The organism is Bacillus sp. NTK074B (assembly GCF_017303375.1).
In the GTDB taxonomy this organism is placed as follows: domain Bacteria; phylum Bacillota; class Bacilli; order Bacillales; family Bacillaceae_B; genus Rossellomorea.
The window spans coordinates 1-55703 of sequence record NZ_JAFKOH010000008.1 but is presented as its reverse complement, the minus strand read 5'-3'; the positions used below and the strand labels follow the sequence as shown (position 1 = coordinate 55703).

The following is a 55703-nucleotide window of genomic DNA, read 5'->3' as shown; positions in this document are numbered from 1 at the left end:
AGATCCGGTCGAAGCCTTCCGTCAAGGTCACAAGAAGTGAATCCACCTCGTAATCGGGATGTTTCTGAATTTCATATAATGCCAGGGTGGAATCCTTCCCACCACTGTATGCGATGACTGTTTTCATCTGAAACCTCCATGTCTTTTTATGAGTATTCTCACTATTCATTATTCCAAATCCCTATCTATAACTCAAACAAAAAAAGTGCCCCTTTAGTCGCGATTAGCGAACCCCTGAGGGACGGACCTCAAATCCACATTCAAACAAATTCTTATACGTCCATTTGGAGGTCCGTCCCTCTCAAAGCACCTCTCACGTAATCTCCCTTAACCCCCGTCTCGATGTAACTCCTGACCAGTTTCCATTGTCCGTTCACCTCTTTGAAGGTGTCGAAGAACATGTTTCCGGTTTCCATTGGTGTACTGTCCATAACAATGGTGGCATAGAGGATGGCCATGATTTCATCGTCTTTCATGGGAATGACTGCGACTTCGTGGATTTCCCATTTTCCGTGATTGTTTTTCACATACTCAAATCCCTGTTTCCAGCCTTCTATCGATTCATCATATCCGAATTCCGCTATGTCTCCATTCCTGACTTCCCTAGTTTGGTAGTCAGTAGAGATGAAGCTTTCCAACTCTATATGTGATGAATTCTCCCAAGCTTGTAAAAATGCATCAAGAACTGTTCTAACCCTTTGATTATCCATGATAACCTCGTACACTTCATCATTACCAATTTTTTCAAATATTTCTCTTAAACTCAATCCCCATAAAAAAAGAAGCCCGACCCCATTTTAGTCGACCTCCCCGTGGTCATAGCAGATTTTCATTCACACAAGCTCCTTATTCCCCTTCACCATCAACAAAAGCATCCCTCCATGAATCACTGACACCAACGCGAGAGTTACAAATGGCCCCACCCCATCCCACGCATCCACCCGATACGGTTTATCAGAAATTGAAATCAACATGATTCCAGCAAGGAGCAGGAAGAAGCCCTGATAAACAGCCACAGGATATAGTTTGCTCTTATAAAAGGTTCCTTGACGGATCAACCCTCTGACAAAGAATCCATTCCACACCACTGATACTGAGACGCTCATCAGGATGGGCCCAAAGGAAAGCGTAGCGCTGAGGATGTCAGTGAACCAGAATACATAAATGCACATCAACATTACCCTGACCATGGAAAATGACCACTTCTTCATTCGATTCCTCCTCGTTTCAACATAGTGTAATTTTACACCAAAAGGGAATATTTTACAACATTTTATTAAAGTTGCTCTTTAATAGGCCATCCATTGTTTAATGTTCTCTCATAAGGGAAACACACTACTACAACCATTAAAGGAGGAATTCATTATCGCACACGATCCAAAACAAGCAGCCGCTCAAATGAATGAAGACAAAAAGGAAGACATTATGCAGCATTACGATTCTTTCAAAAATTACTTGGGAGATCAGGTCCATAGGGGAGAAAAGCTGGGTCTTAGTGAGGAAGCTCTATCGAAGGGCGCTAAGCGCGTGGCGGATTATTTAGCAGAGCATGAAGAGCCGCGTAATCGGGAACAGAAAGTGCTTAATGAGATGTGGAATGTCGCCAATAAGGAAGAGCGTGAGAATATGGCTCATGTGTTAGTGAAACTGGCGGATCAAACCAATTGATAAACATAGTCCCGAGCCCCCTCGTGAATGATCGTTGGGGGCTTTTTTCTATGGTCAAACTAGTAGTGGCCTGACTATTCTTGTAAGGTCATGCCTATTTGTCTCAACGCATCTTTAACGGTAGCCACTGTTGGAATCGAAGATAAATCGATCCCCATCTTCGTCGCTTCCATCGCTAAACCAGGTCTGATACCCGTTATGATGGAGCGTACACCGAGAAGAGATAAAACGTCTGTGATCTTGAAGAGATAATCGATGACCATACGATCTAACGTATAGACACCAGAGAAATCAATAATTAATCGATTGATTCCTTGATCCTTCACTTTTCCTGGAATTAACTCCAATAGAGTCATCGCCTTCTCTTGATTTATGTTCCCTCTCAGGGGAAGAACGGCCGCATCGTCCACCAGCGGTACAAGGGTGGCTGATAATTCATTTATTTCATCATTCATGTTACGCTGATTCTCTTCGGTTTCCTTCTGCCTGGTGATGTCCCAGACGTACGTCTGTATAGCCATGCTGTCTCCCACTTTCACTGGATGACAATATAACTTGACATCTACTGCGGTTCCATCCATCCGGAAAACTTTTTCTTCAATAACATCAGCAGGTTTTCTATAAGCAGACTGAATTCTCTGCCGGATGGCAGCCTTTGAGCTTTCCTGAAAAATATCGAGGGGACTTGCACCAATCATGATTTCTTTGCTGCTCCGGAAGAACTCTTCCGCTGCATGGTTGATGTACAATACTTTATAGTCCGTGTGAATAATGAGTGGATCTCTTGAATACTCCATCACTTCCCGATAATCTACTTCTGCAATCGAACTATTCACACTATCACTCCTTTTCTCCTACGATACAGGTTGAGTAAATAGATAGCAAGGATGTTGCAGACAAAAGGAAAGAACCTGCCGGGACATGTCCTCTTCAATGGGCAGAGATACGCGACTGTCAGCATTTCCCCACGGCATCGGGATCTTGATAAACCGTTGCACCATTACCACAAATCTTGCTTACCTCCCCGTCTCCCCTCATTCTCCCTTCCTAAATACATACTCTACTATTCCTCTGATCATATAGGATAAAAGAAAATAAATGATAAAGGACCACCACACCCTCCAGTGATAGATGGTATAAATGTCGAGCCATCGAAAGACCGGCTCCGCAACAAACGAAGCTCCTGCCGAGAGAGCGACCGTGGCAAAGAAGAACTCCTTCCCTTTTGGATAGTATTGATACAGTAGCATGTATACGACCGGGATCAGGGCATAATCGAATAAGTATGCTTTCGGAACAAGCGGGATTAATTGTACAGGGTATCCCCACAAACCCAGCTCGTACCCGTATCCGTCCAAGTTGGCCGCGACGATGATCCATACCAGCCCGAGAAATAATAGTTTGGGTTTATTCTCCTGGTCCCTTGTTAAGCGGATAAATACCACCCAGGTCAAAAGAAAGAGAGAGAGAATAAACCACCAGCGTAGAGACAGAAAACAATAATCCAGCCAATAATGAATGTTTTCCCGTGTCACTTCCAGAGCTTTTTCTCGTATGTGATCATAATGTCCTTTCATACCCTGTCTCCTTTTCAAAAAATGCCTTCAGCGATAATCAAGAAGGCATAGAACGAAGGCTTATGTTTTGATTATAGCGTCTGCCAATTAAGAGTTTTTATTCTTTGTCACGCTTACCTGTTATTTTTCTAAATCTTCCGTTTAATCACCTTGTAATTGAGGTAGGGTATGTATGGATAGCCTTACTGACCGGGATGAATCCAACGGACTGATCCTGACAAGTGATGAGAGGAGAATTTATATGAAGCGACTATGTTGCAGGATTTTGATCTTGCTGACCGCTCTTTTCCTGACCGGATGCAGCTCCTTAAAGGTCCTTGATCCTAAAGGGACCGTCGCCAAGCTCCAATTGAACTTATTCCATATTTCCATGGCGATCATGCTTTTGGTCTTTTTAGTGGTGTTTTCCATGTTCGTATACTTCACGTGGAAATATAGAGAAACCCCCGAACGCCGTCATGTCATTCCATCGTATGTGAAAGGGAATAAAAAGCTGGAGGTGTCCTGGACCGTCATCCCGATTCTATTATTGGTGGTTCTCGCTGTCCCGACGGTAAAAGGAACCTTCTCTCTCGCCCAATCGGATGAAAACAGTCAGAATCCCCTGGAAATTGAAGTGACGGGACACCAATATTGGTGGGAGGTCCACTATCCCGATCAGGGCATTACCCTCACCAACGAAGCCTACATACCCGTAGATCAACCCGTCGTCTTCCATTTAACATCAGCTGATGTCATCCATTCCTTTTGGATGCCAAGACTCGGAGGAAAAAAGGATCTCATTCCAGGCAAAAAGAACACGTTAACCCTGAATGCTACCAACAGAGGGGACTATAAGGGGCAATGTGCCGAGCTTTGCGGAGCTTCCCATTCCTATATGAGATTTCAGGTTCACGCACTCGGAGATCAGGAGTTCAATCAGTGGATTAAGAAAGAAACAACGAAAGAGGCACCAGGTCAATTGACTCCAACAGCTGAAAAAGGAAAGAAACTATTTATTTCCAAATGCCTCACCTGTCACGCCATTTCACCGGCAGAAAGAAGCAAGGGCCCGAATCTATCGGGGTTTTCTGATAAGGAGCGAATCGGAAACGTCCTCATGAACACAGATGAAAATAGGAAGAAATGGATCAGGGATCCTTCGTCTATTAAACCCGATGTCAACATGCCTCCGTTTCCTGATTTGACAGAAGAAGACCTTAACGCATTAAGCAAGTACCTTTCACAATTAGAAAAATAAAACCAGTTCTATAGGAGGTGGAGAATATGGATATTAAGTACACCCTTTTCGGCCGGGAATTCGTATTCCCCTCTGATATCGTTGCGGCAGATATCTCGATTTTCATCATGGCAACGGCTGCCTTGTTCTTGTTGACACGTTACAAAAAGTGGAAGTGGGCATGGAAGTGGGCGACCTCCACTCACCATTATAAAGTCGGCATCCTATATCTTGCGGCTGGAGGAGCTTTCTTCCTGCGCGGTGGGCTTGATGCCCTGATTATCCGGCTTCAACTCGCATTACCCGAAAACCAGTTCTGGGTCTTTCAAGGTGAAAAGTATAACCAGATGATGACCACACATGGGACGACCATGATATTCTTCGTGGCTATGCCATTATTAATCGGGCTAATGAATGTCGCCGTTCCCCTTCAGATCGGGGCCAGGGACTTGGCCTTTCCCTATCTTAATTTGTTAAGCTTTTGGCTCTTTTTCGCGGGAGGGGCATTGGTCAATATCAGCTTCGTGCTTGGCGGGTCTCCTTCAGCAGGGTGGACTGGCTTTGCCCCCTTGAGCCTTGATGTGTACACCCCGGGTCCCGGTCTCGATTATTATGCCATCGGAATCCAAATCGCCGGCGCAGGGACGATCCTATCCGCCATAAACTTCCTGGTGACGATTATACGTAAACGGGCTCCGGGACTCACATTCATGAAAATGCCTTTATTTACCTGGTCTTCTTTAGTCACTTCTATCCTGATACTGTTTGCCTTCCCTGCCCTGACCATCGCCCTCTTGCTTTTGACGATGGACAGGGTGTACGGCACAGCTTTTCTTTCGGGAACAGAGGGTAACCCCATCATATGGCAGCATTTATTCTGGATCTTCGGCCATCCGGAAGTATATATTTTAATCCTGCCGGCGTTTGGTATCTTTTCCGATGTGATCACGACCTTTTCCAGACGGAATCTTTTTGCCTATCCTGCCATGGTCTTTGCCCTCTTGCTGATCGGTTTTCTCGGATTCATGGTTTGGATCCATCATATGTTCACCGTGGGACTCGGACCGATTTCAAACGCCATTTTCGCCCTTTCCACCATGTCCATTGCAGTGCCGACGGGGATCAAAGTGTTTAACTGGCTCTTCACCATCAGGGGAGGGGTCATTCGATTTAAGACCGCCATGTTATTTTCACTGGCTTTCATCCCTACCTTTCTCATCGGCGGAGCCACGGGTGTCATGCTTTCCTCTGCACCTGCTGATTATCAGTATCACGACAGTTACTTTGTAGTTGGGCACTTCCACTACGTGATTGTCGGTGGGACGATCCTGGGGATATTCGCAGGAGTATACTACTGGTGGCCGAAGATGTTCGGGTTTTTACTCAATGAAACGTTGGGAAAATGGCATTTCTGGTTATTCACCATCGGGTTTCACATCACCTTCTTCCCTATGCACCTTATGGGATTGAACGGGATGCCCCGACGCGTGTTTACGTATTTAAAGAGCGACGGATTAGGGACATTGAACCTCATCAGTACAATCGGTGCCTTCCTCATGGCTCTGGCCGTGATGGTCTTTCTTTGGAATATTTTCTTTAGTTACCGGAACGGAAAGAGGGATCTCACCGGGGATCCTTGGGACGGAAGAACCCTTGAATGGTCCATCCCATCACCACCGCCTTTGGGTAATTTCATCCAGCGTCCCCTCGTCAACACGATTGATCAGCTATGGCATGACAAACAGGAAGGGAATGGAACCATTCGAACCGCAGGGGAAGAAGATATCATTGTCGTATCGAATCGCACAGCTCAGCCAATGATCCTGGCAGGAGCCCTGTTCGTCTCTTCCTTTGGGTTCATCTTTCGTTTCCCGCCCCTTCAATGGTTCGGGTTTGCCAGCGTCATCGGATTGCTGATCCTGCGTTCCTTCACATCGGGACGCACTTGGACAGCTTATTCACCCGATGAATTGCGGGCAGAAAGGAGGAACGAGTCGCAATGAATCCATACACTATCCAAGTCGAACAAGAGCAGGACAAGAAACTGGCCATGTGGTTCTTTATTGCAGCGGAGGTTGTGATCTTCGCGTCCTTATTCGGTGTATACCTGACGCTTAAATCCCATTTATCCGAAGGCCCTTCCAGTGAACAGATGCTTGAGTTAAAAAGCGTTCTGGTTTCCACGGTCCTTCTTCTATCCAGCAGTTTTACGATTTATGCTTCTTTACATGCAAGTGAAAATGGAAAAGAGGGGCCGCCGTTCCTTCTCTTATTTCTGACCCTTCTACTTGGATGCGCCTTTTTACTGATGGAATCAAGGGAGTTTATCCATTATTACGAAAAAGGATATGAACTAACTACCAGTCCTTTTCTCTCTTCCTTTTATCTATTGGTCGGAACCCATGGCCTTCATGTTTTGGCAGGGGTTATCTGGATGACCATCTTACTCATACACTTTCGTGTAAAAGGGATTTGCCAGGAAACCTCCTCGAGACTATCGGTTTTCTCCCTTTATTGGCATTTCGTGGATCTCGTGTGGGTATTGATCTTCACTCTGGTCTACCTGTACGGAAAGGTGGGATAAATGTGAATAAAACGATGTTTATCTTTCTCTATCTAGTCGTGGTGGGGTCCGCCATAGGAGGATATTTACTCGTGGAATACACCAAAGGAACATATGAGCAATCTACGGTTCTGACCTTACTCATTTTCCTTGCCTTCTTATCTGTGAGCCTGCAGTTGGGGTTATTGATGAAGACCCGGCCACCACTGACAAAATGGAAATGGCTCTCTTTATCAAGTGGCCTCTTAGTAGGTGGGCTTACCTTTCTTTACTTATTTCTTCTTCAATGATGATAGAGGGGAGCGAATATGCTCCCCTTTTTTTGTCCACCACTTCCACTCTAATCTGTTACAATAAACACGACTTTCCTCCCTTACCCCTTTCTTTCATTTACGCTAAAATTATCCAAAATAAGACAAATCCCTTCCCTTTTTCTGAAAGGAGATGCAGAGAATGTCAGAAAATAATGAGCTGTACACCATTTTAAGGACTATTCAAACCTTTTCCGAATGTGACATCACCCATTCGTTTTCTGAACATGACACCGACCTCTTAAGGGTTTCTTATTCGAAAGAATCTAATTCTTTTGTGATCACACAGAATGACTCAGTAGAAACCTATCACGCCCTGTCGTCCGCTCTTGCAAGGATAGAAGCATTGTTACACGATTTAAAAAGCCCCACTGTTAAAGGCGGGCAGATGATTTATCTCACCAAAAAAGACCCGTCATCCGTTTGACAGGTCTTTTCTCGTTTCCGTATGCGAATCGGATCTTTGAATTTAGTTGTTAGAGTTATTCGAGCTGTCAGAGCCGCCTGAATTACTGGATTGCCCGCCTTTTGCCCCGATTTCCTGATAGTATTTCTTGTTATGGTTTTCTGAAGTGGCTTCTCCACCTTTTTCACCGATCTCCTGGTAGAATTCCTTGTCGTGGTTCTTGGCGGTTTGTTCCCCGCCTTTACGTCCGGCTTCTTCGTAACTCATTTTGTTTCCATTGTTGTTATTATTGCTGTTGTTGTTATTGCTGCTATTGTTACTGTTCGACATAAATAAAATCCTCCTTAAGTTTAGTAAAATGGTGTTGTACGTTTGTACATTGGTTATATACCTCGAGAAAAGAAGAATAAACAGATTTGGGTGTTTTTAACATTTTTGTAATGTAATTTGGATTTTGTGAGGGGTGATGTCTTCTAATAGAAGGAATTTGCCGCTGGGTGTATGATGAGGATACAAAGATTTGTACGAAGGAGACTTGCAATATGAACTACATCAAGCGGGGAACGCCCGCTTTCAAGAATGCGAACCTTGCCCTCTTTGCCGGGGGCTTCAGCACATTTGCCATCCTGTGGGGGACGCAGCCCCTGCTACCGGAAATCGCCCGGGAATTCGATGTTTCGCCTGCCACTTCAAGTCTCATCCAATCCTCCACCACCATCGCCCTTGCCATCAGCCTGTTGATTGCGGGATCACTGTCCGACGTGTATGGGCGGAAATCCGTGATGACCTTTTCGCTGCTGGCTTCTTCCATACTAGCGATCTGTACGGGGTTTGCTATGGGATTTCATATGCTGATCGCCGGCAGGATCCTTCAGGGGATTACCCTTGCCGGGCTCCCCGCCGTCGCCATGGCGTATTTGGGTGAAGAAATCGAAGGAAAAAGCCTCGGGATGGCCATGGGGCTATACATCAGCGGAAACTCCATCGGTGGAATGTCAGGACGGATCATCAGCGGCGTACTCACTGATTATTTCAGCTGGCATATCGCTTTAATGGGGATCGGGGTCATCAGCTTATGTTCGAGCATCATCTTTATGGTCCTCCTTCCCCGGTCTGCCCATTTTGAACCGCAGGCCTTCAAGCTGACTTCCCTGACCCGCTCGTTGTTCAGTCAATTCAAAGTGCCGGGACTACTCAGCCTCTTCACCATCGGATTCCTGTTGATGGGCGGATTCGTTTCTCTCTACAACTACATCGGATTCGAGCTCATCGCACCACCCTACTCACTCAGCCAGAGCGTCGTCGGCTTCATCTTCATCGTCTATATCGTCGGCACGTTCAGCTCGACGTGGATGGGGATGCTCGCTGATCAATATGGAAAAAAGAAAATCCTGCCCCTGTCACTGGTCATCATGCTGACAGGCGTCATGACGACCCTGCATCCGAATCTGTGGGTAAAAATCATCGGAATCGCCATCTTCACATTCGGATTCTTCGCCGGTCACTCAATTGCCAGCAGCTGGGTCGGACGCCTCGCCGTCCACGACAAAGCCCAGGCATCCGCCCTCTACTTGTCCGCCTATTACGCCGGCTCAAGTGTGGGCGGTACCGGGAGCGGAAGCTTCTATCATCAGTGGAACTGGCCGGGTGTGGTGTGGATGATCGTCATCCTTTCTGTTATATCGATCGGGATATCAATGGGGTTGGGAAAGAGGGAGAATGTGCCATCCACATAAAAAAGAGGACGCTTCGTGAAGTCCTCTTCCACTCGTCCTCAAACTAGCCATTAAGAGATAATCGGTTTTCACGATTCGAACTTGGAAAAAGATCATCCGACAGCGCTTCTTCATCCGTCTATCTCCTTAGGCTGCTCTTCATCTCCCAGTTTGTGATGTCGGAATTCCAACAGAATCAGCACGACTCCTGTTCCCCCTGCAATTACCGTCAACACCAATGGTAAGGTCCCAACCTCCATCAACGCGGTTCCGAATACACCGTACCGAGAGTCCCATCCAAGTCCGCCATCTCCCATCAGCGAGCCGGAATAAACCGTAGCCGCTATAAGTGTCGACCCATAAAGAATCGCACTGACCATCAAACAGGTTAACCCAATCCACAATCGTTTCATCACACACACCCTATCTTCCAAAGAACCTCGGCAGTTGAACTCCTAGATCGAATAACGCCATCGTCACAAGGAGGATGAGCCCAAGGATGACGCAAAGGATGAGAATCCATGTCCAGGTTTGGTTGGAAGATCCCTCTCTCTTATACTTTCTGTACATTTCTTGAACTCGCTTTTGTTTTTCATTTGTGGGTTCGGTCAAATCCTTTACCTCCCCCCTGATTTTATACAATTTTTCCATACTTTCAAACTATTAGCCAGTGCCCAGTTGTAATCCTGTTTTACAGCTAGAGAAAAATAATGATCCATTAACCCCTTCTTTTGACAGAGAGCCGGAATATTTCTCATTTCCTTCTCCATTCATACTGTATATCCGGCAGATTCTCCTCATTTTTGTGACCTCTTCCGATCACTACAAATCCGTTCTTTTCATAAAACCTCCGGGCATTCTCATTCACTTCAAAGGTGTACAGGGTCAAGCACCCGCTTGACTTCGCCTTTGCTTTATCCAATAACATCTGCCCGATCCCGAGTCCTTGATAATCAACGTGAATGTAAAGCTGACTGATTTCCGTTTCATTATAGGCGGCCATTCCGGCTACTTTTCCATTTATAAGTGCCAGATCAACTTCGTACTGCCGAGGCAGAAGTAGAGGTGATTTTCCACACTGTGTTTTTCCTTCTGCCCAATGGCCCGCTCCTTACTTTCCCGCCACATGGCCACGGTTTCATCCGCATAATCGGGGTCAAAGGGAATGATGTCTGTTTTCATCCATGTACCTCCTCAAGAATCTTTCGTGTAGTGAAAGGCAAGACTTGATAAAATGAACGACAATCCAAGTAAAACAGGCGTGACAATAAACAGCATCGCCATATCGCTTTTAAAATTCCACGGCACGAAAGCCTCCCATACAAAAGCCGTCCCCTTCCATAACACGATGAAAATGAACAGCGTGAAAACAAGGTAAATGAGCCTCTCCACCAATCGTTTCATCACGGTCCACCCCAACCATTATTTTTTCTCTTTCAAAATCGTAAAAATCAAAAAGGAAATCAAGATTAAAAAAACGATCCCGACGCCACTTAGAATATCGTAGATGTCATTCACAAGATAGATCATGAATATCCAATCCCCCACGCCTTTTTTCTAATTATTTCAAATAATGGATTCTTTCTCAATCCTTTTTTAGAAGCAGGAAAAGAGCTTACCCGCCATAGGTAAGCTCACTCGATTATCCTTCCGGAATGATATGCAGCTTCTCCAACACCTCTACCGTCAAATTCTTAGCTTCCGTCCCGCTTCCGTCCAGATTGACGGCGAATACCCATTCTCCTTTATCGGTTTCCACATACCCCGTATACCAGCCAAGTCCGAAATCCGACAACCGGGTCCCCGTTTTGCCGTGTATCGTATAGTCGTCCTGCTCGTCATTGATCATGATCCGCTTCACGGTTCTCATCTGCTGTTTGTCATAAGGAAGACTTTCTTCTACCAGATCTTCGAAAAAGTCCGCCTGCTCCCGGGCCGATATTCTCAGACTGCTGTCGAGCCAGAAGGAGTCGATGCCACCGGAGATATCGTTGTTCCCATAATCCATCTTTTCAAGGTTTTCCTGCATTCTCTCTTCCCCGATATCACGGGCCATGGACTGATAGTACCAGATGACGGAGTATCTCATGCCGGAAGCGAGGGTGTGATCCCGATTCCAGTCCGGGAACTCCCTCACTGTTCCGTCCCACCGCTTCACCTCATATTCACCCCTGACGACTCCCGTCGACAATCCAATTAAGGCGTGGGGGACTTTATACGTTGACTCCGGAGTATATCTCCGCACGCTTCTCTCCTTGTTGTAAATGAATTCCTTGTCTGTCTTCAGGTTGCGGATGACGATGGTCGCGTCTTTTCCATTCAGCATGTCCGTAATTTCCGATTGAACATTGGTCTTGGCGTCGGCATACGTTCCTCCCATGGCGATCAGGACCATACTCATGACCAGTGCGGCGATTCGCTTCATTGCATTCCACTCCTTATGGTTTAATAGAATGACAGGCCTATCGTTCCTGATTTTTAGTATACTGACAGAAACGATCGTGCCCAACGCCGTTTTTCATAGACTGTACCCCTACAGATGGGAGGAAACAGAAGTGCCCCATGCCAAATTTGAAGAGATCATCCATTATATAGAGGAGCTTGCCGAGTCCGGTCACCTCAAGCCCGGGACCCGCCTGCCGTCGATCAGGTCCCTTGCAGGCGAGTTCTCCTGCAGCTTGAATACCGTCATCAAAGCCTACAAAGAACTAGAGTTCAGCCATAGGATATATGCCGTGAGTAAAAGCGGCTACTATTTGGTGGAAGATTATCCTTATAAAAAACAGACCGGTTCAGATGTACCCGTCTTTGACTTCCTATCCGCCGGTCCCGACAAACATGCCATGCCCTATCTCGACTACAAGCACTGCATGAACCAGGCAATCGACCGGTACAAAGAAGACATGTTCACTTATTCCGATCTGCTCGGTCTGTCCTCCCTTCGGAAAGAACTGGCCAGGCATCTTCAGGATCTTCAGGTGTTTACCGACCCTTCGCGCATTGCCGTCACGACGGGTTCCCAGCAGGCCCTCCATCTCTTGATCCGCCTCCCGTTCCCGAACGGAAAGAGGACCATCCTGACCGAACAGCCTGCCCATCCCAGTTTCATAGAATCAGTGAGGGACCAGCCCTGTCTCGGGATTGAGATCGGGAGGGACGGACCTGACCTGGAGAGGATCGAGACCATTTTTCAAAACGAAGAGATTAAATTCTTCTATCTTGTCTCGAGATTTCACAACCCCACCGGTCACAGTTACACGAATGAAGGAAGAAGGAAAATCGTCGAACTTGCTGAACGGTATGATGTGTATATTGTAGAGGACGATTATATGGGGGATCTCGATCCCGATTTGAAGCAGGATCCCATGTTTGCGTATCAGCCGAATGGGAGGGTCATTTATACGAAGAGTTTCTCTAAAACGCTTTTGCCGGGCTTACGTCTCGGGCTCGCCGTCCTTCCCCATGAGTTGATCGAAGGATTCACCCGTGCCAAGTTTGCCGCTGACGTCCATACACCGGTCATCACCCAGGGTGCCCTGGAAATCTATTTGAAAAACGGAATGTTCGCTGCCCACATTGAAAAGATCCGGAACTTGTACCGGAAAAAGGGAGAGATGCTTCGCAGGTCCTATCGCGCATTTTTGCCCGAGGAAACGTTCTATACATGCCCTGCCTCGGGATTCTACTCCACGGTCAGGCTGCCTTCCTCATTGAAAGCGATTGACCTCATCCAACGGTTAAAAGAGAAAAACGTCCTGATACAAAGCACCGAATCCATGTATCTGAAGGAGTTCATGAGATATGATGAGCTCCGTCTCAGTGTGTCCCACGTAGAGGATTGCATGATTAGAGAAGGCGTTGCACTCATGGCAGAAACCATTCAGGAAATGATGATTGAGCGGAAAAAAGGCGTGATGTGGAGGTAAAAGGTCTAGAATGACTGGTGCTTGTCCGGTTGTCCACGGAACTTGTGCCACTTTCGCAAAAACTTGTGCCACGTCCTTAAAAATGGCCAAAAAAAGCCGGAAGACCCATCTTCCGGCTTCACCACTCTCCATTACTTTATAATCGTCGACCCCTGCAGCAGTTCCGGCTTCGCGCCAAGGATCAATAAGAATAATTTCGAGTCGCTGATTTGTCTGTGTTTTTTCATGATGTCTTTCAGCTGAATGATATTCGGGTGGGTCTTCAGCTTCAGTACCTCTTCCTGGTAGAGTGAGAGGATCGAATCCCGGACAAACTGCGGTTCGTAGTCCGGCAGCTCTTTGTCCCGTAGCAGTGATCCCATATAACCGTACTTCAACTGCAGCTGTCGCGTCAGGCTCGTGACGTGTACGAGTTGTTCATTCAGTTCCGGGTATTCCTGCTTCAGTGCTTCCACGTCTTTTTTCGCTTCGTTTAGTTCGTTCATTCCTGCTACCATTGTGGTCATGATGCTTCCCCTCCCATGTTCCAAGGTTTTTCGAGACCGATGATGTCATTCAGAATTTTGCTTTGCTTACGGCGGACCCGTCTTCTTTCCGCCCTTTCTTTCCCTGATTCGAACAGGAATCTCTCTTCTTCTGTTTCCGGTACGATTTCCGCCACCTTGACCGGCTTCTTATTTTCATCAAGCGCGACGAACGTTAGAAATGCGGTCGCCGCCATCCGTCTTTCCCCTGTGATCATGTCTTCAGCGATGACCTTGCAGAAGATTTCCATGGATTTATTCCCGACATAGGAGACGAACGATTCGACACATACTGAATCGGACTGTTGGATCGGGTACAGAAAGTCGATGGAATCGGTTGAAGCCGTCACACATTCCTTCACCCGAGCATGGCGTCTTGCAGATAGCGTTGCGTTGTTATCAAGCTTCTTCATCAACACCCCGCCGAACAGGGTATTGTAGTTATTTAAATCATTGATCATGACCTGGTCCGTGCTGACGACCAGACTCTCTTTCGGATGCTTCTTGTTTGGCATGAAGAACAAGTCCCTTCTGTTTTGTTACTGGTATTTCAAACGTTTGATACCCAAAGTGTACGCCCGTCTTCACGATAAGTGAAATGAATGTTCCTCATCATCATCATAGACACCGTCTATGCAACGGCTTACAAACGGATGGTATCAATCTCCAGTTCTCCTAAATCGGGGCAAAAAAAAGAGCATTCCTCAGTCGGAAATGCCCCCCATTAATCGTTCCTGGGTAAAGGTGAGCCACTCTTTTGTGGCATACGATAAGTATTGATTTTTACGCCAGATGATGGCGAGGTCCCACTCGATGACAGGCTTCACGACCCGAATCGCAATCAGATCCTCCTTCAACTGCTCATACACGCTGAATGGCAGGATCGAAATCCCAAGTTCCGCTTCGATCATCTTCCCGATGAAGTCCCACTGAGAGCTTTCAGACACCACTTTCGGAAGAAACCCCGCTTCCTTACACGCCTCACGTATTCGATCATTCAGGGCAAAATCTTTATTGAAAAGAATGAGCTGTTCATCTTCGAGCTCCATTAATTTTACTTGCTTCCTGCCCGCTAACCAGTGCGTCCTTGGCACCACGATCCGCAGTTCTTCTCTCATAAATGAAAAATGATGAAAATCCTCCTCAGCGGCTGGCAGCACCCCCACCCCGACATCCAATTGATCAGCAAGGATATCCTCTTCAATCCGCTTCGTCCCGTTCTCAATCAGCTGGAACGTGATGCCCGGATACAACGAATGAAATTCCCCGAGAACCTTGATGAACTGACCCGCATCCATGATCGGCGGCAGGCCGATGCGAATATGCCCTCGCTGCAGACCGATCAGGTCATCAAGCTCATGCTGGACGTTCTCAAACGCCTTATCAATCGTCTGAGCCTGCGTCAAAATCGCCCGCCCCGCGTCCGTCAGCACGAGCTGTTTCCGGGAACGATCGAATAGTTCGACCCCGAGCTCATCCTCTAAGTTCCGGATCATCTTACTGATCGTCGGCTGCGTCACAAACAGGTGATCCGCCGCACGGGTGAAACTCTTGAATCTCGTTACTTCTATAAAATATTTCAAGTGCCTGATATCCACTTGTTCACCTTCTTTTACAATGTTCATTCCTTTATAATCATATCAAACTCATTTCAAATGTTAAGGGCGGTGAATGGATTAATGACTAAACCGAAGGATCAAACGTGAATTCGAATGAAAAAGTGATATATTTCACTCCTTCTTCTCCTGGTGACATTTTTCCCCATTCCGGTATACCTACGCGTCTTTTCAGTAGTGCTTTCCCTGCCATTTCTTTATATTTCCTTTATCCTATTCTATCTATCAGTTCTCCGCATTCGGGGGAAACTATCAGTCGAAGATTCATGATTTGATTGTGTCGAAGGTAGAAACTAGTGGAAAGATCCTGGATATTGGAACAGGAAGCGGTTCACTGATCATAAAGCTCGCAAAGGCGTTTCCAGACTCCTCGTTGAACGGCATCGATTATTGGGGAGAGAACTGGGGATATTCGAAAGCTCATTGTGAGGAAAATGCTGAAATCGAAGGGGTTTCAGATCTGATTCATTTTCTGAAAGCAATTGCATTGAAGCTCCCTTTCCAGGACCGGGAATTCGATGTCGTTGTCAGCTGCCTGACGTTTCATGAAGTGAAGGAGTCCCGTAGTAAAACGGAGGTCATCAAAGAGGCTCTAAGAGTGTCAAAGCCTGGCGGTACGTTTGTCTTCATGGATCTTTTTCTGGATGAGAATGTGTTTGGGAAACGTGCGGAATTGATAGCTGAACTGACTGACACGGTTGAACTAAATCAGGAAAAATCATCAGATGCTTTGGACTTACCCCAACTTTTGCTGAATAAAAAAGTACTCTGGAATGCAATGGTTCTCTATGGAAAAAAGAAGAAAATAAAATAGAAACCGCCTTAGTAGTTTTGGCTAGTTTCTTTATTAGGATCCATGTGATGCGGTCATCGAAATCTGTTAAGCATAAAGTAAATAAGCGGAGGTTTTCCGGTTATATTCAGGACGGAACTTGTTTAGGGGGGAAATAAGCGGAGATATTCCGCCTAAGCTCAGGAAAATCTCCTATTTTCGTATTTTTCAAGTTGATAGGCGGAATCTTTCCTTCTATTTTAGCCTTTCCTAAGCATGATGGCGGATTAAGCGGAATTTCTCCGTCTATTTTTCAACGCTGCTGTTCTCCCAACTGATAAGCACAACCCTCTTGAGACTGAATGGAGTAATCAGCTGCTATTAACAATCAATAATATGAGGCATCACAAAAGAAATGTGGAGATTGCGTATGCCTGCCACTGCTTTTTCATTCGGTGCAGTGACTGATTTTATTTAATAGTCCGTTACTCTTTTTAAACGGATGGTCACAAACCAATTTGCTCTGTCAACTACTTACTACTTTAGAGGGTGAAGGGAACTGTGTAGACTCCTACGGAAAACGGGCGTGCCGAGACCCCGGAAGCGGTTTTGCTGAGGAGGCTTGGCCGAACGTCCGTGGAAAGCGGGACTGTTCCCTTCACCCTCTTGCACCACAACTTAAATGACAGAGCATCGTAAATCTTAGTTGGTATGCGAATAGCAACAATCTTTGCGAAAACAGCCTTCCTAAAAAATCTGGTGATAATCTTGTGTCCCCTTGAATCGCCTATGTATGATTGGCATATTCCTTCACCTCTAACCTTTAAACGCCAATCCCTTCTCCCCAAGCGCCTTCCGAAGCTTGGGAATCGAAGACGGCCCCATCCCGTGAAATGCCAGAATCTCCTTCTCACTGAACCCGGCCAGCTCCTCCAGCGTCGTAATGCCGTTATTCCCCAATGCTCTTCTCGCCGGGCTTGAGAGAATTGACAGAAATCCTGAGTCCGGCTTCCGCTCTTCCTCGCACCTTGGACACGTCGGACAATCACTCTTCTTCACATAGATATGCCCATTCTCGCATACCCTCACATTACCATCAGATGTCATGCCGCCACCCCTTTCCGATGCCGTATTAAGGTCACTGCATTTAACAATATCGTGACGATGATCAGCACCGCAGAAGCGAACGCCACGGTTCCTGTTATATCCATTATTGCGGACCAATCCCCGATTTGGACCAGATGATAGTGGTAGAAAATCTGGAATGATAAAGACAGGGCACATGCCCCCATGCTCATAACGGCAAGGGTTTGAACATTTCTTCGATTCCTCACGATGCTCACCACCGGAAGAGTCCACGCCAGAAGCCCAAGTAGAAGGCTTCCGACATTCAGCCAAACGATCATACCATTTCCCCCATTCTTGATTTATACCTGATCCTCCATATCCATGATGCCAGAAGAAGAAGGATCCCAACACCTGTCGCGATTAGATTGTATACCAGTACCTCTCCTGTTTTCACATAATATATCCCGAGTGTCCCACCAAAGATCAACATAATGGACAACGATAGCCGAACAAGATACGCATTGATTTTCACGCCATCCCTCCTCCCTTTTATTATTCCAAAATCTTCTATCTTCTTCAATCCTTTCCCATGATAAAATAGAAAATAGTACCAAAGGAGATTGATATTATGAAATACATCATAATCGGGACGGCTTGTCTGATGGTCATTGGCGTCATTGCGGGCACGTTCTTTTTTGAAAAAGAATCAAATGTAAGGCAGCCGAATACTCCGGTAATAAGCGACACCGGTCCTCCTCCGCTTCAATCCGTGAACGAAACGGACCCTGTCGGATATTCCCTTCAGCAGGACCAGTTGCAGATCACCTACAACAATGTAGAGAATGAAAAAGGCAGCCGTGATCGCTTCGACGATTACGGCTGCCTTTATTCTTTTTTATTCTTACGCCTCTGCCTTTGCAGAAGGGCCCTCACAAGAGCTTAATCCAACTCTACCTTGTCAGACGGAGAGGATTCCTTATCCTCGATGTTCACCGTAGTGATGTAATATGAATCCCCCTGTTCAGCTTCCTCATCGAAGAAGCTCTTCCGTTCATGTGCAGAAATACTTGCGATGTGTTTATACTCTTTTGTATCTGCGTCCTTTTTGTAGACTCTGTACCCCATGACCGTATCGCTTTTCACCGAATGCCATGAAACCGACCCTGTGTCCACCTGGACGGCCGTTGGGGGTTCGGGAGCCTTCACTTCATTGACGTTCGTTTCAGAGATGAGTTCTGTATACACGACCAGCCGGTCCGGATAGAGATGTTCATCATGATTGAACGTACCTGTGCACGTAATAACATTCAAATTCCGTTTATCCGATGGTCCGAAGATCTTCTCGATCGGGGCTTCATCACTCGGATAGCTTTCCTTTGACTTCACTTCATAGATGCGTTTCATCCCCTGTTCATCTGTGACGATGACCTTTTCCCCTATGTCGATGTTCTTCAGATAGAAAAAGATGGCCGGTCCTTTCTTGCTGTCAACATGACCTGCAAGGACGGCATTTCCCTTGGCGCCGACCTTTACACCGCGATCGTACCAGCCGACGACATCCGTTTCTTCTGGCACTTCCATTTCCCCGTTCTCAAGCAGTCCGACGGGAATGACGTTCGTATCGATCTCCATGCTCGGGATCTGGACACGGGAAGGCGTAATTCCTTCTTCTTGAACCTTTACCTGCTCTTCAAGCTCTGTTTTCTTCTTCTTTAAAGAGTCAAGAAGAACAAATTCTTCTTCCTTATGGGCGGTACCCACCCCACTTTTGGCTTTTTCTTGTTTCGCTGTCGGTTTCTCTACGGATTGAGAGGTGCCTGTTTCTTTCTCTGACCCATTTTTTGCAATGGCCTGAAAGCTGACTGCCCCGATCATCAGGACTGCGATCAGGATGATAAGCATTCGTTTCTTCATCGTGTTCCCTCCACTTAAGAGAAGAGAGAAGAGCAGAATCCCGCTCTTCTCATGGCTCTATAATTATTGTTGATCCGCAAACTTCTTCTTGATGATGATACCGCCTGCCATCATCGCTACCGCTACAAATGTGATCCAGGCAGCCATTGGCATTCCTTCTTCCGCTGCTCCACCCATTCCGGTGTTTGGCATTTGTTCCGGCATGTCACTTGAAGCAAACTTCTCAGGGTTTTGCTTCACAATCGCGTCTCCAAGGGCTTTCCCTACACCGAACATGAACGCATACCCTTCACGGAATGTATCTGTGCTTGCTTTATAGTCTTCTGCTACATAGGAGTCGAACGCTTTCACGACTTGATCTTCATGTGTTTTAAGGGAAGAGATGGCCGCGTCTTGCGGAAGATTCCCTTCTGTTGCCGTTGCAAGGAATGTACCGAATTCTTCTGTGAACATACCGAGGCTGTCTTTCGCTGCCTTCACGCCTTCATCGTCACCAGCTAATGTTGCGCTCACAAGGTCTGCCTGTGCATTGATGTGCTCACTTGTCCATAATTTCTTGAATTGTGCCGCACCTTCTTCACCATAAATGGATCCGATCGCTTTCGTCCATGCTTCTGTGTTCATGTCTTCTGCCCAAGTCGCTGTATCATAATCAGGCGCTTCTTTGACACCCTTTTGCATGCTCATTGCTGCCAGTGCAAAGTGTTCTGCAGCAAGATTATTGAGTGTTGAGCGTAATTCCGCTGCCGGTGCATCTACTTTCGTGTTGTTGAATTTATCCGGCATCTGAGTCACGATCGCTCCGGATAAGGCTTTTGAAATATCGAACATTCTGTCGTACCCTTCTTTGAAGTTCGTTTGATATCCTTTGTAATCTTCTTCTACATAGCTGTCAAATGCTTCGATGACATCCATTTCATGTGCTGTTAATACTTCTTTCGCTGCTGCTTCCGGAAGATTTCCTTCTGTTGCTGTTGAAAGGAAGCTTGAGAATTCATTAACGAAATCCTTCACTTCGGCTTCAGCTGCTTTTCTCATTTCCGCGTCATCTGACTTTGCTGCTTCCACGAAATCCGGAGAGTAGTCATTATGTCCGGCAAAGATTTCTTCAAATTTCTGAGCGCCTTCTTTCCCGTAAATCGATTCGATGGCCGGCGTCATGTCCAGTGCATTTTGATCCAGTGCCGCATAAGCCTCTTTCTCATCCGGTGCATCTTTGTAATCCTTCACCATGGCGTTGACCGCTAATACGTAGTGTTCAGAAAGTAATTGATCCAATGTGGAACGAAGATCGGAAGCCGGGGTCACCGCTGTCGGTGTTTCTGCGGCGAAACTTGCCGTTGGAGCTAGTAGGGATAATCCTAACATTGGTGCTGCGATTTTCTTAAGTAATTTTGTTTTTTTCATTATTTGTAATCTCCTTTTTCTTTCGTTATTTTGTATTCTGGTAAGATAACGAAGGAGATTTTGATATGGATCACTTTTGTTCAATATTTTTTATTTTTCCGAGTTCACTTTTGAATCTGAAAGAAATACATTCTAGAATCCCGTACATAATAAGGAAAAGATGGTTATTAGAAGGAGGAATTGTGTGAACCTAATAGAACTATCCCTCAGGCTGATTCTATCCTTTATCGTCCTTTTAGCATTCACTCGCTTAATGGGGAGGAAGGAAATTTCCCAAATGACCTTCTTTAACTTCGTCTCGGCCATTGCCCTGGGCACCTTGGGGGCATCCCTTGCCATTGATTCCAGCATCACCGTTCGTAATGGGCTGATTGCCCTGGCCGGCTGGAGCCTCTTCACCATTCTGATGGGATACTGGGACCTGAAATCGAAATCTTTTAGAAATCTTGTGGAGGGCACTCCCCATATAGTCGTTCGTAAAGGTGAAGTAATGGAAGGAGAACTCCGGAAACTGCGCCTTGACATCAATGCCCTGAATGTCCTCTTACGAAAGAAAAACGTCTTCTCCATTCATGATGTTGATTACGCCATCATGGAAATCGACGGAACCCTGTCCGTCATGAAAAAAGAAGGCAAACAGGCCGTGACGAAGAGTGACCGGTTAAATTTCTCCGTTACGACCAGCCACGTCATCCCCATTCCCACCGCATTGATTGAAGACGGAAAGATCAATGACAAGAACATTGAAGCACTCCCGATAGATGTACAGTGGCTGAACCGGCAGTTGAACACTAAAGGGATTCACTCTGTCTCGGAAGTGTTCTATGCTGAAATGCAGAAAGACGGCACTTTACATGTCGACCGATATGATGATGTGGTGCATTGATGAGAGAAGAAAGACTGAGCAGCAGGCAGGCTATCTTCTCTTTTGATTTGAACTCAATTGAGAACGAAAATCCTCAATTTCCCATCCTCACCTAAAGTAATCCTCATTTTCTAGAAATAAAAAACCCTAATACTAAAGGGTTTTTACTTATTTTTACATCCGTTGCGTTCGCAATAACGTTCTATTATTACTAGAATTTTCGGAATACTGTAATCTCTATTAATATACAATTTTTGCGGTCGATAACTACTGTATAAAACAGGAGGTGTTTTTTATCATTATTTTAGAAAACCAAATTGTTTCACCATTGCTGTTGAAAACGGCAATCGATTTAAAACTTCCGATCTATTATGATACGGACGAACGCCATCCGGCACTCAGTGAAAATGCCAAGGTGCTGACTAATTCTGAAAGCTGCTTAACCATTTTAGAAAAAGAGTATCCAACACATCCCTTTACCACTGCAGCGGCACTTGTGAAGAACAAAGCTGGTTTCCGCCGGTTCTTATCAAGTATGTATCCGGACTATTATTATCATCTCGTCTCACTCCAGGACTTGCTTGAGATAAATAAAAACGATATTCCCTATCCAGTCGTGATCAAACCGAATAAAGGCTACTCCAGTATCGGCGTTCATATTATAGAAACAGCAGAAGAATGGGATCAGGCTGTTGAACGATTATATACCGATCTGCTTCTAACCAAAAATACATATTCAAATTCTGTTATCGATGGGGAAGAAATCATTATTGAGGAATGGATCGATGGGGATGAATACGCCGTTGATTGCTATCTCACACCAACCGGTAAACCGGTCATCCTGAACATCCTAAAGAGAACTTTTATGAATAAACATGACACGTCAGACAGAATCTATTTCACATCCAGAGAGGTTATAAGCGAGATCAAAGATGAAATCGAAACCTTCCTCCTTACATTAAGTGAGCGCATGGACGTAAAAAATTTCCCATTCCATCTTGAAGTGAGGAAGAGTCGGAAAGGAATCCGCACCATCGAGTTAAACCCACTGCGATTTGCCGGTGCAGGTACCACTGATCTTAGTCATCACGCATACGGAGTCAATGGGGCTGAACATTACTTCTTAGAGAAGCAACCTGATTGGGAAGAGATCCTCGAGAAGAAAGGGAATGAAGTGTATGGTTTTTTCTGTGCCGAAATCCCCCTCAATATCAGTAAACAGCTCATCGAATCCATCGACCATGAAGGACTCATGAACCAATTCAGCCAAGTCCTTGAATATCGTGCCATACAGGCATCGAATGACCGGACCTTCGCCGTGGTTTTCTTCCAGGCAACGGATCATAATGAGTTACAATCCTTACTGCATCTTGATTTATCATGTTTCATCACCATTAAAGAAACCCAGGAGACGGCCATATGATGAAAAATGTACTCAATCCAAAAAAATCGATTCAAGCGCAATTATTCTTAAGTTTCATCATCCCATTTTTCATCTTGGGTGCACTGATTTTTTTATTCGTGCGATTCCTTACAGGGTATATATTTGAAGAACACGTCCTCCCCCAATTCGATGAATTGTTGACCATCAATGGTGAGCGGTTATCCGAAAAGATCGACCCCTCAACGGTTAAAGCGATCGTGGAGAATGAGGATAAGAACAACGAGGTCATTACGAATGAACTGGATCAATTCATTGAAGGCAAAGAAGGAATTGAGTATGTATATGTCCTGACCCAGAAGGACGGGACAGATTACATTGTCGGACTGAATGGCAGCGCCGACACCATGGTCGAATCCCCTTTCACAGATGATCAGGCCAAGGCATTCACCAATCGCGAACCGGTCCTATCCTCCATCTATTCAGATGAATGGGGGACTCATAAATCTTACTTCGTCCCTCTCGAAGGAACCGATTCGATTGTGGGCATCGACATGAGTGCCCAATTCATTTCGGACCTTAAAAGAAACATTACGATATTCCAGTCCATCTTTATCGGTGTATCCATCATACTTGGAGCCATTTTATCGTACATCGTGGGCAGGCGCATGAAGAAGAACATTGAACAGCTCCTCTCTTCAATGAATAAAGTCACGAATGGAGACTTAACGGAAAGCATCACCATTGATCGTGCGGACGAAATCGGCACACTTGCCACCCGTTACGAAGAAATGAGAACGAGCTTGAAACAGGTCATCCACCATGTGCAAGACAACGCCAATCAAATCAACGACACTAGCGCTGTCCTTTTAAATGCCTTTGACGAACTGGCAGACGGATCCAACCAAATTGCCATCGGAACAAGCGAAGAAGCCCATGCCAGCGAAAGTCGTTCCGTGCACATCGACCAAATCTCGAACGGTACGACTCTCATGTCCGATAAAATCGCCAACGTGGCCAAACAAACCAAGCAAATCGACCAATTCACGCGAAACACCGGTCAAATCGCGAAAGAAGGAACCGGAAAAATAGAGAAAATCCAAGAACAAATGGACAAAATCAAATCCAACGGACAACACAATTCTAACCAATTGGCCCAACTAGACGGAAAGATCTCGCAGATCAACCGGGACATCGGACTGATCAAAGACGTAGCAGACCAAACAAACCTGCTTTCCTTAAACGCTTCCATCGAGGCTGCCCGTGCAGGAGAAGCAGGAAAAGGCTTCTCCATCGTCGCACAAGAAGTGCAGAAACTTGCAAGTCTGACAGAAGAGAATGTCAAAACCATCAATTCCGTCCTCAAAGACATTACGGACCAGACAAACGAAATGCTGAACGCCAACAATGAAATCAACTCGAATATTAAAGAAGGTGCGGACCTTGTTTCCACAAGCGGAGAGCTGTTCCAAAAAATCTTCCAGGCGGTGGATTCACTGACACATCAAGTTTCCACCATAGTAGAAGACGTAGAGGATATTCAAGGTGCCTCCCATCGCACGGTGGAATCCATCCATGAAGTCGCAGCCATTTCCGAAGAAGGTGTCGCCACCATCCAGGAAATCTCTGCAGCGTCACAGCAACAGCACACCACCGTCAACATGTTGCGCACTCAGAATGAAGAACTTAAAGAAATGGCAGACTCCTTAAAACAGCTCGTCCAGAACTACAAACTGTCATAATGAAAATACAAAGCTCCCGGCAGATTTAGGACTGTCGGGAGCTTTTTGTCATTTCAGCTACTTGTCTACTAGGCTCCCTTTTTTCTTAAGGGAAAGAACCAGTGCCACTATGAAAAGAATAGAAGCGACCAGTAAAGTCGTCCCTGAGCCAACCGGTGTCAATAACCCAATGATTAATAGAATTATAGCTATTATTAACAAGCCGCTAATCAATTCAATTCCCCCATTCACAACCCTGAATACCATTCTCCAAACTTCTTCATACCCGAAGCCTCTTTCACCCGGTTGTATACTAGAAAAGCCTCTTTATCAAATTCAGCCATCGTCTTGTGAAAATGCCGCGGGATAAAGATATACCAAAGATCGGACCAGCTGTTCTCATTGTCTGAACCTCTTCTCTTCTCAGCAATGCTTCCCGGGGATTTGCTTTCAAAGAAACGCAATTCTTCCCCGTCATAATAAGCCAGACAGGATTTGAATTCGCAAGCTCTGTTCTCTACACCGCTCATTAGTTTTAAAATCCCTTCGATTCCGATCGTATCCAGCATGTGATTCACATACGCTCGCGGGAAACCATTCAATGCTTCGATAAAAAAGCCGGAATCCAGTGCGATACAGGGTTGTTTCACGATAGAATATGCCTGCAACACCTTCTGTTTGGCAATTTCTTTGATATCGTCACTTCTCGGTTCACTTAACTCTGCCTCGATCGGTAAAACGTTTATATTCGTTAACTCCTTTTGAGCGGAAGCAATTTTCCCTTTGTTGGTGGTCACGAATATGATTTCCTTCATCGTTTTCCCTTGTACTTCTATCAACTTTACCTCCTCCCCAAGTCCTTATACTGTTCCTGTGCATTCCTGATCACTAATGTGGTTTTTGTTAAGAAATTTCTCATATATATTCCCCTTCGTATGACCATTTTCACGAATGGGATAATGCAAAAGTTTCAATTTTCAGTCAAATACTCCCTTCCAATACTCTTCACGATTCAACTTCTCCACACACCATCTGTAATGACCGTCCTCACAAGTGGGAGAATATAGATTCGCTGTCATGAAACTATAGGTCAATACATAGAAATAAAGATCGTTCCTAACCTCTTCTCCTAAAGTGGAAACAATGATTTCCAAATACCTTTCAGCCAGATTGGCATTCAGCTGGTTATACATATCCAAACAGACCCACCCGATGGCCACATCGAATAAATAATCGCCGTACATGGTCAGCATTCCGAAATCAATCAAACCCGTGATGTCGTGTTTCTCATCGATTAAGAGATTGCCAGGATAGAAGTCTCCATGGATGATGGAGTATTCACCTTCATATCCCTTTGAAAGCTTTTCCATCACGAGATTCATCTTTCTCTCATAGTCCTTTACATCCCTTGTAAAATAAGGTTTCAACTCCAGCTGCTTCAGCAATATCGTTTCTTTTAATAGATCGTACCAATTATCCATGAGATCTAAGGATATTCGTGAATCATGGAATAGCTGGAATCCTTCTAAATTTGAGCTTACTTGTACGGATTGTAGTGCAATATTTGCTTGAAGATACTTCTTCATCATATTGGTCTGTTCATCAAACGTCATCCACGGAAGTTCGCTTTGCATATCGCTGCCCTTCACCCGCTTCTCCATCGTCACCAGCATCCCATTTTCTTCAAAGATATCGTGAACGAACGGCAATTCATAGCTCAGATACTCCGTCTTCAGGCCGGCATAGAAATCTCTCAACTCCTCTTGTTTCGTTCTGTCCGACAGATCATTATATATTTTCAATACTTTATCGTGGTTTAACGCATAGACTTCCGCTTCCATTCCCGAACCCAGATAATCGTCATCGGAAATGTTGAATTGATCCATAAGCTTCGAACGCGCCATATCTTTATTCACTTCTATCCCAACCTTATATAAACGATGCAGAAGGCAATCCTGTCAGTTCCTCCACCGTCCATCCATTTTTCTTCATGTACGACTCAACCAGATAATACCCTAAAGAATATCCAGCCCAAAAAGGAATGTCTATGTCTTTATTTCCGAACATATATTGATCCGTTACATCTCCTCTATCATTGATGTGGTGCCTATACGTTGTATTCCACAAAGCCCATGCTTCTTCTTCAGAAAGAACATCTCTGTAGGGACCTAAGAATGACTCGCCTAACTCCACACGTACAAAATGCTCCGCCAACCCTTCTAACACTAACCGATCCAGCAAGGTCTCTTCTCCTGCTGTCATGTGAAGTCGACTCATTCGCCAATGATGATGGTACTCGTGGAAGATCACCGACTTCAATGTGTCTTTCACACCTTCACTGGCTTCCACAATGAAGCCCATCTTTCCACTCCAATCGGTAAACGCTGAAACACCGCCAAGCTTTTCTTTCACAAATTCATCATGCTCATCCGACATGAACAATTCAAGTTGAATGGGCTTATGCGATGGATATTTTATCATCAACTTCTGTAATTCAGTTTGAATATAAGATTCTAATTCTAACTGGAGCATCCTGTCGAACTGCTTTCGTAAAGCCTCAATACCTGAATGAATATTAAACATTCCCAGAAACAGCATGGAATCCAGCTCTTCCTTTGTCATCTGGAATGTTCCCATGAAGAGTCCCTCTCTATCTCTCATTGGCTCGGTCTGCAATTGATGGAGAAATTGTTTCATCTGAATCATCCTGGGTATCGTTCTCACTTCACTCATTCATCGTCCCTCTCTTTCCCGGAATGTCCCCTTCTCTTCAAGTACTCTTCATACACTTCTTCTGCTCTATCCTTTCTAGGCGCCATACCCTTCAGCCTTGTATGGATATCATTTAACAAATAAAGCCCTCTAAACAAAGTACCCATCACAAGTCCGAATGCAATGATCCCACCTGCAAGCGGTCCCAGCATGAGGAGGACATATCCCAGCATCATACTCATAATGATCCAGAATACTATATTCATAGAATCCCCTTCCTAGAATTCAACATAAAACGGCTGCTCCCCCACATTCAGACAGTGCTCGATCCGCTCCCTGAAATTCTGATGCGTCACCAATTTAAGCCCCTCTTCAATCGGAAAGAATGCTACCTCAAGACTCTCTGGGGAAGTCGTCGGCTCACCACCGACAGGCTTCGCGAGAAACAGAGTATTGCATATAGAACGTTTCACATTCTGAAACACACCGCAAAAGGATACGATTTCAACATCAATACCCGATTCCTCCTTCGTCTCCCTGATCGCCGCGTCTTTTAACGATTCACCTTCTTCTACCTGACCGCCCGGCATTTCCCATCCGCGCCTTGGCCCTTTAATTAACAGGATTTCCTGCTGATCATTGATAACAATCGTCGCCGCCGAAACGATGTGCTTTGGCGGTATGTATGTTTGCTTTGTCACAAGATTTCCCCCTTCCATTATAAAAGGAGCCTATCTTTCACGATAAACTCCCAACTACTACTATTAATTCATCGAGATCAATTCATAGACCATATGATTGATGTCCCTAACCCATAAAATCATAAAAGCCTTTCTTCGTAATTCCTTTTCAGGACCACACTCATACAAACGGCGATGACACCTGTGTAAAGAACCTACTTCCTTCCACAACTTAATTATGTCAAAATAAACCAGAACATTCAATTTCTTTAACGAATTTCCTTGCACTTCTATGCGGTTCTATCCGGATATGAGAATTTCAATCCCTTTTCCAACAACCATCGTGCCATTGCACATTAAAAAAGCTGAAAAACAGGATGTCTTTCAGCTTTAGATATTTATGCGCAAGGATTTTCAGGCAATAACTTCGCTCTTAAGAACAGGGTCACATTCTTAAAGATCTCCCTTGGGTTTAACGCTTTGACAAAGACGTCTTCCACACAGCTTTCAATGCAGTAATGATCCTCCAATGTGGCAGTTGCAGGAAGTACGATAAAGGTAGAAAAAGGAACATTGAAGTGGGCAGAATGAACGGATTGAACTTCATTCAATGCTGTATAAACAACCTTTTGCTTTAATACTCCCTCGACAATCAACTTGTATCCAGTGAGAATGGTTCCTTCTTCGTTCTCCAATCCTCCACTTGACGGAGTCTCAATTACTCGCTTGGATAAAATCTTCACCTGGACGAATACTTTGTCGATCGTCTCGATATCAGGTTTTTGATAAGGAACTGTCAGGACCTCCGGAATGCTGATTTCGGTGAAATTGTTATTATCTGTTTCATTTTCAAACACAATGGTATCAGGGTTACATAAACCAATGATCTGTACCGCATGGTTACAGTTATTAAATTGGCAGTGGCATTGATGTTGGCAGTTACAACTCATTTAAATACTCTCCTTCCGATCTTTAAAGTTTGGGGTTATCCTTCTGGTGTTGGTGTTGATGCAGTTGGACAAGTTAATTTAGTTGCTTTCAAAAATAAAGTCACATTCTTGAAAATTTGTCGATCCGTGACTCTACTTATAAAGATGTCTTCAATACAAGAGTCAATTTTATAGCGGGTGTTCAGCGGTTCGTCAGCTGGAATGATGATGAAAGCGGAGAAAGGTACGTCGAAATGAGCGGTGTGCACGGATTGCTCTTCGTTACAAGCGGTATACATTACTTTTTGTCTAAGAATTCCTTCAATGATCAACTTACGTCCTGTTACGAACGTACCTTCCTGATTTTCAATAGGTCCTCCATCATAGCTTGGTGTCCGCACCAGGCGTTGAGAAATGATGACCACCCTTGCTGTAACGGACATGAGTTCTTCGATATCCGGCTTTTGTTCAGGTATACAAAGGACTTCAGGAACAAAGAACTGAGTCCAAGTGTCATTCCCATCTTCCAGCAATGCTTGTTTCTTTGCACTGGAGCACTCCCCTTTAATGATAAGAAGTGGATTGTCCTGACAATGTTCAGATTGGTCGTTGATGTAATTTCCTGTTCCTGTACATTGAATTTGTCCCATACTCGTTTTCATAATTTTGCCTCCTTATAGTTTATAGACACTGTTCATCCTGACATCCAATGAACGGGGTCTGAATCGCTTGCAACAGCAATGTGACATTTTTGAAGATCTGTCTTGGTGTAAAGTCCTGAATGAAGACGTCCTCCACGCATACGTTTACTTGAAAGTTAGCATCAAGTGCAGTTTCTGCCGGGATGACAATGAATGCCGAAAACGGAACAACGAATTGTGCAGAGTGAACGGACTGTTCCGGTACATCCGCCGTGTAGGAAATGGTTTGGCATAGTTCTCCCTCAATGATGAGCTTCCTGCCGGTAAGTCTTTTTCCTTCTACGTTGTCTCCATCTGAAGCTGGGGTTTCAATTACTTTCTGTCGGACAATCCTAACAGAAATATTCACTGAATTTAACTGTTCTATATCTGGCTTTTGTTCCGGAATGAGAAGCGTTTCCGGCACTGAAATCTGGGTCCAATTCCGGTTGCCATCCGTTGTGATATCAAAACTTTCGACATCACATAACCCTGTAATGATAATGTCGTCTCTGTCAAAGTGTGCCATTTTTTATCCTCCTTTAATTTAAGAAAAAATTACATCGTCAATATACCAGGAGCCGCCGATTGCTCCTTCAGTCGTGATGGAGCCTTCATCTTCTTCTGCTATGAATACAACCGTAGCCTGCGTGGTGCCTGGTGGGACCACTTCGTCACATTGCTGCAAGTCCGAATAGGATTCAAAATCATAATCAATGATGACTGGTGGATCGACTGCCGTATCCTCTTCAACCTGATTAGGAACCCCGGGCAGTATTGATATTTTGATAAATGCATCGTTTGGGTCTAACTGATCGTTTTCAATCTTCGCTGATACATCTCCCCAGAAGACAAGGGCAGTAGTGTGAAGACTTGGGTACCCCGGTGTGGCTCCTTCGAATGGTACATTGTATTGGTCAAGCCTAGCGCCCCAAAAGGTCAACTGATACAAACATTCGTCATCAATTCCGTCCACAACTTGATACAACACAGCTTTCTGCCACTCTCCATTGACCAATTGCGGCTGTAAGCAAGCAGAATTCTTACCCGTGTGTGCAAGGTACCTCAACTTCGGTTGTTGAAGATTTACATTTCCGAATGAATTTTGGACCTGAAGACCGCATGTATCCCATACGTCGGTGTCGATTCCACATTCAAACCCAGGGTTTTCTACTAGATTACACTTCTTGCAACACGGCCCAACTGGCCCCTGAGGACCTTGTGGACCTTGCTGGCCTTGTGGACCGGCAGGGCCTTGTGGACCCGCCTCTCCAGCTGGACCGGTTGGACCTTGTGGGCCGGGATCACCTTTCGGGCCTTGTGGACCTGGGGGTCCGTCACACCCTGGAGGTCCAGGAGGTCCTGCCGGGCCTGCATCTCCTCTGACTCCCTGCTGGCCTTGTGGACCGACTGGTCCCGGAGGTCCTATACACCCTGTATCACCTTTTGGTCCGGCTATTCCTTGAATACCTTGAGGACCCATATTTCCCTGGTCACCCTTCGGCCCTTGATCTCCTTTAGGGCCTTGTGGTCCTGACGGTCCCGGAGGTCCCTGGGGGCCTGGAGGTCCTGCGTGCCCTGAGTCCCCTTTCTGTCCAGGGTAGCCCATTGGACCCGGATAACCTGGATACCCTTGCGGTCCAGCTGGCCCATTGCATCCTGAATCTCCTTTTGATCCCGGATAACCCTGAGGTCCCGGATAACCAGGATAACCCTGCGGTCCGATTGGACCGATACAGCCCGGATCTCCTTTTGACCCCGGGTTCCCTTGAGGGCCTGGATAACCTGGGTATCCTTGAGGTCCCGGATACCCTTGTCCTCCTGAATTACTTCTCTCAACATAAACCGACTGGTCTTTGTCTCTGATTACCCTCTTTTGATTTCGATCTGAAAAATTTTGATAACCTGCCATTCTTTTCCCTCCTTCCTTACACTTCTAAAATATGTACAAGGTAACGGCTTCGCACATTCATATGCCTATTTTCTTATAAAAAGGCAAGGGCCCATCCGATTGTCCGCATTTTGAATATAATGTACAAACCATATTAGGAGGTAAGAAAAATGGGTTACTACTATTCCAACAGTTACCAGTATCATCAATGTCACAATCACTACAATCATCACTACTGTCAATGCCATCTTCACCAAACGTCCTGCAAACCGTATCATTCACATTGTCACTCTGGACAACACCATTGCTGTTGCTACAAACATTCTGAAACCAAGTGTTGTTGTGAGGTGATCATCAAGTGCGAATGCAAAGAGAAAACAAAGTGCAGCTGTGATGTTTGCTGCAAGAAAGAATCAAAATGTCATTGTATGAAGGAAACCAAACAAGATCATTCCTACTGTTGTTGCAAGGAAAAACACAGTACATGCTGTACTTGTCTTTATAAAGCCGAAGTGGAATGTCATTCTTGCAAGGAACATAAATCAAAAGAGAGATGTAAGCATAAAACAAAGTGTAAATGCCATCATTGTGTAAAGGGGTGAATCAACATCTTATTCCTTGGGGACATGCACCTGTTCAATACCTTGTCATAAGTTAATAGTAACTGCATTAAACCAAATAAATAGGATGAGAAATGATGACAAATGACTTTCTAAACATTTATGGCGTCACTGAAGAACAGATGTACCCCCCTAACATATGTGAGTGTCTGCCAAACATCATTTGTGATACAGATCAGTTCATATTGCCTTGTTCAAATCCCGATATCAAAGAAATCACAGATGTTTTTGTCAGCCTTTACCTAACAAATTTAAAGCCATTACACACCCCCCTCGGAAAGAAAATGATTGTCTATGGAACAAAGCACGTCAAAATTATTTATGATTCAGCCACACCGGAAGAATCAATCCATGCCGCTCACTTTCATATTCCGTTAGCCATTTGTATCAACGGGGTTTCCAACTTGAATGAAGTGTTTGTAGCTGTAGAGGATATTCAACTATTTTTTAATGACTGTCGATCTTTCAGCATCATTACGGTCGTGGGATGTATCCCCCTGTTATCTTGTGCTCCCGCCCACAATTGCCATGAACCCAAGGGCTGTGCACACACTGAATGTGGAATAGGAAGAAAACACTTTCACAATGATGAAAGTGCAGACTTCCTGCACGAAGAACAGGTTGAAATGGTGGAATGCCATATATGTCAAAAGAAAAAATGCCTGTGCTTTAACGATCAATTTTCTGTTGATTCTGCGTGTCACTGTCAACAAGATCACGTATGCGACGAGCATTGTATGAAACATATAAACGGGGACCAATATGAACGGGCACATTCAAGCAGGGATGAATCTTGCAGCCATCATCCCCCCCATTCACCCCACAGCTCTCAACATGAAAAGAAAAAACAATCTCTTCCTTATATGAAACAGGTTCCAAATACGTTGAACAATCTTTATCTGACATGTGGGCCTATATCAACAATAAAAAAATAGAACAGGGGATGGCCTAAAAGACCATCCCCTGTTCTATTTCAATTATCCTAATGTCCCTTTAACCAAATCTGCCAACCTAACAAACTCCTCACTATCCTTCACACACAACTCCATTCCTTTTTCCCAAAAGGCTTCCTCCGTAATGTCCTCTCCTAAATGCTTCATGACAAGATCTTCTGCCGTCATGCGTCCTGAATCCCTAAGGAGCTCCATGTACTGTTCCTCGAACTCTTGACCCGTTTCCTTCGCTCTGGCGAAGAGATTGAGTGCCAGCAAATATCCAAAGGTGTACGGAAAGTTATAGAAAGGAGAATCTGTTTTATAAAAATGGGGCGTCCAAATCCACGAGTGAACCGGCACCTCATCAAGGGCACCGCTATACCCATCTTCCATGGCAGACTCCATCAGCTCGTTGAGGCGTGCCGCCGGGATGAATCCCCTTTTCCGCTCCTCGTGGACATTTTTTTCAAAGATGAACCTGGCATGGAGATTCATGAAGTTCATAACGCTCCTTTTTAATTTCTCATCAAGGAGAAACAGCTTTTCTTCGTCGGTTTCCGCTCTTTCCATAGCTGCTTCCAGAATGATCATTTCTGCAAAGGTTGACGCCGTTTCGGCAAGATTCATGGGATAGGATTGATTCATTCCGTTCACCGATATCATTGCATGATTGTGAAAGGCATGACCGAGTTCATGAACGAGGGTCAACACCCCTTTGAATGTGCCGGGGAACGTCATGAATACCCTGGATTCCCCCGTCAACGGGAATCCGGCACAGATGGCTACGGCAGACTTCCCGGGACGATTTTCTGCTTCGACCCAGCCCTCGCTGAATGCTTTCTCGGCAAATTGACCCATTTCATTTCCGAACGAGTGAAACCGTTCCTCGATTAGAGCAGCCGCTTCCCCATACTTCATCCCTTGATGATCATGATTCATCGGACACCAGAAGTGATACGACTTCATTTTCGCATCGCCATGCATTCCAGCCTTCACATTCAGGTATTCCGCAAACGGCTTTTTATACTTCTCCATCACAGAAAGCATCGCATTCAGCGTCTCGGGCTTCATCCGGTTTTGAGCAAGTGGAATCTGAAGAACGTCCTCGACGCCCATGCTCTTATACATATTCAATCTGAAGCCTGTCAGGTGGTTCAGGATCTGGGCGAACTGACCCTCATGCTCAGTCCACTTCTCTACCAGAGCTTCATGAGACTCTTTTCGAATCGACTCATCGGCATGGGACCTGAGATTGATGGCCTGTCCTACTGAAATGTCCTCTCCCCTCATCTGAACCTTTATGCTGCTCATGAAAGATTGATAGATTTGGCCCCAGGCGTGGTATCCATCTGTCATGAGGTCCTGTACTTCCCTTGATGGCTCCCGGTCGGCTTCTTGCCGCCACTCACCCAGGATGAAGCGATACTCCTTAAGTTCCTCGGCGGCAAGCATTCTCTCCCATTCCTTTTCTTCAATGTGTGCTAATTTCCTTTTTAACTCACTGATCATAGACTCATATGTAGATTGAAGTGCCGTGGTTTCCCCTCTATAAAGCTGTGCCCCCTGGTCTGTCGGGTTCACAGAAAGAAGACAGATCGAAAAGGATCTCGCCTGTGAAATCGACACCTTTATGTTCCTCAGCCTTTCAAGAACATCGGCTAGCTGCTCCGGTCCCGGCGTCATCTTTTGCAAAAGCGCTTCCAATCCAGTGATGATTTCTTCCGTCTTTTTCATATGTTCCTGTAGTTCAAGTGACGCACTTCCACCTTCAAAGATGCTATCAAGATTCCATACAGGATTATATTTGGTTATCATTATTAGCTCCCCCTACCCTGAACAAAACGTATGTTCCTATTTTATCCCACCTTGAACTTTTTTCCAACTTTTATTTGTCCTAAAATTCGAAATAAACTATACTTTGTTCATACTACTGAATCGGAGGATCACACATATGTCACACATCACTCTAGCTCAATATCATCCATCATTTGAACGCCAACTTGGCGACTTTCACCTGCCGCAAGATCAGTTACAATTCACGAGCATGCCTCTTGATAAAATCCATAGCCCTTCCATCTCTAAAGACACCAGCCATGTCATCATCCTCCTCGATGACGAGCCAGTCGGTTACTTCGCATTGGAAAAAGGAGAGAAGCTCAGTAAATACTCCTCTAATCCTAATGCCAGACTACTAACCTCGTTCTCCATCGATGCGAGACATCAGGGACAAGGAATCGCCAAGAACGGACTCAACCAATTACCTGGCTTCATCAAAGAAAACCTTCCCGATACGAACGAAGTCGTCCTTGGCGTGAACAAACGGAACGAAGCTGCCATCAGCCTCTACCTCAAGACTGGTTTTACCGACGAAGACGAAGTATATGTAGGACCTAAAGGACCTCAGCACATTCTTCATTTGAAGATATAAAAAAGGAATGCCCGGTATCTTAATTTCGTGGGCATTCCTTTTTCTTTATCCCGTGCAGATCATCACCCGGTTCCCGTCCGGATCCTGAATGACGAAGAAGGAAAAATCGTCAAATCGTGTAATCTCAGAGACAACCTCATACTTCAAACCTTCAACATAGGAATAGGCTTCCTCAATGTTTTCAGTGTGAAAATTGAAAAGGGGATGTTTATGACTAAACTCTTTTCTCACTCCCTCTGGCCCCGCATCCAGGGTCAATCCAGTAAAATGGTTAATCGCCAGGTTGTAGACGGGATCCTGCACCTCTTCCAGGTCATAGGGTTGCCCCAATAATTCCGAATACCAGCGGACGGATTCCTTCAGGTTGCTCACATGAACAAACACGGTATTGATTTGGTTTACGATTGGACTTTTCACCGCTTTCTCACTCCTTTAAGGTTTGGTTCCTACATCTATTACAACGCAAGAAGTCTCCAAAACCTTACAAAGAAAATCAAAAAATATGATAAAAATAAGTAGCGTTTAAGTTAACCCTCAGTTCTTCTGCTGCCTGCTTCATCAAATCCCAAGAAAAGCAATAAAATGCCCAATGTATGATTTTATCTTCCAGTGTATCTACTAAATGGAGATTATTAAGATAGAGCTCTCCGTCAGGTTTTTTCTCCATTTCTATGACAACCGCCTTGCCCCAAAGCATCCTATACTCCACAACAATCTGGTGCTGTGTATCGACGACTTCCTTCCAGTCGTTAAGGGAGTTTCGCTTCGCTTCATCTTTTCCTATTTCTATACCGGCATGAACAATATTGACCGTTACATCTTCACTTAATAGGGAGGCTATCAATACAGGGTCCTTTTTTCTGAATCCCTTTAATAACGTATCCAGGATGTCATTAGGGATCATATGAACAACTGGTGGCGCTGATGTCTGTTGATGTTTAGCTTTTTGAAGGACAAATCTGGCCCTGCTCAAATTTGTATATACAGCGCCTTCCGTGGTGGCAATCATGCCGGCAATCTCACTCGCCTTGAATTGAAACACGTCGGCAAGGAGAAGTGAGACATATTGAACAGGTGTCAGATGCTGTACGAGAAACTCCAGATGATCCAACAGCTCAAATTCGCCATTCGCCGAATCGTCAGTCTGATAGTCTTCTTCCAATGACTGAATGGCATATGGGTGACGCCTATATCGATCGATCCATCCATTGGTTGCCATTTTAAACAAGTATGATTTCATATTTACAGGTTGATGCAACTTGGCAAGGACAGCGAGGGACTTAAACAATGTATCCTGTACCAAATCTTCCGCATCCCATGGTGATTGAGTCAATCGATAGCAATAGTGCCACAGATCTGACCGATAGGGTTCAATTTCCTTCTTAAAACGCTGCTCGATGCTCCTTAGATCATCACTCAATTGTTTCGTCATAGCATCTTCCTCCTTTACAGTTATTACGATTCATAAGTGATGCTCTTGTTAGACGAGTGACTCCCATCACCCGAAAGAACAGAAGACCTTCTCCTTTCATAATCTCCATCCAATAGGGTTCGGACTCCGTTTGTCATCAAGGTCAATGAAACAACCAGAAGGGTCAAGAACAGAACCGGGAAGAAAACGATCCACGGGGAAATCATCAATTCATAGTATCGGCTTCCGATAAATGACGTCCACCCTGGGATGTAATAGCCAAGGATCGACACGTGCATCATTAGGGTCAACACCGCAATCATCCGGCCGCTGGTTATCAACAGAAACTTTCCTCTTACACTGGGGAAGAGTCTTCCTGTAGACTCATGTTCCGTATGATTAAACGCGACTGCATAAACGGATTGTCCGATCCATTCCTCACCTAAATGTTTGCCAAGGGTTTTCCCGACCTTCACTTCCCTCACATCGGAATCTTTCGGTGTGACCGGGATTTTGTCGGCCTTCTCCTGGCTTAAACTGTTGAAAGCCACCATCTCAATCGGTAGCTGTCGCTGACAAGCACTCATTAGAACAAGAACGGTCCCCAACCAAATGAGCCTGGACACTCTCACTCCTCCCCACCTCTTTCTTCTGATGGATCAGGATACTGCTCATAAAACCCCCAATATCCTTTTGTTGATCTTAAAGTTTGAAAACAAAGTATCTTTAAACATCCCTCGGCTCAACCTGTGGCTCCTCCTCACTCTTCCTTTCGATCCTGTTTTTCCAGAAGCTCTATGATTCTATCAAGATTTGAAAGACCATATCACCTATATACAAAGACATCTCACCCGACTTATCTATATTTTTTAATCAAACACGGTTTGCTTCCTAGGGTCCCGCAAAAATTCAAACAGCATCTTAATCTGCGATTCTGTATTTCGTCCAACGGACAGCTCCGGCAGATGCTCTTCTTCAAAAAATCCGATCCCCTTCGTTTCGACGCCGCTTTCCCCTTCCCCTCCGGTCACTCTGCATTGAATGAAGATCTTGTAGTAATGGTAAGGCTGTGGGGGATGGGGATGTTTCTTCAGGTCCAATACAGCGAGTAATTTTACAGGGCTTGCGTCATATCCTGCTTCTTCCTTGATCTCTTTGACGATGTTTTCACCCGGAGACAGGCCGATGTCACAAAATCCGCCCGGTAAGGACCATTTATCATCGATTTTTTCTTTCACCATCAGAATTTTATTGTCTTTAAATACAACACCCCGCACATCGACTTTAGGTGTTTGATAGCCTTCTTCGTTCGTGAATAGATCCTTGATCTTTTTCATTTCAAGGCCGGTATATTCCTGCATGATCTCTGTACTGATCGACCTTAGTTCTTCGTATCTCTCCCTATCGTAAACGTCATTTGAGAAGGAAAGGCCCGATTGAGACAGAGCCTGTATCCGTTTGGCCCATTCCAGCCATTTATCACTCATCGCCCTGCACTCCCTTCATATTCCGTTCTTCTCAATCGATAATGATGGTACTTTTCTTGATCAATCGTCACTTGCCCTTGATAGCTGAATCCACATTTCCCGATGACTTTACTAGAAGGAGCATTGTCGATGAGAGCCACTGCGTTCACGGTTTCAACATTTGTTTGAGTGAAAAGATAACGGATCAATCCTAAAGAAGCTTTCGTCGCATAGCCCTTTCCTTGATGTTCACAGGAAATGGCATACATGATTTCCCGATTCGGGGCAGGAAGTTCCTCTTTTATCCCTGTACAGCACCATCCGATCAACTCATTGGTTTCCTTGAGGAATATCCCCATCTTTAACATTCGATCCCCCACGTCCCCTGTTTTGTCAACAGATTCAAGGAACGCTTTATTCGCCGGGATTTCGTAATGGGTCACCCAGTCGAGCCTTTGTTCGAATGACGATTTCCAGTCTGGTAGGTAATGGGCTATTTCTGGCTGATTAGAGATTCTATGTATAGAACCGACATCGGCAGTCGAGAATTCCTGTAAATAAATATTCCCGCAATCGATTTTAAATAAGTCGTGTCCATTGTTGTGATTTATCCTCATACCCTTTTTAACCAACCTATCAAATCCCCGACCATATCACGAGTGATTTGATGATTAACCCCTTTATACACTAGGAACTTTGCATTTTTCGATTCGTTTTGGTTCTTAGGTTCAACAGAATAATAGTGAAAGTCATCAATGGTGTTCTTTTGCATTACCCTTTTCTCCCTATCTTCACCGACAACGTCGTCTCTTCTTTAAATTCTCCTGATTCACTCAGTTCGAGCATCGCCTCTTTCACTTCATCTTCAAATAACGACACATTACTGCCAAGGAAACGCTTCGCACCGTATGAGGTCGAGTAATGGTTCCCGAGAAGCGACTCGACAGTCCAGGTGATTTCGTATGTAGGCAGTGTATGGACTTCAAGCTGAAAGTTAGATTGTGAAATGATGTCTTCGTGGCGGGTAACGGGGTGCGTATAGGTAGAGTTCCCAGCTTTCCGTTCATTTCCGTACCATTTTTCAACCACATGATTAAACCTTTCTTGCCAAGGAGTTAATGACTTATCAGGTTCAAAATTGTCAATGATGGCTACGCCACCTCCCGGAATAACGATTTCATATAAATCATCCAATGCCTTCCGCCTGTCCATCCAATGAAAGGCTTTGGCAATCGTTACGAGATGATATGGATCAGTATGTTGATATTCTTCCAACCTTCCATTGAACCATTCTATCCGACCAATCCTTATTTCCTCCTGGAGCCGTTTCGCTTCTTCTATCATTTCCGGTTCAAGGTCGATACCGACGATCTTGTTGCACCAATCTGAAAACCGTATGGTCAGATGTCCTGGCCCGCAACCAAGGTCCAGGAGATTCTGTTCTCCATTTAATGAGAACTCTTTGACTAGAAATCTAATTAAAGTAGATGGATAGATGGGCCTGTATTTTGAATAGTAGAGTGCAGCTCCCTTAAATAAATCTTGGCCGTATGTGTTCAAGGTGATCAGCCTCCTGTCATGTTATTCTAATTCCAATTATTTCAATTTTATCTTATTGCTCCATAAAGATATCGATGATTTTGTCACACACGTCATGATGGGTGGTCCCGTCAAAGTTGAGTAAAACCACTATTCCCAACCCGAGTTCAGGTACCATGGTCATAAGGGACCTTACCGCCATTTGGCCGCCCCCATGCTCTATAACCCGAAGACCCTTATATAGGTCTGTGAACCAAGCAAGCCCGTAACTTCTCACTTCGCTCCCAAACTGCCATTCTTCATTAACCAGGTGGACGGGCTGTTGCATCTGTTCAATTAAACCTGAGCGTAAGACATCCGATTCTCCCGTCAGATGAAAGGCTAGATATTCCCCTAAATCATTGGCAGTCGAGTATAAATAGCCAATGGGAGCAGAGAGAGCATTTTTCGGAAAAGGCGTTTCAATTTTCTCCTCACCTAAATAATATCTGGCACTGTTTGGATCTTCTTCCACATTCTTTGAATCACTCGTCGTCCGGTTCATATGTAAAGGGGAAAGGATCTCATCTTCAAGATGCGTCTCCCACTCGACTCCTGTTACCTTCTCGAACAAATCGGCCAGGATCACATACGCATCGGTGCAATAATTCCATCCCTTCCCTGGTGGATACTCCAACTCTACCTTTTGAAACCATTTCACTATATCTTCTCTCGTCTTCACACGATGAAGTTCTTCCTCTGTAAGACTGTAGTGGTCTAAAGCTTCTTGAAATTCAGTCGGCGTATCCGAAAATATTTCTCTTACATTCGGGGCAACCATATTGGCAATCCCTAATTCGGATCCAAAACCTGCCGTATGGGATAAAAGATGACGAATCGTGATCGTATCACTTTGTTGCTTATCTTTCGTTCTGAAATATGGCAGATATTGAACTACCGTATCATCTATTGAGATGAGATTCTTTTCTGCAAGCTGCATGATCGAGACCGCCATAAAGTTCTTTGAGATACTTTGAATACTCATCTTTGTATCTCCATCCATCGGTCGTTTCACAGGCTGAAGCTGTGAGTAGCCAAAACCTCTGGAATAGATGATGTCAGAATCTTTTACAATGGCAACGCTTAACCCGACTCCTTCCTGATCGATAAGTAGTTGATTAATACACTGTGTTATGTGCTCAAGTTTGTCTTTTAGTTGATTCATATTTATCTCCTTTATTACTCTTTTTCGTGTTGTGTAAAATAGGAACGAGAGACAACCGTTTCAAGGAGCGATTGTCCCTATGATTAACTATATCTCTCCGTATCCTCCAAAAACATCTTTATTGCATCTTCCAACGGCCGAACAGCACTCTCCCAGAAGTCCGTCCCTAACTCTTCCTTCAGGTAACCGACACTCAACTCCTCCATTGATTGGTTCCCTGATGAAGTAAGGAGCTGATCGTATCGTTCAGGGAAGCCTTCTTTGTCCTCCTGATAAAGGGAATAGACGCCGTTACTAAACAAGTAACCAATCGTGTACGGCAGGTTGTAGAAGGCTTTCTCTGTATTAAAGAAGTGAGGGATCGACATCCAGTTGTGGGTATTCACTTCTTTCAGGTAATCGTTGAACCAGTCTCTTTCTGTTTCTTCCATTAATTGAACGATGTCACCTGCTGAGAGCTTTCCGTTTAGCCGCTTCTTGTAAAAGGCTGCTTCGAACTCGAACTTGGCAGGGATGAAGGTGGTGTATTTCAATCCGTTCGTGATTTTCATCTCCAGGAGGGAAAGTCGGTCTTCTTCTGTTTTCGCCAGATCGATGGCGGCATCGAGGACGAGGTTCTCAGCGAATGTCGACGCCGTTTCGGCAAGACCCGTTCCAACCTTGTGGGCAAATCCTGGCTGTTCATGAAGGAGGGAATTGTGATACGCATGCCCCAGTTCATGAGCGATGGTGACGACGTCGTTGTAATTGCCCGTAAAGGAGAGCATGACGCGGCTTTCTTTTGCTTTTGGGAATGATGCGCAAAATGCACCGTGACGCTTGTGTTCAGCGGGATCTGCATCGATCCACCCCTCTTCGAAAGCGGTCCTTGCAAATTGACCGAGCTTCTCACTGAAGCGACTGAACTGACCGATGACGATATCAGCCGCTTCTTCATACGTCAATGTTGTCTTGGACGTGAACGCAGGGGCATAAATGTCATACCAGCTTACTTTATCCACACCAATCAATTTGGCTTTCCGCTCCAAAAACCGATGCAGCAAGGACGTGTGAGAGTGAAGGGTATCCATCATGCTTGTAACAGAGGCTTCAGAGATCCGGTTTTGCTCGAACATTTCCTTCAGTGGATTCGTCCATCCTCTTACTCTATACAGCTCATTCCGGAAGCCGGCAAAATGGTTGAAGATCGATGCGAACCGGTCTTCATTTTCACGGCACACTTTTTCAAGGGATCCTGCGATTTCCTGACGCTTGCTTCTGTCATTAGACAGCATTCCGAGAATATAAGCCTTATCAAAAGAGATATATTCCGTGCTGTCATCGTTCTTAACGGGTACAGTGAGGCGGGCGTATTCCTGACCATATTGATCTTCCCAACCGCTAAATCCATCAACTGAAAGGGCGTTAATGACTGTTTCCATCTCTGCAGGAAGCTGATCCTTCACCTTGCGTCGCTGTTCCATCAGAAACCTTTCACTTCCTGCTACGTCTTTACTCTCGATGAGCGATATCCATTCTTCCTTTGGCATGTGGGCAAGACATTGACTAAATGTGTGGAGCAGCGTATCCATCTTGGCCTTCAATTGACTACTTCTGGCCATCAGATCCTGCGCTTCCCCATCCAAAACGTTTTCTGATGCGATACAGAAGATGTATTCATCCATATGAAACACCTCTGTATAGAGGCCCTGCACACGTTTCGTCATCTCCACCTGTTCATGGGTATTCATCCCTGTTTCCAGTAGAGATTGCATTTCCCCAATATGCAGAATAAGCTCCTTGATTTGCTCTTTCACCGGGTGATTTCCTGGTCGGACACTGTCTAAATTCCATTGATTCGTATGTACTTGATTCACGTTAACCCCTCCTGTTCTACTACTTTCACCTTACGTGAATATGGAAAATTTTACATCAGTCGGAAGGCTGAGTATTGATTGAATCTTCAATCATTTAAGGATGACCGTTCATACGCCGTAATTTTCTCAAAGTCGCTTCCCGCAATCAATTCGGCTTCATGCATCCTCGTCCATCTTCCAATCGATACTTCCGGATGATTTTTCCGATAGCTTTGGACGATTTCATATCCGATTTTGTAGTTGGCCCATTGTGGGATGTCCATTCATTTCCATTTATCACTATCTATACGATTCTCATTTGGATATAGTTTCAAATAATAAAAAAAAGAACCGCCCGATTCAACCAGGAAGTTCTCATCATCTTCATCCACCTGTATACACACTAGCACACGTCCCTGCCGCGGGTTCATAGTAGCAGTGATTTTTATATTGTCCCGAAAATGGCTGATCGTACCATGTCGGCGGACATGGTGCATAAGGATTGAAGTACCAAAGGGCAAATTTAGCAGGATGCATGGCCCAATAATCCAGATTCTTTTTGGCCAATTTTTTTTCAACCGATCGTGCCCTGTTATAAAAGAGATTTCCTTTTTGTACCGCTTCAAAGGAGTAATTCCCTCCCTGGACCTGAAAGATGACCTGACGGATTGATCTAACCTTCTTGAAGTCCAGACACTCTGCCTTCGCACGGTTCACGATGACATTGCCCACATACAGCATGCCCTGTTTCCCTTCGCCTTCTGCTTCCGCTCTCATCATCCTTGCCATTAAGGCTACATCTGCATCGGTGTATTTCACTCTTGGCATTTTATTCACCTCAGAATATTTTATGAGAAATGCCGGCTTTCATGTCTGAAATTATTCTAAAGGGGAAGTTGGATAGACTATTGAAGCTTATTTTGACATGATTTCCTCTTCGTACTTCATGTGTTCTGACGATTTATGATCCATTTTAATCAGCTGATCATAACGAATATCCCCGTCATTCGCTGCATAGTCAACCCTTGCCGTCGCCACGATACTTCCGGATTTCCGCCTTACGTCAAGGGTAGTGGTTATATAATCATTTCTCTTGTCATTGCTTTTGTAATAAATGTAGGTAAAGGGTCCATCTTGAAAAACCTGAAAACCTGTCTGGTCTGTTATTTCTTTCCGTATTTTATCCGGTGCCTTTTTCATTGAAATGTCTTCATACTCTGCTTTAAAACCGATACTCAAATAGTAGAAGATACCCAGTCCCAAGAAAAGGGTTAAGAGAATCAACCTTTTTTTCATCTACTTCTCCAACTTCCCACCCGTCATTTTCTTTAAAAACGGCCCTGCCTCTCCCGGAAGTAAAACCGTCCTTTCTGCCTCCCCATTCTTTTCAACAATGATTTCTTCAATCGGTCTGGATTGGGTGCATGCGAAAAAGCTCATACTGATGGTGACAATCATCACCCCGGTTTTTTTGATCATGTGCGTGCCTCCCAAATACCGGATTAATATTCTTCAAGTTCATTCAAGAAGATCTTCAACCGCTCTTGCATCTGCTCCTTCGTCCCGTAACGGATTATCTGCTCCCGGCTTAACGACTCCTGCTTCAGGAGCTGATCATGCTCATGGATCATGGTGACGAGTTTCAAGTACACTTCCACGTTGAGATCGTTCCATTTTTGCTTCGAACCGTTCGTATATCCTTCCACAAAGCCTTCTGCACCGGCCTTGAGTTGCGGGATGAGGAGGTGGTACTGATTCTTGCCATGCCGCTTCGTATTGTGGAGGGAGTGGAACAGCGTCTGGTAGTTAAAGACGTAATTGGCCGCAAGGGAGGTCCCTGAATAGATAATCGGAAATGGATCGATCAATTTGACGCCGCACTCTGTGAAAATCATATTCTCAGGGGACGTATCCTGATTCGTCAGGACACGTCTTTCCCGCTCGACGGAGCGTGATGCCATCAGGTCCCCGCCGATCCTTCTCACTTTTTCCTTATCAAAAGAATAAGAGCTTTCAAGAAGGGCCTCCCATTCTTCCCGATATTCTTCGGTTTCTTCCCGGATGAATGCACTCAGGTTCCCTTCGTACAGCCCTTTAAGTTCCCCCTGGTCGCCTACGGTTATGTACCCTATTCCAGGTATGGGGGACTCCAGCCCCTCAAGGGCGAGGAAGAACTCCCCTACTTCCTTTCCGTACCGTTTCGATTGCTCCGGAGTCTGTCCGGCAAGCCCGATCGATTTTCCCACATACGATTCGATCGTATAGGTTAATTCTTCGGAAACATGGTAATTATAATATTCGGGACACATTTCTATACCGATCCTGTTGGCATGCTGATAATAGGCTTTCGTCCCGGCATAGTCTGCCGTGAGCTCATCCTGATTGAAGATGACCTCTTTCTCATAGGCGATCTTTTTCGGTAAGCGGAGAACGAGTTGTTCCCGGTCGATCAAATAAGCGCAGTGCCAGGCGCCCTCTCCTAATCTGGTGATCTCGGAGTCACTTGAAATGGTTGATAGTCCTTCGTTTTTTAATGCTTTGTTGATAAGTTCGCTTTCTGTTAGTGGTGTGGTTGTGAGGAATGGCATGTTGTATGTAGACTCCCTTTTCTCTATTTTCTGACTCGATTCACTTCTTCTTATCTTCCAGTTGGATTTCCGTTCTGAATACACCAATGAGCTCTAATTCGGTTTTACAATCCACCGCCAAATCCGCTACTATTCGATTTCACCCGCTCCAATTCCTGAAGCTGCTCATCTTTGCCTCTTCTCAACGTTCTTCTCCCCAATGCACCGGCAAGACCGAGAAATATGATTAGACCGATAAATAATCCCACTTTTGAATACCTCCTATTCAGCATGTACTTACCTTATTTGTATGAATGATCTTATATTAAGCTACACTTTCTCATAACGCCGATTCATCTTTTCACAGATCATGCTGATCAGATTTATTTTTATAAAATAGTTCATTTCCATCCAGACTACCAATATTTCAAATACCCACCGTTTTCTCAACCTAAAAAAAGGATTGAACCGAATGTATCCATTCTTTTTTCAATTAGAATTTACCTTGTTCTATCTGATACAGGTCAAGCTGATGCATATGTTGCTCCTGGACGTTTCCTTGTGTGAAGCTGGAACTGTGATCTATGTCTTTCCATTCGACTTCCCTATTACTCTCGTCAAGGGGTATCCACCCGAACCTGGAGTGCATTCCTACGTTAGATTCATTCCAAAAGTATTGGTCAGGACCTTCACTTCCGTCTGATAAAGCCAACGCGTTCCTCCATTCCCCGGGGACCTTCATTGCCCCATAGGATTTCCCCTCCATGGAGATCTTGGTCTTCATAAGGATACCAGGGACATAATGCTGTTGTTCACCACTCATCGAGTACCCCCTCTCTCTCATGTAGTAAAACTGTAGTGTATGAATCGGATTGTCGGGCTCGATGTTCCACACGATATAAAAGCTCGACGGATCATCGCCATAGACCATCCACACCTTTGGCTCACCATCTGTCCGGATACTAATGGCTTTCCAGCCGGTTAGATGCCTCTCCCAATAGCTAACACCGTATCCCCCCGTCTCAGAGAGGAAAGGTGCTACCCCGTGACCAGCATCGAGTTTTAAGAAATCCTGAACCTCAACGGCTTCTTCATTCGATAGGTGGGAATTGATCTGAGACAGTATTTCTCCATCTCTTGGCCGTGAATCTAGTTTCTCTGCTGCTGGCCAGTAGAACGCCAGTAACCCCACAACCAGGATTCCCCCCGCCAGGAATAGGATGCTTCTCTTCTTCATCGCTCCACCTCCTCAAGTACCGTTTCCGGGAAGCGGTAATAATACTGCGTCTTTCGAGTCGAGATGAGGATGCCCTTCCCGTCCTGCTCCATATAGATGTCCGGCTTCAGTCCGCTTCCCCATTTCGGCGTGGTACCGACCAGCTGATATGGAAAGCGTTCGGTATTCGAATAACGGCCGCCGGCTTCATCAAACCATGCCCAGCTATCGAATTCCACCTGTTCCACCTCAGAAAGCTGTTCCTTCAGCTTCTCCTGATCCAAGGTCCGTCCCTCACCGGATGGATGAATGATGTTGATGGATGCTTCATTGGGTTCTGATATGGAGGTGGATGGATTGTCTTCCGGATAGATGAGAGAATGAATCGGAATGCTGAGTAAAGTTCCTGCCAGGAAGATGAAATTGGCCAGGAATCCAATCCAGGCAAACCGGCGATACGTGCCCCAGCGGCCTTCCTTACTTCTAAGGACTCCGTAGAGAATCCACACGCCGAGTGGTAAGATTGGGATTTTTACAAATGTATGAAACCACTCCATATTGATGGTAAATGAAAACAAACCGACCAGAATAGCGAATAGCGCCTTCCATCCCTTTGGTTTTGTTTGAAGGCTTCTGTATACTCTGTAGGCGAGATAGCCAATCAAAGTCCACTCCATGATGGACATGATGAAGGAAACACTATTGAACGAAACATCAATGTTGACGATAGGACCCCCTCCTTTTTCACTATTTTACCATCTATACCCATAAGTGGGTCTACCCGATTTCGTAAAAAAAAGAATGACCATCCACGATGATCATTCTCTTCACTCATTTATACGTTTTTAACCGCTTCTTCTATTCCTGTACTTCCTGAAGTAAGATCGAAGCCTTTATTGAATGTGCTCTCTTCCGTCAATGAAGCGACAATGGTTCTCGCCACGTCCTCCCGTGGAATGGATCCTCTTTCCAGATTTTCTGCGGCTGATACTTGACCAGTACCCGCTTCGTTCAGCAGTCCACCCGGGCGGATGATGGTATACGTAAGTCCGCTGTCCTCCAGTGCACGGTCCGCGAAATGCTTCGCCACATAGTACGGCTTCAATGAATCATTCCAGTTCTCACGGTGATGAGCCTGTAGGGCACTCACGATCACGAAGCGTTCGATTCCTGCCTGCTTTGCGGCCTCCATCGTTTTCACCGCTCCGTCAAGATCAATGAGAAGCGTTTTGTCCGAACCCGTGCTTCCACCGGATCCTGCAGTGAACACGACGGCATCTGAACCCTTCAATCCGTTTGTGATTTGATCCACCGTTCCTTCCAGATCAACAAGGGCAGCCTCAACGCCTTCCTTTTTAAAAGACTGTACCTGCTCTTCTTTTCTCACAATGGCTCTTGGCGTGTGACCGTCTTCCTTCAAAAATCCGACCACTTGCTTCCCAATCTGTCCATTTGCTCCAACTACTGCTACGTTCATACTCTCATCTCCTTAATCCGATAATTTTAGTATGAATTTATCATCACATGGATGAATGGCTGATGACAAATCATCTGTTTGGTATGTGCTCATATAATGTATCCGTAATGGGGGATTTTAAAACGTATCGGATGGGCTAAGTGTCTGCTCCAAGGGTAGGGGAGGAGGTCGCATGATAACAGCTTACTCACTGATCATCATGATCGCCTTATCATTACTCGCATTGCCTTCGTTTCCGATTTTGGAATGGGCATGCTTTCATATTAGCCATGAGGTAACTGATGACAAGAAAGAACCTGTTGATTTCCACTTCTGTCGCATTCCTTCTTGCCCTGGCCACTGTCTATACTCTAAACCGGCTCATTTCGATCCAGCTCCCTTACATTTTTGTGTGTGTAATGGGAACAGCGAACGTTATCTATGCTATTTTGGTGAAAAGGGCTCAATAGATTTTGAGATTAAGGGTCTCTCAGGCTTTGGAACGGGTGAGACTATTTGAATATGGCTTCTATCAAGGAGGGATTGCGTCGTTTTATGAATAATTGCGTCATTTTGAAAATAATTGCGTCATTTTTTTATTAATTGCGTCGTTTTCAACCGTCATTGCGTCATTTTTTCGTTCATTGCGTCTTTTACCAATAAATCCCATTATAACATAAAAAAAGACCACCAAGGTCCGTCCCTCAATGGTTTCACTTCTAAATAATCCTGTACAACTCCTCCATGCTCGTCACGACGTAATCAGCATGGGGATTCTCTGCCTTCTCATCCGTCAAGTAGCATGAACGGATCCCGGCATTCTTCCCTGATTCCAGGTCCAAGTCCCGGTCCCCGATCATGATCGCATCAGACAGTCCGATGCCGTGGGTACGGATTAAATGCTGAATCGCATTCGGACTCGGTTTTCTTTCAAACCCGTGCTCGGAGGTGATGAAATCAGAAAAATAGCCAATCATCCCGAAATTCTCCAACATTCTCATGGAAGACTTCCCCCTGTGAGTGTAAAGATAATTCCTTCTGCCCGTTTCATGAATATACTTACAAAGCTCCATCATTCCTTCAAAGGGCTCGGACAAATCAAACTCCACATCTTTTCTGCGAGAATCATAGGCTTCGATGAACTCTTTCCCGATCCCGTACTTCTCTCCGTAATGATTGAAAGCATAGGTCATCGATACCTTCATATGTTTCATGATCTCCTCTAACGGTTCATCAATGCCATCCTTCTCAAGCATTCCCTTGAAGGTGCCAGCCATGAGGGGATATGTATCGAAAAGAGTCCCGTCGAAATCCCATATGATGTGTTTGTACATGTCCTTTCCCCCTTCTTATGTAAACTATCCTAATTTTATCACATGAAATATCCTCTTCGTCCATAGGAAAAAATGACTTTCACAAAAACAGGAAAATTATGCTAAACTATTCTCAAAGCCTTTCAAGGAGGACCAGATGATCCGTTCCCACCATCCCTTTTTTCACATTATTTTGGCCACCCTGTTCTTCACCGGGATTATCCTTCTATCGTATAGAGCATACGGATGGGGACTGCTGCCGCTACTGGGTCTTTTCACCCTCTGCCTCTCTACACAAAAATACAAGTCCGTTGCTTCCCTCTTCCTGTTCTTCTTGCTCGGCTTACTAATATTTCAATTCGCAACCGGCTGGATGGAAGAATGGGATATTTCAAAAGAGATCTACATACTGTTGAACAGAGCTGCTCTTGTCATCATACTGGTGGCAGTAATAATCCCCCATTTACTATCTAAAAGCACGATCCGTTTCTTCACAAAATTCCCGGATTGGAAGAAGCGCATCTCCATGCCGGCACATTCCATCTCAATGCCCCTATTTTTATTCATCGGGCTGGCGGGTTCAAGCACCATCTTCATCCCTCTCCCCTGGTTCGGGGAAATCGGCGAAGTGAGATCATTATTCCTATTCGCTGTAGGATTCACTATCCTCAACGCTACACTTGAGGAATTCATTTGGAGAGGAGTCATGCTGTCCTCGTTGGCACGAAACACTTCAATCGTTTATGCCGTCACCGTGACAAGCATCGGCTTCGGTCTCTTGCATCTATCCATTGGGATCCCGTTCCTCTTCAGTCTATTATTCTCTTTCGGGGGACTCTTTTACAGCTTCGTAGTATGGAAGACGGACAGCATCTACCCGGCCATCGTCTTTCATATGGTCATGAATATGGGGATGGTGTTGAATGGATGGATAAACTAGATTATCCTCTTTAAATAGAAAGGATTTGGATGAATGAGAAACCATTTAAAAGCTTTCCTCTGTTTATTCTTCACTTTTTCCATGACAGGCTGCATTGGAGAAGACTATGATTTCACGCCTCCTACTGTCACCCTTATGAATACTGACAGCGTCAACTCCGTTGAATTAACCGAAACCAATATCAATTGGCAGGGTGAAAATGGCAAACCGTTGGAGAAGGAAACGAAAGAAATAGTAGACTTCGCACGGGAACAGAAGGAGCTCACCATTCCATCCGGTCAGCAGGTAGATCTCCTTTTTGACAGCGAAGACTTTGCCGTTGAGGAGTTACATGCATTCTTATGGCTGGGTAATGAAAAGTGGCAGCTGGATATGAGTGAGGATCGTTCCTTTACACTCCCTAGAGGAAAGGGGTCCTACGTATTGGAGGTCGACCTTCAAACGGATAGGGGGAACGCACAGTATGTAGGGAATATTGTCATACAGTAAGTTCGGAGGTGAGGACATGGAAATTCCATTGATCATTTTAGGTGCACTCGTCGGTTCTATCACTTTTCTATATGCTCATTGAAAGAGCTGTGCGAGACGGCATCAATAATTCCATTATCGGGCATTATCTCGAAGAAAAGCATGAAGTCAGGGAACTCCAAGGCGATGAAGACTTATTTGATGAAACGTTCAAAGGGGAATGATGGTTGTGGGGGATAACCGTAGAATAGCTCTGGGAGTCTCTGACTCATGTAACATCCCTCCCCTCCATATCGTCTGATTAACTGAGGTGAACTCAATGAATAAGAACGGTTTTTTCATTCTACTTGTAACCTTCCTCCTTCTAGGCTGTGAAGAGGATGAATTGGTTTATGACAACAAGTCCGACAACAAAATCCTTTACGGGAAAGTCCTTGAAAAACGAAATCAAGGAATGACTCTTGAATTAACCGGGGAATCAAAGGAAAAATACTCTGATATAATCTCTATTTCTGTTCCGGATGAAAATATGATGGAGTTTATAAAGGAAGGACAACATCTATCCCTATGGTATGATTTCATCCGTGAATCCAATCCCCCTTCAACCAGAGCATTAAAGGTAAAAATAATCCCCACTGAAAGCTAAATGATGGTATCATTAACTAACAATAATTGGAATAAAAGGAGCTTCTCGTTGAAATACCTTAAATCTTTTATCGCATTTGAATGGCTTACACTCCTGGGAGCTTCGGCAGTCCTCTACACCAGGTGGGACTTTCCTCTTTCTATTTGTATTGGCATCGTCCTTCTTGGCGTGATCCTTACGCTTTATTTCACGAGAAAGTATGAGTCTGTAGAGATGAATGAAGAAGACGTGTAGGATTCATGGGAAGCCGAGAATTACTGGACAGTAACAGTTTCCCCACTATAAAAAAAGCATCACCGACCCAACCGTCAGTGACACTTCGTTATATCATAACTTCCCATCAACCTCAGACGTATCCACATCCTCACCGAACCAGTCACTCAACTTCGCCTTGGCCTTTCCCTTCACTTCATCATCGATATACATGGACACCTGCAATAAAGCGAGACCCAGGGCGCCAAGGTCATCTGTAAACCCCACTCCCACTGCCATGTCGGGAATGAAATCCGTCGGAAGGATAAAATACCCGAGTGCACCGATGATGATCATCTTCGACTTCTTCGGAATATCCGGCTTTTGCAGGACAAAATAAAGGAGCAGCGCCGTATACACAACGGAATGACCTGCCTTCACACCATACCGTTTTAATTTATCCCAAAACTTTTCTTCTGAAAAATGTTTTTCCGTATTGTCCATTTCATATCCACCTCCGTGAGACTAGACCTTCTCTTATTTTTCATTGTAGAAGGTTTGGGGAAAATAGACAAATGTTTGGACAGGTGGATTTGCGTTATACTTCATCTAAGTAAACTATTAGTGGGAGTGATTACTGTGCTAAATGCTATCATCTTATTCATCCTGGCCGGTATCGCCGAGATCGGTGGGGGGTATCTCATCTGGCTATGGCTACGGGAAGGAAAACCATCTTATTGGGGACTTGCCGGCGGAATCGCCTTAGCTCTTTATGGTGTCATCGCCACCTTCCAGTCCTTTCCCTCATTCGGCCGGGTCTACGCTGCTTATGGAGGAGTATTCATCGTCCTGTCCGTTCTCTGGGGGTGGGGAATTGATAAGAAAACACCGGATCTGTATGACTGGGTCGGTGCCGGGATTTGTCTGATCGGGATTAGTGTAATGCTGCTTGGGCCTAGGCAGTAGACAAAAGGGAACATCTGTTCTAAAATGGGTGTAAATGGAAATTTAGGAGCTGGTTACATTGAGACCTACATTAAATAAGGACACCCCGTTCAAAACGTTTAAAGAGTATTATTGGTTAAAGGAAGAACTGCAAACGTTCTGTCGTAACTATGGAATCAGTGCATCGGGATCAAAGATAGAATTAACAGATCGAATCTGCACTTTCCTTGAGAAAGGTGAAATCAAAAAACCTGTCCGAAAATCAAACGGAAGCAGCTCATCCGTACATGTAGTAACCTTAAGCCTTGATACTGTCATAACAGAAGACCACCGCTGCAGTCAGGTAGTGAGGACATTCTTTACATCCATCATCCCCACTTTCCATTTCTCTACTTATATACAAAACTATTTCAAACAGAATGTAGGAAAAACCTATCGAGATGCAGTCGAAGCTTGGTATGAAGAAGAACAACGCAAGAAAGACCCGGCATACAAGAAAGAAATTGCCCCTCAATTTGAATATAACCGATTCATCAGAGATTTCTTCGCAGATCCGATCAACCAGAGTAAAAAGAGAGCCGATGCCATTGAAGCTTGGAACCAAATTAAGAAACTCCCGGGTAGTAATGCATATATACCCGGAGAGTGACGAAGGTCCGTCCCTCTTTGTTTCATACCTGACAGTAAAAAAGCCCACGGTCCTCTATAGGGAACCCGTGAGCTCTTCCAGTTTATCCTAAAGCTGCGTCAACGTATTCGTCACCGTCATAATCGTAATGATGAACGCATTGATGAATCCTGCCAGATAAGGATTTCCCGTCACCTTGTATATCTTACGGGAAACAACGGCTGCCACCATGAGGATCACGATGATCGGGAACAGCCAGATTCCGATGATGTGGGAAAGATCATTGTAATACACTTCGCCGGTCACAAAGAAAGCGATATACTGGATGGCCACCAGAATGATGATGGCAAGTGAATTGAACAGGGTTAATACGGCCGTATTCATCCATTCTTTCTGCCCTATTTTGATAAAGTTAAAACTATTGATGGCAATGGAATTCGCTACATAGAATACCAGGAAGAAAGGCAGATACTTCAATGCAATCAACAGCTTATCCGGCGTGAAGGCTTTCACGGTCAGTACCCATAAACGGAAATCCGTTTTAAAGAAATAATCCGCTATGAACACGAGGCTATAGGATAAGGCAGTGACACAAAGGGCTAGCCCGATCGTTTTCAACAGTGTCCTGAAGGAAATGACTACCCCTGACGCCCTCAGATCCATTGCGTTCTTCTTGGAATAGAAGAGGTAGCACGCCCCCACTACTATGAGAGTGAAGAGACCCGTGACCAAACACCACATCCCGATATAAAATGGCGGGAACTGTGGAAAGAACGGTGTAATGTGTTCCACGGTCCAGGTGGATAACTTTAAATAACTGAAATAAGATACGAGGGCACCCGCAATGAGTCCTCCCCAGAACCAAAGCTTCCCTAGTCCATCACGGAATGTCATTGGCTCCGCTTCCTTATCTGCTCGCAGTGCAGTAAATGTTTCCGTGAAGAGAAGCCATTTGGTGATGCTCACGATGAACATCACAAACCCGACCAGGCCTATGGCATTAAAGAACACTTTGTATTGCCAGATCTGTTTGTCTGCTGCTATCGGATGAGGCGCTCCAAGAGAATTCTCAAAAAACTCAAGAGTACTTGTCACGACATTCTTTGAAATATGGTTCCACGGATGAATTTGTTCAGGGTTATAAATGACCCTCGCTGCTTCCTGACCGTCTACGTCCTGCTTATAAATCTCGTAGCTCTTCCGCTTCTCTCCTCCTGATGGATCAATCCCGAAGTTCAGGAATGATTGTGCTGGTTCTGTATTAATATAATCTCTAGGAACCGTAGCAGTCCCATCCTCTTTCAAACTTCTGAAGAAAAACTCATCGTACTGGGCGGCCACAATTCCGACATCCCTCGCCCCATACACGTTTACATATTCCTTATCCTTCGGCTGCATCGACCAATACAATGGCTCTGCCGGATCACTCGTGTACATGGCATCATTCGCAATTAACAGCACCGACGAAATCAACGGTTCATCCTTCTTGTTATCTTCATTGATGGACCAGTTGGCGGCACGAGCCCCATTGGAGTGACCCGTCACCCCTATCTTACTTTTGTCCACATATGGAAGATCTGCCAGAAGTTCCACAGCATCATACATCCCCGTGCCCCGGTTGATCCATTCTTCCGGTTTCACAGCATCCGAGTTCCCGTGCCCGTACATATCGATGGATATGACCACATATCCCCGTCTCGCAAGCTCCACGTAATTCAGATCCTGCATCTCCCGCGTGTTATACCAGCCATGACTCGTCACGATTCCGGGGGCAGGATTGTCCTTCGACACTCCATCGGGAACATAAAGCAGCGCACTCATCATATGACCTGAAGGCGTTTCCCAACGTAAATCCTTCACGGTCACCTTTCCACCTGACGTTTGTACAAAAGAGGAGCCAATCGCGCTAATTAAACACAAGACCAAAGCAATGACAACCCACCGGAACGATTTCCTTTTGCTCATCTCTTAACCCCCTGTAACTCTTTCTTATAGGTTTGTGGTGTGGATAACCCTACAATATAAGGTTATTGGGGTTGTTAGGAAAAAAGACCTGATGGTGTGCTAGAATAATTGTTTATGCGTTAGCTCCTGACTTAAAGCAGCAATATCCACTTGGTTCAACGTATTGTAAAACCATAGGGATGGGGGGGGATAAGCCTCTTGACCATCCTCACATTCGGTCATGGAAACAATCCGTACGCGCGCCCGCCAGCTACATGCGCGTTGTTGTAGTTTTCTATCTCTTCTTTCTTTAAGGCTGTTTTCCCATAGATTGTTGCTATTTGCATCCAAACTTAGATTGACGATGCTCTGTCAATTAGGTTGTGGTGCAGGAGGGTGAAGGGA

70 protein-coding genes and 3 pseudogenes (1 of these 73 running past the window's edge) are annotated in these 55703 nt (G+C 45.0%); 22 read left to right on the top strand and 51 right to left on the bottom strand.

Features of this window, described 5'->3' with window-relative positions; genetic code table 11:
- The 3 genes from JI667_RS14305 to JI667_RS14295 all read right to left on the bottom strand — a co-directional run.
- A protein-coding gene (locus tag JI667_RS14305; RefSeq protein WP_206855891.1) for an adenine nucleotide alpha hydrolase crosses the window boundary here: on the bottom strand, nucleotides 1-127 show its beginning. The gene continues 554 nt to the left of window position 1, outside the view; the window shows 127 of its 681 coding nt (coding positions 1-127); the start codon lies at nucleotides 125-127; its stop codon lies off the left edge, out of view.
- Between the two features lie 145 nt (nucleotides 128-272).
- Nucleotides 273-710: a flavoprotein gene (locus JI667_RS14300; protein WP_206855873.1), complete on the bottom strand. Its 438-nt coding sequence runs from the start codon at nucleotides 708-710 to the stop codon at nucleotides 273-275.
- A gap of 123 nt (nucleotides 711-833) precedes the next feature.
- Entirely contained in the window at nucleotides 834-1211 is a 378-nt protein-coding gene (locus JI667_RS14295) for a hypothetical protein (RefSeq protein WP_206855870.1), read from the bottom strand.
- 187 nt (nucleotides 1212-1398) lie between these two features.
- Between JI667_RS14295 and JI667_RS14290 the strand changes: the two genes are divergently transcribed.
- Nucleotides 1399-1668 carry a DUF3243 domain-containing protein gene (locus JI667_RS14290; protein ID WP_206855855.1) on the top strand — a complete coding sequence of 90 codons (270 nt, stop codon included), beginning with the start codon at nucleotides 1399-1401 and terminating at the stop codon, nucleotides 1666-1668.
- A gap of 74 nt (nucleotides 1669-1742) precedes the next feature.
- Here JI667_RS14290 and JI667_RS23175 read toward each other — a convergent pair whose 3' ends face one another.
- Together JI667_RS23175 and JI667_RS14280 are read right to left on the bottom strand one after the other, a co-directional pair.
- The gene (locus JI667_RS23175) at nucleotides 1743-2504 is read right to left on the bottom strand and encodes a PAS domain S-box protein (protein WP_206855852.1); all 762 of its coding nucleotides are present in this window, start codon (nucleotides 2502-2504) and stop codon (nucleotides 1743-1745) included.
- A gap of 198 nt (nucleotides 2505-2702) precedes the next feature.
- On the bottom strand, nucleotides 2703-3245 hold the full coding sequence (locus JI667_RS14280) for a CBO0543 family protein (RefSeq protein ID WP_206855850.1): 543 nt from the start codon (nucleotides 3243-3245) through the stop codon (nucleotides 2703-2705).
- Nucleotides 3246-3417: 172 nt separating this feature from the next.
- Here JI667_RS14280 and coxB point away from each other — a divergent pair, with 172 nt between their 5' ends.
- From coxB to JI667_RS14255, 5 genes are all read left to right on the top strand, one after another.
- The gene (coxB, locus tag JI667_RS14275; protein WP_206855848.1) at nucleotides 3418-4485 is read left to right on the top strand and encodes a cytochrome c oxidase subunit II; all 1068 of its coding nucleotides are present in this window, start codon (nucleotides 3418-3420) and stop codon (nucleotides 4483-4485) included.
- A 107-nt stretch (nucleotides 4486-4592) separates the two neighbouring features.
- Nucleotides 4593-6467 (top strand): cytochrome c oxidase subunit I, encoded by a 1875-nt coding sequence (locus tag JI667_RS14270; protein ID WP_206856632.1) that lies wholly within the window; start codon nucleotides 4593-4595, stop codon nucleotides 6465-6467.
- Nucleotides 6464-7048, top strand: a complete 585-nt coding sequence (locus JI667_RS14265; protein WP_206855844.1) for a cytochrome c oxidase subunit 3 — start codon at nucleotides 6464-6466, stop codon at nucleotides 7046-7048. The genes JI667_RS14270 and JI667_RS14265 overlap by 4 nt, the downstream gene beginning before the upstream one ends.
- A gap of 2 nt (nucleotides 7049-7050) precedes the next feature.
- Nucleotides 7051-7317: a hypothetical protein gene (locus tag JI667_RS14260; RefSeq protein WP_206855832.1), complete on the top strand. Its 267-nt coding sequence runs from the start codon at nucleotides 7051-7053 to the stop codon at nucleotides 7315-7317.
- Between the two features lie 163 nt (nucleotides 7318-7480).
- A complete protein-coding gene (locus JI667_RS14255) occupies nucleotides 7481-7765 on the top strand; it encodes a hypothetical protein (protein WP_206855829.1) in 285 nt (94 codons plus the stop codon).
- A gap of 81 nt (nucleotides 7766-7846) precedes the next feature.
- On the opposite strand, the pseudogene JI667_RS14250 reads toward JI667_RS14255, so the two are convergent.
- Nucleotides 7847-8074, bottom strand: a pseudogene (locus tag JI667_RS14250) (KGG domain-containing protein); the annotation flags it as partial.
- 212 nt (nucleotides 8075-8286) lie between these two features.
- Between JI667_RS14250 and JI667_RS14245 the strand changes: the two are divergent.
- Nucleotides 8287-9480 (top strand): MFS transporter, encoded by a 1194-nt coding sequence (locus JI667_RS14245; RefSeq protein ID WP_206855822.1) that lies wholly within the window; start codon nucleotides 8287-8289, stop codon nucleotides 9478-9480.
- A 110-nt stretch (nucleotides 9481-9590) separates the two neighbouring features.
- On the opposite strand, the gene JI667_RS14240 is transcribed toward JI667_RS14245, so the two are convergent.
- From JI667_RS14240 to blaOXA, 5 genes and pseudogenes are all read right to left on the bottom strand, one after another.
- Nucleotides 9591-9872 (bottom strand): phosphatase, encoded by a 282-nt coding sequence (locus JI667_RS14240; RefSeq protein ID WP_206855819.1) that lies wholly within the window; start codon nucleotides 9870-9872, stop codon nucleotides 9591-9593.
- Nucleotides 9873-9882: 10 nt separating this feature from the next.
- Nucleotides 9883-10071: a hypothetical protein gene (locus JI667_RS14235; protein WP_206855817.1), complete on the bottom strand. Its 189-nt coding sequence runs from the start codon at nucleotides 10069-10071 to the stop codon at nucleotides 9883-9885.
- 142 nt (nucleotides 10072-10213) lie between these two features.
- A pseudogene (locus JI667_RS14230) lies at nucleotides 10214-10641 on the bottom strand (GNAT family N-acetyltransferase).
- Between the two features lie 12 nt (nucleotides 10642-10653).
- Nucleotides 10654-10863 (bottom strand): hypothetical protein, encoded by a 210-nt coding sequence (locus tag JI667_RS14225; RefSeq protein ID WP_206855813.1) that lies wholly within the window; start codon nucleotides 10861-10863, stop codon nucleotides 10654-10656.
- 238 nt (nucleotides 10864-11101) lie between these two features.
- Complete coding sequence (gene blaOXA, locus JI667_RS14220) at nucleotides 11102-11884, bottom strand: class D beta-lactamase (protein WP_206855811.1); 783 nt, start codon at nucleotides 11882-11884, stop codon at nucleotides 11102-11104.
- A gap of 130 nt (nucleotides 11885-12014) precedes the next feature.
- Here blaOXA and JI667_RS14215 point away from each other — a divergent pair, with 130 nt between their 5' ends.
- A complete protein-coding gene (locus JI667_RS14215) occupies nucleotides 12015-13385 on the top strand; it encodes a PLP-dependent aminotransferase family protein (protein WP_368077913.1) in 1371 nt (456 codons plus the stop codon).
- Nucleotides 13386-13516: 131 nt separating this feature from the next.
- On the opposite strand, the gene JI667_RS14210 is transcribed toward JI667_RS14215, so the two are convergent.
- The 3 genes from JI667_RS14210 to cidR form a co-directional block, all read right to left on the bottom strand.
- Nucleotides 13517-13891, bottom strand: a complete 375-nt coding sequence (locus tag JI667_RS14210; RefSeq protein ID WP_206855808.1) for a hypothetical protein — start codon at nucleotides 13889-13891, stop codon at nucleotides 13517-13519.
- Nucleotides 13888-14424: an acyl-CoA thioesterase gene (locus JI667_RS14205; protein ID WP_206855803.1), complete on the bottom strand. Its 537-nt coding sequence runs from the start codon at nucleotides 14422-14424 to the stop codon at nucleotides 13888-13890. The genes JI667_RS14210 and JI667_RS14205 overlap by 4 nt, the downstream gene beginning before the upstream one ends.
- Nucleotides 14425-14613: 189 nt before the next feature.
- Nucleotides 14614-15507: a cidABC operon transcriptional activator CidR gene (cidR, locus tag JI667_RS14200; RefSeq protein ID WP_206856627.1), complete on the bottom strand. Its 894-nt coding sequence runs from the start codon at nucleotides 15505-15507 to the stop codon at nucleotides 14614-14616.
- Between the two features lie 129 nt (nucleotides 15508-15636).
- Between cidR and JI667_RS14195 the strand changes: the two are divergent.
- A pseudogene (locus JI667_RS14195) lies at nucleotides 15637-16339 on the top strand (class I SAM-dependent methyltransferase).
- Nucleotides 16340-17113: 774 nt separating this feature from the next.
- On the opposite strand, the gene JI667_RS14190 reads toward JI667_RS14195, so the two are convergent.
- The 3 genes from JI667_RS14190 to JI667_RS14180 are packed head-to-tail and all read right to left on the bottom strand — an operon-like array spanning nucleotide 17114 to nucleotide 17897.
- The gene (locus JI667_RS14190) at nucleotides 17114-17404 is read right to left on the bottom strand and encodes an RNA polymerase alpha subunit C-terminal domain-containing protein (RefSeq protein WP_206855800.1); all 291 of its coding nucleotides are present in this window, start codon (nucleotides 17402-17404) and stop codon (nucleotides 17114-17116) included.
- Complete coding sequence (locus JI667_RS14185; protein WP_206855798.1) at nucleotides 17401-17703, bottom strand: hypothetical protein; 303 nt, start codon at nucleotides 17701-17703, stop codon at nucleotides 17401-17403. Before JI667_RS14185 ends, JI667_RS14190 begins: the two co-directional genes overlap by 4 nt.
- A complete protein-coding gene (locus JI667_RS14180) occupies nucleotides 17700-17897 on the bottom strand; it encodes a hypothetical protein (protein WP_206855795.1) in 198 nt (65 codons plus the stop codon). Before JI667_RS14180 ends, JI667_RS14185 begins: the two co-directional genes overlap by 4 nt.
- 96 nt (nucleotides 17898-17993) lie before the next feature.
- On the opposite strand from JI667_RS14180, the gene JI667_RS14175 reads away from it, so the two are divergent.
- Entirely contained in the window at nucleotides 17994-18308 is a 315-nt protein-coding gene (locus JI667_RS14175) for a hypothetical protein (protein ID WP_206855792.1), read from the top strand.
- Here the strand turns inward: JI667_RS14175 and JI667_RS14170 are convergent.
- Nucleotides 18305-19279: a class F sortase gene (locus JI667_RS14170; RefSeq protein ID WP_206855789.1), complete on the bottom strand. Its 975-nt coding sequence runs from the start codon at nucleotides 19277-19279 to the stop codon at nucleotides 18305-18307. The genes JI667_RS14175 and JI667_RS14170 overlap by 4 nt on opposite strands.
- Nucleotides 19280-19342: 63 nt before the next feature.
- On the bottom strand, nucleotides 19343-20686 hold the full coding sequence (locus tag JI667_RS14165) for a copper amine oxidase (protein ID WP_206855786.1): 1344 nt from the start codon (nucleotides 20684-20686) through the stop codon (nucleotides 19343-19345).
- Between the two features lie 184 nt (nucleotides 20687-20870).
- On the opposite strand from JI667_RS14165, the gene JI667_RS14160 reads away from it, so the two are divergent.
- The 3 genes from JI667_RS14160 (at nucleotide 20871) to JI667_RS14150 (ending at nucleotide 24674) form a co-directional block, all read left to right on the top strand.
- Nucleotides 20871-21572 carry a YetF domain-containing protein gene (locus JI667_RS14160; RefSeq protein WP_206855784.1) on the top strand — a complete coding sequence of 234 codons (702 nt, stop codon included), beginning with the start codon at nucleotides 20871-20873 and terminating at the stop codon, nucleotides 21570-21572.
- 265 nt (nucleotides 21573-21837) lie between these two features.
- The gene (locus JI667_RS14155) at nucleotides 21838-22974 is read left to right on the top strand and encodes an ATP-grasp domain-containing protein (RefSeq protein WP_368077912.1); all 1137 of its coding nucleotides are present in this window, start codon (nucleotides 21838-21840) and stop codon (nucleotides 22972-22974) included.
- Nucleotides 22971-24674: a methyl-accepting chemotaxis protein gene (locus JI667_RS14150; RefSeq protein WP_206855781.1), complete on the top strand. Its 1704-nt coding sequence runs from the start codon at nucleotides 22971-22973 to the stop codon at nucleotides 24672-24674. The genes JI667_RS14155 and JI667_RS14150 overlap by 4 nt, the downstream gene beginning before the upstream one ends.
- A gap of 57 nt (nucleotides 24675-24731) precedes the next feature.
- Here the strand turns inward: JI667_RS14150 and JI667_RS14145 are convergent, their stop codons facing one another.
- The 10 genes from JI667_RS14145 to JI667_RS14100 form a co-directional block, all read right to left on the bottom strand.
- Nucleotides 24732-24887, bottom strand: a complete 156-nt coding sequence (locus tag JI667_RS14145; RefSeq protein WP_206855778.1) for a hypothetical protein — start codon at nucleotides 24885-24887, stop codon at nucleotides 24732-24734.
- 14 nt (nucleotides 24888-24901) lie between these two features.
- Nucleotides 24902-25492: a non-canonical purine NTP pyrophosphatase gene (locus tag JI667_RS14140; RefSeq protein WP_244668328.1), complete on the bottom strand. Its 591-nt coding sequence runs from the start codon at nucleotides 25490-25492 to the stop codon at nucleotides 24902-24904.
- 138 nt (nucleotides 25493-25630) lie between these two features.
- Nucleotides 25631-26569, bottom strand: coding sequence for an aminoglycoside phosphotransferase family protein (locus JI667_RS14135; RefSeq protein ID WP_206855775.1), 939 nt, complete (start codon nucleotides 26567-26569; stop codon nucleotides 25631-25633).
- A 13-nt stretch (nucleotides 26570-26582) separates the two neighbouring features.
- On the bottom strand, nucleotides 26583-27386 hold the full coding sequence (locus JI667_RS14130; RefSeq protein ID WP_244668327.1) for a DUF2268 domain-containing putative Zn-dependent protease: 804 nt from the start codon (nucleotides 27384-27386) through the stop codon (nucleotides 26583-26585).
- On the bottom strand, nucleotides 27383-27631 hold the full coding sequence (locus tag JI667_RS14125) for a hypothetical protein (protein WP_206855770.1): 249 nt from the start codon (nucleotides 27629-27631) through the stop codon (nucleotides 27383-27385). The genes JI667_RS14130 and JI667_RS14125 overlap by 4 nt, the downstream gene beginning before the upstream one ends.
- Before the next feature lie 12 nt (nucleotides 27632-27643).
- A complete protein-coding gene (locus tag JI667_RS14120; protein WP_414635244.1) occupies nucleotides 27644-28066 on the bottom strand; it encodes an NUDIX hydrolase in 423 nt (140 codons plus the stop codon).
- A gap of 377 nt (nucleotides 28067-28443) precedes the next feature.
- Nucleotides 28444-28995, bottom strand: a complete 552-nt coding sequence (locus tag JI667_RS14115; RefSeq protein WP_206855764.1) for a DUF3794 domain-containing protein — start codon at nucleotides 28993-28995, stop codon at nucleotides 28444-28446.
- Nucleotides 28996-29030: 35 nt separating this feature from the next.
- Nucleotides 29031-29636, bottom strand: coding sequence for a DUF3794 domain-containing protein (locus JI667_RS14110; protein ID WP_206855761.1), 606 nt, complete (start codon nucleotides 29634-29636; stop codon nucleotides 29031-29033).
- A gap of 19 nt (nucleotides 29637-29655) precedes the next feature.
- Nucleotides 29656-30183 carry a DUF3794 domain-containing protein gene (locus tag JI667_RS14105; protein ID WP_206855757.1) on the bottom strand — a complete coding sequence of 176 codons (528 nt, stop codon included), beginning with the start codon at nucleotides 30181-30183 and terminating at the stop codon, nucleotides 29656-29658.
- An 18-nt stretch (nucleotides 30184-30201) separates the two neighbouring features.
- The gene (locus JI667_RS14100) at nucleotides 30202-31566 is read right to left on the bottom strand and encodes a collagen-like protein (protein ID WP_206855752.1); all 1365 of its coding nucleotides are present in this window, start codon (nucleotides 31564-31566) and stop codon (nucleotides 30202-30204) included.
- Nucleotides 31567-32239: 673 nt separating this feature from the next.
- Here JI667_RS14100 and JI667_RS14095 point away from each other — a divergent pair.
- Nucleotides 32240-33100 (top strand): hypothetical protein, encoded by an 861-nt coding sequence (locus JI667_RS14095; RefSeq protein ID WP_206855749.1) that lies wholly within the window; start codon nucleotides 32240-32242, stop codon nucleotides 33098-33100.
- Nucleotides 33101-33142: 42 nt separating this feature from the next.
- Here JI667_RS14095 and JI667_RS14090 read toward each other — a convergent pair whose 3' ends face one another.
- Nucleotides 33143-34915, bottom strand: coding sequence for a M3 family oligoendopeptidase (locus JI667_RS14090; protein WP_211201300.1), 1773 nt, complete (start codon nucleotides 34913-34915; stop codon nucleotides 33143-33145).
- A 136-nt stretch (nucleotides 34916-35051) separates the two neighbouring features.
- Here JI667_RS14090 and JI667_RS14085 point away from each other — a divergent pair, with 136 nt between their 5' ends.
- Nucleotides 35052-35528 (top strand): GNAT family N-acetyltransferase, encoded by a 477-nt coding sequence (locus JI667_RS14085; protein WP_206855745.1) that lies wholly within the window; start codon nucleotides 35052-35054, stop codon nucleotides 35526-35528.
- A 45-nt stretch (nucleotides 35529-35573) separates the two neighbouring features.
- On the opposite strand, the gene JI667_RS14080 is transcribed toward JI667_RS14085, so the two are convergent.
- From JI667_RS14080 to JI667_RS13995, 18 genes are all read right to left on the bottom strand, one after another.
- Nucleotides 35574-35945 (bottom strand): VOC family protein, encoded by a 372-nt coding sequence (locus tag JI667_RS14080; RefSeq protein ID WP_206855742.1) that lies wholly within the window; start codon nucleotides 35943-35945, stop codon nucleotides 35574-35576.
- 76 nt (nucleotides 35946-36021) lie between these two features.
- A complete protein-coding gene (locus JI667_RS14075; RefSeq protein ID WP_206855738.1) occupies nucleotides 36022-36960 on the bottom strand; it encodes an RNA polymerase sigma factor in 939 nt (312 codons plus the stop codon).
- Between the two features lie 23 nt (nucleotides 36961-36983).
- Entirely contained in the window at nucleotides 36984-37565 is a 582-nt protein-coding gene (locus JI667_RS14070; protein WP_206855732.1) for a hypothetical protein, read from the bottom strand.
- Between the two features lie 243 nt (nucleotides 37566-37808).
- Nucleotides 37809-38426 carry an NUDIX hydrolase gene (locus JI667_RS14065; RefSeq protein ID WP_206855729.1) on the bottom strand — a complete coding sequence of 206 codons (618 nt, stop codon included), beginning with the start codon at nucleotides 38424-38426 and terminating at the stop codon, nucleotides 37809-37811.
- Entirely contained in the window at nucleotides 38423-39016 is a 594-nt protein-coding gene (locus JI667_RS14060) for a GNAT family N-acetyltransferase (protein WP_414635245.1), read from the bottom strand. Before JI667_RS14060 ends, JI667_RS14065 begins: the two co-directional genes overlap by 4 nt.
- A 2-nt stretch (nucleotides 39017-39018) precedes the next feature.
- Nucleotides 39019-39177 carry a hypothetical protein gene (locus JI667_RS14055; RefSeq protein WP_206855723.1) on the bottom strand — a complete coding sequence of 53 codons (159 nt, stop codon included), beginning with the start codon at nucleotides 39175-39177 and terminating at the stop codon, nucleotides 39019-39021.
- Nucleotides 39177-39965, bottom strand: coding sequence for a class I SAM-dependent methyltransferase (locus JI667_RS14050; RefSeq protein ID WP_206855715.1), 789 nt, complete (start codon nucleotides 39963-39965; stop codon nucleotides 39177-39179). Before JI667_RS14050 ends, JI667_RS14055 begins: the two co-directional genes overlap by 1 nt.
- Nucleotides 39966-40017: 52 nt before the next feature.
- Nucleotides 40018-41148, bottom strand: a complete 1131-nt coding sequence (locus tag JI667_RS14045; protein ID WP_206855713.1) for a serine hydrolase domain-containing protein — start codon at nucleotides 41146-41148, stop codon at nucleotides 40018-40020.
- A gap of 83 nt (nucleotides 41149-41231) precedes the next feature.
- Nucleotides 41232-43004: a M3 family oligoendopeptidase gene (locus tag JI667_RS14040; RefSeq protein ID WP_206855710.1), complete on the bottom strand. Its 1773-nt coding sequence runs from the start codon at nucleotides 43002-43004 to the stop codon at nucleotides 41232-41234.
- An 86-nt stretch (nucleotides 43005-43090) separates the two neighbouring features.
- Complete coding sequence (locus JI667_RS14035) at nucleotides 43091-43267, bottom strand: hypothetical protein (RefSeq protein WP_206855707.1); 177 nt, start codon at nucleotides 43265-43267, stop codon at nucleotides 43091-43093.
- Between the two features lie 100 nt (nucleotides 43268-43367).
- A complete protein-coding gene (locus JI667_RS14030) occupies nucleotides 43368-43811 on the bottom strand; it encodes a cell wall hydrolase (RefSeq protein WP_206855704.1) in 444 nt (147 codons plus the stop codon).
- Between the two features lie 87 nt (nucleotides 43812-43898).
- Nucleotides 43899-44279: a hypothetical protein gene (locus JI667_RS14025; protein WP_206855689.1), complete on the bottom strand. Its 381-nt coding sequence runs from the start codon at nucleotides 44277-44279 to the stop codon at nucleotides 43899-43901.
- Entirely contained in the window at nucleotides 44280-44462 is a 183-nt protein-coding gene (locus JI667_RS14020; RefSeq protein WP_206855686.1) for a hypothetical protein, read from the bottom strand.
- 23 nt (nucleotides 44463-44485) lie between these two features.
- Complete coding sequence (locus JI667_RS14015) at nucleotides 44486-45571, bottom strand: hypothetical protein (RefSeq protein WP_206855683.1); 1086 nt, start codon at nucleotides 45569-45571, stop codon at nucleotides 44486-44488.
- A 104-nt stretch (nucleotides 45572-45675) separates the two neighbouring features.
- Nucleotides 45676-45819: a hypothetical protein gene (locus JI667_RS14010; protein ID WP_206855681.1), complete on the bottom strand. Its 144-nt coding sequence runs from the start codon at nucleotides 45817-45819 to the stop codon at nucleotides 45676-45678.
- A gap of 224 nt (nucleotides 45820-46043) precedes the next feature.
- Nucleotides 46044-46787 (bottom strand): hypothetical protein, encoded by a 744-nt coding sequence (locus tag JI667_RS14005; RefSeq protein ID WP_206855677.1) that lies wholly within the window; start codon nucleotides 46785-46787, stop codon nucleotides 46044-46046.
- Nucleotides 46784-47431: a hypothetical protein gene (locus tag JI667_RS14000; protein ID WP_206855665.1), complete on the bottom strand. Its 648-nt coding sequence runs from the start codon at nucleotides 47429-47431 to the stop codon at nucleotides 46784-46786. Before JI667_RS14000 ends, JI667_RS14005 begins: the two co-directional genes overlap by 4 nt.
- Nucleotides 47432-47601: 170 nt before the next feature.
- Nucleotides 47602-48243: an SDR family oxidoreductase gene (locus JI667_RS13995; protein ID WP_206855662.1), complete on the bottom strand. Its 642-nt coding sequence runs from the start codon at nucleotides 48241-48243 to the stop codon at nucleotides 47602-47604.
- 281 nt (nucleotides 48244-48524) lie between these two features.
- On the opposite strand from JI667_RS13995, the gene JI667_RS13990 reads away from it, so the two are divergent.
- Nucleotides 48525-48692 carry a hypothetical protein gene (locus JI667_RS13990; protein WP_206855659.1) on the top strand — a complete coding sequence of 56 codons (168 nt, stop codon included), beginning with the start codon at nucleotides 48525-48527 and terminating at the stop codon, nucleotides 48690-48692.
- Nucleotides 48693-48941: 249 nt separating this feature from the next.
- Here the strand turns inward: JI667_RS13990 and JI667_RS13985 are convergent, their stop codons facing one another.
- Nucleotides 48942-49556 carry an HAD-IA family hydrolase gene (locus JI667_RS13985; protein ID WP_206855656.1) on the bottom strand — a complete coding sequence of 205 codons (615 nt, stop codon included), beginning with the start codon at nucleotides 49554-49556 and terminating at the stop codon, nucleotides 48942-48944.
- Between the two features lie 136 nt (nucleotides 49557-49692).
- On the opposite strand from JI667_RS13985, the gene JI667_RS13980 reads away from it, so the two are divergent.
- The 4 genes from JI667_RS13980 (at nucleotide 49693) to JI667_RS13965 (ending at nucleotide 51823) form a co-directional block, all read left to right on the top strand.
- Nucleotides 49693-50475 (top strand): CPBP family intramembrane glutamic endopeptidase, encoded by a 783-nt coding sequence (locus tag JI667_RS13980; RefSeq protein WP_211201299.1) that lies wholly within the window; start codon nucleotides 49693-49695, stop codon nucleotides 50473-50475.
- A gap of 33 nt (nucleotides 50476-50508) precedes the next feature.
- Nucleotides 50509-50964, top strand: a complete 456-nt coding sequence (locus JI667_RS13975) for a hypothetical protein (RefSeq protein WP_206855654.1) — start codon at nucleotides 50509-50511, stop codon at nucleotides 50962-50964.
- Between the two features lie 298 nt (nucleotides 50965-51262).
- Nucleotides 51263-51589: a DUF3221 domain-containing protein gene (locus JI667_RS13970; protein WP_206855652.1), complete on the top strand. Its 327-nt coding sequence runs from the start codon at nucleotides 51263-51265 to the stop codon at nucleotides 51587-51589.
- A 48-nt stretch (nucleotides 51590-51637) separates the two neighbouring features.
- Nucleotides 51638-51823, top strand: coding sequence for a hypothetical protein (locus JI667_RS13965; RefSeq protein WP_206855647.1), 186 nt, complete (start codon nucleotides 51638-51640; stop codon nucleotides 51821-51823).
- Between the two features lie 93 nt (nucleotides 51824-51916).
- Here the strand turns inward: JI667_RS13965 and JI667_RS13960 are convergent, their stop codons facing one another.
- Nucleotides 51917-52285: a YkvA family protein gene (locus JI667_RS13960; protein ID WP_206855644.1), complete on the bottom strand. Its 369-nt coding sequence runs from the start codon at nucleotides 52283-52285 to the stop codon at nucleotides 51917-51919.
- Nucleotides 52286-52420: 135 nt separating this feature from the next.
- Between JI667_RS13960 and JI667_RS22730 the strand changes: the two genes are divergently transcribed.
- Nucleotides 52421-52747 carry a YnfA family protein gene (locus JI667_RS22730; RefSeq protein ID WP_206855641.1) on the top strand — a complete coding sequence of 109 codons (327 nt, stop codon included), beginning with the start codon at nucleotides 52421-52423 and terminating at the stop codon, nucleotides 52745-52747.
- Between the two features lie 58 nt (nucleotides 52748-52805).
- Nucleotides 52806-53375 (top strand): DUF6434 domain-containing protein, encoded by a 570-nt coding sequence (locus JI667_RS13950; protein ID WP_206855626.1) that lies wholly within the window; start codon nucleotides 52806-52808, stop codon nucleotides 53373-53375.
- Nucleotides 53376-53462: 87 nt separating this feature from the next.
- Here JI667_RS13950 and JI667_RS13945 read toward each other — a convergent pair whose 3' ends face one another.
- The gene (locus JI667_RS13945) at nucleotides 53463-55319 is read right to left on the bottom strand and encodes a dienelactone hydrolase family protein (protein ID WP_206855623.1); all 1857 of its coding nucleotides are present in this window, start codon (nucleotides 55317-55319) and stop codon (nucleotides 53463-53465) included.
- Nucleotides 55320-55703: the final 384 nt, after the last annotated feature.

Bases quoted from the DNA above. Each gene is read 5' to 3' on its own strand.
- JI667_RS14015 (WP_206855683.1), bottom strand. From the start codon at position 45,571: ATGCCATTCCTCACAACCACACCACTAACAGAAAGCGAACTTATCAAC.
- JI667_RS14225 (WP_206855813.1), bottom strand. From the start codon at position 10,863: ATGAAACGATTGGTGGAGAGGCTCATTTACCTTGTTTTCACGCTGTTC.
- JI667_RS14005 (WP_206855677.1), bottom strand. From the start codon at position 46,787: ATGAAGAAGAGAAGCATCCTATTCCTGGCGGGGGGAATCCTGGTTGTG.
- JI667_RS13960 (WP_206855644.1), bottom strand. From the start codon at position 52,285: ATGGACAATACGGAAAAACATTTTTCAGAAGAAAAGTTTTGGGATAAA.
- JI667_RS14075 (WP_206855738.1), bottom strand. From the start codon at position 36,960: ATGACGAAACAATTGAGTGATGATCTAAGGAGCATCGAGCAGCGTTTT.
- JI667_RS14115 (WP_206855764.1), bottom strand. From the start codon at position 28,995: ATGAGTTGTAACTGCCAACATCAATGCCACTGCCAATTTAATAACTGT.
- JI667_RS14300 (WP_206855873.1), bottom strand. From the start codon at position 710: ATGGATAATCAAAGGGTTAGAACAGTTCTTGATGCATTTTTACAAGCT.
- JI667_RS13970 (WP_206855652.1), top strand. From the start codon at position 51,263: ATGAATAAGAACGGTTTTTTCATTCTACTTGTAACCTTCCTCCTTCTA.
- JI667_RS13990 (WP_206855659.1), top strand. From the start codon at position 48,525: ATGACAAGAAAGAACCTGTTGATTTCCACTTCTGTCGCATTCCTTCTT.
- JI667_RS14240 (WP_206855819.1), bottom strand. From the start codon at position 9,872: ATGAAACGATTGTGGATTGGGTTAACCTGTTTGATGGTCAGTGCGATT.
- JI667_RS14105 (WP_206855757.1), bottom strand. From the start codon at position 30,183: ATGGCACACTTTGACAGAGACGACATTATCATTACAGGGTTATGTGAT.
- JI667_RS14150 (WP_206855781.1), top strand. From the start codon at position 22,971: ATGATGAAAAATGTACTCAATCCAAAAAAATCGATTCAAGCGCAATTA.
- JI667_RS14025 (WP_206855689.1), bottom strand. From the start codon at position 44,279: ATGAAAAAAAGGTTGATTCTCTTAACCCTTTTCTTGGGACTGGGTATC.
- JI667_RS14185 (WP_206855798.1), bottom strand. From the start codon at position 17,703: ATGATCGTTTGGCTGAATGTCGGAAGCCTTCTACTTGGGCTTCTGGCG.
- JI667_RS14280 (WP_206855850.1), bottom strand. From the start codon at position 3,245: ATGAAAGGACATTATGATCACATACGAGAAAAAGCTCTGGAAGTGACA.
- JI667_RS14030 (WP_206855704.1), bottom strand. From the start codon at position 43,811: ATGCCAAGAGTGAAATACACCGATGCAGATGTAGCCTTAATGGCAAGG.
- JI667_RS14055 (WP_206855723.1), bottom strand. From the start codon at position 39,177: ATGCAAAAGAACACCATTGATGACTTTCACTATTATTCTGTTGAACCT.
- JI667_RS14045 (WP_206855713.1), bottom strand. From the start codon at position 41,148: ATGAATCAACTAAAAGACAAACTTGAGCACATAACACAGTGTATTAAT.
- JI667_RS14255 (WP_206855829.1), top strand. From the start codon at position 7,481: ATGTCAGAAAATAATGAGCTGTACACCATTTTAAGGACTATTCAAACC.
- JI667_RS14130 (WP_244668327.1), bottom strand. From the start codon at position 27,386: ATGAGTGAAGTGAGAACGATACCCAGGATGATTCAGATGAAACAATTT.
- JI667_RS14125 (WP_206855770.1), bottom strand. From the start codon at position 27,631: ATGAATATAGTATTCTGGATCATTATGAGTATGATGCTGGGATATGTC.
- blaOXA (WP_206855811.1), bottom strand. From the start codon at position 11,884: ATGAAGCGAATCGCCGCACTGGTCATGAGTATGGTCCTGATCGCCATG.
- JI667_RS14110 (WP_206855761.1), bottom strand. From the start codon at position 29,636: ATGAAAACGAGTATGGGACAAATTCAATGTACAGGAACAGGAAATTAC.
- JI667_RS14270 (WP_206856632.1), top strand. From the start codon at position 4,593: ATGGCAACGGCTGCCTTGTTCTTGTTGACACGTTACAAAAAGTGGAAG.
- JI667_RS14090 (WP_211201300.1), bottom strand. From the start codon at position 34,915: ATGATAACCAAATATAATCCTGTATGGAATCTTGATAGCATCTTTGAA.
- JI667_RS14095 (WP_206855749.1), top strand. From the start codon at position 32,240: ATGATGACAAATGACTTTCTAAACATTTATGGCGTCACTGAAGAACAG.
- coxB (WP_206855848.1), top strand. From the start codon at position 3,418: ATGGATAGCCTTACTGACCGGGATGAATCCAACGGACTGATCCTGACA.
- JI667_RS13985 (WP_206855656.1), bottom strand. From the start codon at position 49,556: ATGTACAAACACATCATATGGGATTTCGACGGGACTCTTTTCGATACA.
- JI667_RS14290 (WP_206855855.1), top strand. From the start codon at position 1,399: ATGAATGAAGACAAAAAGGAAGACATTATGCAGCATTACGATTCTTTC.
- JI667_RS14265 (WP_206855844.1), top strand. From the start codon at position 6,464: ATGAATCCATACACTATCCAAGTCGAACAAGAGCAGGACAAGAAACTG.
- JI667_RS14210 (WP_206855808.1), bottom strand. From the start codon at position 13,891: ATGACCACAATGGTAGCAGGAATGAACGAACTAAACGAAGCGAAAAAA.
- JI667_RS14295 (WP_206855870.1), bottom strand. From the start codon at position 1,211: ATGAAGAAGTGGTCATTTTCCATGGTCAGGGTAATGTTGATGTGCATT.
- JI667_RS14170 (WP_206855789.1), bottom strand. From the start codon at position 19,279: ATGAAGAAACGAATGCTTATCATCCTGATCGCAGTCCTGATGATCGGG.
- JI667_RS14065 (WP_206855729.1), bottom strand. From the start codon at position 38,426: ATGAGTGATAAATGGCTGGAATGGGCCAAACGGATACAGGCTCTGTCT.
- JI667_RS13980 (WP_211201299.1), top strand. From the start codon at position 49,693: ATGATCCGTTCCCACCATCCCTTTTTTCACATTATTTTGGCCACCCTG.
- JI667_RS14165 (WP_206855786.1), bottom strand. From the start codon at position 20,686: ATGAAAAAAACAAAATTACTTAAGAAAATCGCAGCACCAATGTTAGGA.
- JI667_RS14020 (WP_206855686.1), bottom strand. From the start codon at position 44,462: ATGATCAAAAAAACCGGGGTGATGATTGTCACCATCAGTATGAGCTTT.
- JI667_RS13975 (WP_206855654.1), top strand. From the start codon at position 50,509: ATGAGAAACCATTTAAAAGCTTTCCTCTGTTTATTCTTCACTTTTTCC.
- JI667_RS14245 (WP_206855822.1), top strand. From the start codon at position 8,287: ATGAACTACATCAAGCGGGGAACGCCCGCTTTCAAGAATGCGAACCTT.
- JI667_RS13995 (WP_206855662.1), bottom strand. From the start codon at position 48,243: ATGAACGTAGCAGTAGTTGGAGCAAATGGACAGATTGGGAAGCAAGTG.
- JI667_RS14175 (WP_206855792.1), top strand. From the start codon at position 17,994: ATGAAATACATCATAATCGGGACGGCTTGTCTGATGGTCATTGGCGTC.
- JI667_RS14035 (WP_206855707.1), bottom strand. From the start codon at position 43,267: ATGGACATCCCACAATGGGCCAACTACAAAATCGGATATGAAATCGTC.
- JI667_RS14190 (WP_206855800.1), bottom strand. From the start codon at position 17,404: ATGACATCTGATGGTAATGTGAGGGTATGCGAGAATGGGCATATCTAT.
- JI667_RS14205 (WP_206855803.1), bottom strand. From the start codon at position 14,424: ATGCCAAACAAGAAGCATCCGAAAGAGAGTCTGGTCGTCAGCACGGAC.
- JI667_RS14100 (WP_206855752.1), bottom strand. From the start codon at position 31,566: ATGGCAGGTTATCAAAATTTTTCAGATCGAAATCAAAAGAGGGTAATC.
- JI667_RS14085 (WP_206855745.1), top strand. From the start codon at position 35,052: ATGTCACACATCACTCTAGCTCAATATCATCCATCATTTGAACGCCAA.
- JI667_RS13945 (WP_206855623.1), bottom strand. From the start codon at position 55,319: ATGAGCAAAAGGAAATCGTTCCGGTGGGTTGTCATTGCTTTGGTCTTG.